General features: G+C 40.4%; 47 protein-coding genes and 2 tRNA genes (2 of these 49 cut by a window edge). 21 read left to right on the forward strand and 28 right to left on the reverse strand.

Translation table 11 applies throughout. The annotated features are described in order from the left end of the window. From infC to rplT, 3 genes are all read left to right on the forward strand, one after another. Positions 1–238, forward strand: partial view of a translation initiation factor IF-3 gene (gene infC, locus P2G54_RS08650; protein ID WP_275870183.1) — the 3' end only. Its footprint begins 314 nt before the window's first position; only the last 238 of its 552 coding nucleotides appear in the window; its start codon lies beyond the left edge, outside the window; it ends in the stop codon at positions 236–238. Between the two features lie 23 nt (positions 239–261). Continuing rightward, positions 262–456, forward strand: a complete 195-nt coding sequence (gene rpmI / locus P2G54_RS08655) for a 50S ribosomal protein L35 (RefSeq protein ID WP_275870185.1) — start codon at positions 262–264, stop codon at positions 454–456. 103 nt (positions 457–559) lie between these two features. Then, positions 560–904: a 50S ribosomal protein L20 gene (gene rplT, locus P2G54_RS08660; protein ID WP_275870187.1), complete on the forward strand. Its 345-nt coding sequence runs from the start codon at positions 560–562 to the stop codon at positions 902–904. 53 nt (positions 905–957) lie between these two features. On the opposite strand, the gene P2G54_RS08665 is transcribed toward rplT, so the two are convergent. From P2G54_RS08665 to P2G54_RS08675, 3 genes are all read right to left on the reverse strand, one after another. Beyond that, the gene (locus P2G54_RS08665) at positions 958–2,292 is read right to left on the reverse strand and encodes an Nramp family divalent metal transporter (RefSeq protein ID WP_275870189.1); all 1,335 of its coding nucleotides are present in this window, start codon (positions 2,290–2,292) and stop codon (positions 958–960) included. Between the two features lie 166 nt (positions 2,293–2,458). Then, positions 2,459–2,749, reverse strand: a complete 291-nt coding sequence (locus P2G54_RS08670; RefSeq protein ID WP_345795468.1) for a GIY-YIG nuclease family protein — start codon at positions 2,747–2,749, stop codon at positions 2,459–2,461. Positions 2,750–2,764: 15 nt separating this feature from the next. Next, positions 2,765–2,838 (reverse strand) — tRNA-Met (locus P2G54_RS08675). A 220-nt stretch (positions 2,839–3,058) separates the two neighbouring features. On the opposite strand from P2G54_RS08675, the gene P2G54_RS08680 reads away from it, so the two are divergent. The 8 genes from P2G54_RS08680 to bshB1 all read left to right on the forward strand — a co-directional run bounded on the left by P2G54_RS08680 (position 3,059) and on the right by bshB1 (position 11,712). Continuing rightward, a complete protein-coding gene (locus P2G54_RS08680; protein WP_275870191.1) occupies positions 3,059–3,454 on the forward strand; it encodes an START-like domain-containing protein in 396 nt (131 codons plus the stop codon). Positions 3,455–3,527: 73 nt separating this feature from the next. Then, the gene (locus P2G54_RS08685; RefSeq protein ID WP_275870193.1) at positions 3,528–5,303 is read left to right on the forward strand and encodes an LptF/LptG family permease; all 1,776 of its coding nucleotides are present in this window, start codon (positions 3,528–3,530) and stop codon (positions 5,301–5,303) included. Between the two features lie 73 nt (positions 5,304–5,376). Then, on the forward strand, positions 5,377–5,652 hold the full coding sequence (rpsO, locus tag P2G54_RS08690; RefSeq protein ID WP_275870196.1) for a 30S ribosomal protein S15: 276 nt from the start codon (positions 5,377–5,379) through the stop codon (positions 5,650–5,652). Between the two features lie 105 nt (positions 5,653–5,757). Further along, complete coding sequence (gene pnp, locus P2G54_RS08695) at positions 5,758–7,899, forward strand: polyribonucleotide nucleotidyltransferase (protein WP_275870198.1); 2,142 nt, start codon at positions 5,758–5,760, stop codon at positions 7,897–7,899. Positions 7,900–7,963: 64 nt separating this feature from the next. Continuing rightward, positions 7,964–8,827, forward strand: coding sequence for an RNA polymerase sigma factor RpoD/SigA (locus P2G54_RS08700; protein ID WP_026954085.1), 864 nt, complete (start codon positions 7,964–7,966; stop codon positions 8,825–8,827). A gap of 161 nt (positions 8,828–8,988) precedes the next feature. Continuing rightward, the gene (trxB, locus tag P2G54_RS08705) at positions 8,989–9,933 is read left to right on the forward strand and encodes a thioredoxin-disulfide reductase (protein ID WP_275870205.1); all 945 of its coding nucleotides are present in this window, start codon (positions 8,989–8,991) and stop codon (positions 9,931–9,933) included. A 9-nt stretch (positions 9,934–9,942) separates the two neighbouring features. Beyond that, positions 9,943–10,977, forward strand: coding sequence for a M23 family metallopeptidase (locus P2G54_RS08710; protein ID WP_275870207.1), 1,035 nt, complete (start codon positions 9,943–9,945; stop codon positions 10,975–10,977). A gap of 15 nt (positions 10,978–10,992) precedes the next feature. Then, positions 10,993–11,712: a bacillithiol biosynthesis deacetylase BshB1 gene (gene bshB1 / locus P2G54_RS08715; protein ID WP_275870209.1), complete on the forward strand. Its 720-nt coding sequence runs from the start codon at positions 10,993–10,995 to the stop codon at positions 11,710–11,712. Between the two features lies 1 nt (position 11,713). On the opposite strand, the gene pdxH is transcribed toward bshB1, so the two are convergent. Next, positions 11,714–12,349, reverse strand: a complete 636-nt coding sequence (gene pdxH, locus P2G54_RS08720; protein ID WP_275870211.1) for a pyridoxamine 5'-phosphate oxidase — start codon at positions 12,347–12,349, stop codon at positions 11,714–11,716. 104 nt (positions 12,350–12,453) lie between these two features. Between pdxH and P2G54_RS08725 the strand changes: the two genes are divergently transcribed. The 4 genes from P2G54_RS08725 to P2G54_RS08740 all read left to right on the forward strand — a co-directional run bounded on the left by P2G54_RS08725 (position 12,454) and on the right by P2G54_RS08740 (position 18,158). Next, positions 12,454–13,023 (forward strand): YqgE/AlgH family protein, encoded by a 570-nt coding sequence (locus P2G54_RS08725; RefSeq protein ID WP_275870213.1) that lies wholly within the window; start codon positions 12,454–12,456, stop codon positions 13,021–13,023. 48 nt (positions 13,024–13,071) lie between these two features. Beyond that, a complete protein-coding gene (locus P2G54_RS08730) occupies positions 13,072–15,075 on the forward strand; it encodes a DUF349 domain-containing protein (protein WP_275870216.1) in 2,004 nt (667 codons plus the stop codon). A gap of 108 nt (positions 15,076–15,183) precedes the next feature. Then, positions 15,184–15,256, forward strand: a tRNA-Thr gene (locus P2G54_RS08735). Positions 15,257–15,461: 205 nt separating this feature from the next. Then, positions 15,462–18,158, forward strand: a complete 2,697-nt coding sequence (locus P2G54_RS08740; protein ID WP_275870218.1) for a c-type cytochrome — start codon at positions 15,462–15,464, stop codon at positions 18,156–18,158. 46 nt (positions 18,159–18,204) lie between these two features. Here the strand turns inward: P2G54_RS08740 and P2G54_RS08745 are convergent, their stop codons facing one another. The 3 genes from P2G54_RS08745 to P2G54_RS08755 are packed head-to-tail and all read right to left on the reverse strand — an operon-like array spanning position 18,205 to position 23,747. Further along, on the reverse strand, positions 18,205–19,323 hold the full coding sequence (locus tag P2G54_RS08745; RefSeq protein ID WP_275870220.1) for a Gfo/Idh/MocA family oxidoreductase: 1,119 nt from the start codon (positions 19,321–19,323) through the stop codon (positions 18,205–18,207). Between the two features lie 38 nt (positions 19,324–19,361). Then, positions 19,362–20,222 carry a sugar phosphate isomerase/epimerase family protein gene (locus P2G54_RS08750; protein WP_275870221.1) on the reverse strand — a complete coding sequence of 287 codons (861 nt, stop codon included), beginning with the start codon at positions 20,220–20,222 and terminating at the stop codon, positions 19,362–19,364. A gap of 9 nt (positions 20,223–20,231) precedes the next feature. Continuing rightward, the gene (locus P2G54_RS08755; protein WP_275870223.1) at positions 20,232–23,747 is read right to left on the reverse strand and encodes a PVC-type heme-binding CxxCH protein; all 3,516 of its coding nucleotides are present in this window, start codon (positions 23,745–23,747) and stop codon (positions 20,232–20,234) included. 132 nt (positions 23,748–23,879) lie between these two features. Between P2G54_RS08755 and P2G54_RS08760 the strand changes: the two genes are divergently transcribed. Then, the gene (locus P2G54_RS08760; protein WP_275870224.1) at positions 23,880–24,752 is read left to right on the forward strand and encodes an AraC family transcriptional regulator; all 873 of its coding nucleotides are present in this window, start codon (positions 23,880–23,882) and stop codon (positions 24,750–24,752) included. On the opposite strand, the gene P2G54_RS08765 is transcribed toward P2G54_RS08760, so the two are convergent. Then, complete coding sequence (locus P2G54_RS08765; RefSeq protein WP_275870226.1) at positions 24,749–26,224, reverse strand: DASS family sodium-coupled anion symporter; 1,476 nt, start codon at positions 26,222–26,224, stop codon at positions 24,749–24,751. The two genes, P2G54_RS08760 and P2G54_RS08765, sit on opposite strands and share 4 nt — an antisense overlap. A gap of 215 nt (positions 26,225–26,439) precedes the next feature. Here P2G54_RS08765 and P2G54_RS08770 point away from each other — a divergent pair, with 215 nt between their 5' ends. Next, a complete protein-coding gene (locus P2G54_RS08770; protein ID WP_275870227.1) occupies positions 26,440–26,895 on the forward strand; it encodes a DinB family protein in 456 nt (151 codons plus the stop codon). Between the two features lie 20 nt (positions 26,896–26,915). On the opposite strand, the gene P2G54_RS08775 is transcribed toward P2G54_RS08770, so the two are convergent. The 17 genes from P2G54_RS08775 to P2G54_RS08855 form a co-directional block, all read right to left on the reverse strand. Beyond that, on the reverse strand, positions 26,916–28,088 hold the full coding sequence (locus P2G54_RS08775; protein ID WP_275870229.1) for a hypothetical protein: 1,173 nt from the start codon (positions 28,086–28,088) through the stop codon (positions 26,916–26,918). A gap of 3 nt (positions 28,089–28,091) precedes the next feature. Continuing rightward, positions 28,092–28,820, reverse strand: coding sequence for an ABC transporter ATP-binding protein (locus P2G54_RS08780; RefSeq protein ID WP_275870231.1), 729 nt, complete (start codon positions 28,818–28,820; stop codon positions 28,092–28,094). Positions 28,821–28,832: 12 nt separating this feature from the next. After that, a complete protein-coding gene (locus P2G54_RS08785; protein ID WP_275870233.1) occupies positions 28,833–30,044 on the reverse strand; it encodes an FtsX-like permease family protein in 1,212 nt (403 codons plus the stop codon). A 7-nt stretch (positions 30,045–30,051) separates the two neighbouring features. Continuing rightward, the gene (locus tag P2G54_RS08790; protein ID WP_275870234.1) at positions 30,052–31,269 is read right to left on the reverse strand and encodes an FtsX-like permease family protein; all 1,218 of its coding nucleotides are present in this window, start codon (positions 31,267–31,269) and stop codon (positions 30,052–30,054) included. A gap of 2 nt (positions 31,270–31,271) precedes the next feature. After that, positions 31,272–32,027 (reverse strand): outer membrane lipoprotein-sorting protein, encoded by a 756-nt coding sequence (locus P2G54_RS08795; protein ID WP_275870236.1) that lies wholly within the window; start codon positions 32,025–32,027, stop codon positions 31,272–31,274. Between the two features lie 291 nt (positions 32,028–32,318). After that, positions 32,319–33,572 carry a hypothetical protein gene (locus P2G54_RS08800; RefSeq protein ID WP_275870238.1) on the reverse strand — a complete coding sequence of 418 codons (1,254 nt, stop codon included), beginning with the start codon at positions 33,570–33,572 and terminating at the stop codon, positions 32,319–32,321. A gap of 307 nt (positions 33,573–33,879) precedes the next feature. Further along, the gene (locus tag P2G54_RS08805; RefSeq protein ID WP_275870239.1) at positions 33,880–35,532 is read right to left on the reverse strand and encodes a M1 family metallopeptidase; all 1,653 of its coding nucleotides are present in this window, start codon (positions 35,530–35,532) and stop codon (positions 33,880–33,882) included. A 47-nt stretch (positions 35,533–35,579) separates the two neighbouring features. Further along, positions 35,580–37,772 (reverse strand): S9 family peptidase, encoded by a 2,193-nt coding sequence (locus tag P2G54_RS08810; RefSeq protein ID WP_275870241.1) that lies wholly within the window; start codon positions 37,770–37,772, stop codon positions 35,580–35,582. Between the two features lie 55 nt (positions 37,773–37,827). Next, entirely contained in the window at positions 37,828–38,835 is a 1,008-nt protein-coding gene (locus P2G54_RS08815; protein WP_275870242.1) for a Gfo/Idh/MocA family oxidoreductase, read from the reverse strand. 37 nt (positions 38,836–38,872) lie between these two features. Beyond that, the gene (locus P2G54_RS08820) at positions 38,873–39,991 is read right to left on the reverse strand and encodes a DUF5009 domain-containing protein (RefSeq protein WP_275870244.1); all 1,119 of its coding nucleotides are present in this window, start codon (positions 39,989–39,991) and stop codon (positions 38,873–38,875) included. A 4-nt stretch (positions 39,992–39,995) separates the two neighbouring features. Beyond that, positions 39,996–41,336, reverse strand: a complete 1,341-nt coding sequence (locus P2G54_RS08825; protein ID WP_275870246.1) for a Gfo/Idh/MocA family oxidoreductase — start codon at positions 41,334–41,336, stop codon at positions 39,996–39,998. 22 nt (positions 41,337–41,358) lie between these two features. Next, positions 41,359–42,507, reverse strand: coding sequence for an amidohydrolase family protein (locus P2G54_RS08830; RefSeq protein WP_275870247.1), 1,149 nt, complete (start codon positions 42,505–42,507; stop codon positions 41,359–41,361). 2 nt (positions 42,508–42,509) lie between these two features. After that, positions 42,510–43,832: a sugar MFS transporter gene (locus P2G54_RS08835; protein ID WP_275870249.1), complete on the reverse strand. Its 1,323-nt coding sequence runs from the start codon at positions 43,830–43,832 to the stop codon at positions 42,510–42,512. 116 nt (positions 43,833–43,948) lie between these two features. After that, complete coding sequence (locus P2G54_RS08840) at positions 43,949–44,686, reverse strand: glucosamine-6-phosphate deaminase (RefSeq protein ID WP_275870250.1); 738 nt, start codon at positions 44,684–44,686, stop codon at positions 43,949–43,951. 6 nt (positions 44,687–44,692) lie between these two features. Further along, positions 44,693–45,166 carry a hypothetical protein gene (locus P2G54_RS08845; protein WP_275870252.1) on the reverse strand — a complete coding sequence of 158 codons (474 nt, stop codon included), beginning with the start codon at positions 45,164–45,166 and terminating at the stop codon, positions 44,693–44,695. A gap of 16 nt (positions 45,167–45,182) precedes the next feature. Continuing rightward, a complete protein-coding gene (locus P2G54_RS08850) occupies positions 45,183–46,328 on the reverse strand; it encodes a DUF819 family protein (RefSeq protein WP_275870253.1) in 1,146 nt (381 codons plus the stop codon). After that, positions 46,325–47,845, reverse strand: coding sequence for a M20/M25/M40 family metallo-hydrolase (locus tag P2G54_RS08855; RefSeq protein WP_275870255.1), 1,521 nt, complete (start codon positions 47,843–47,845; stop codon positions 46,325–46,327). The genes P2G54_RS08850 and P2G54_RS08855 overlap by 4 nt, the downstream gene beginning before the upstream one ends. 177 nt (positions 47,846–48,022) lie before the next feature. On the opposite strand from P2G54_RS08855, the gene P2G54_RS08860 reads away from it, so the two are divergent. The 3 genes from P2G54_RS08860 to P2G54_RS08870 are packed head-to-tail and all read left to right on the forward strand — an operon-like array spanning position 48,023 to position 50,998. After that, complete coding sequence (locus P2G54_RS08860) at positions 48,023–49,273, forward strand: sterol desaturase family protein (RefSeq protein WP_275870256.1); 1,251 nt, start codon at positions 48,023–48,025, stop codon at positions 49,271–49,273. A gap of 23 nt (positions 49,274–49,296) precedes the next feature. Beyond that, positions 49,297–50,418 carry an XdhC/CoxI family protein gene (locus tag P2G54_RS08865; RefSeq protein ID WP_275870258.1) on the forward strand — a complete coding sequence of 374 codons (1,122 nt, stop codon included), beginning with the start codon at positions 49,297–49,299 and terminating at the stop codon, positions 50,416–50,418. Further along, a complete protein-coding gene (locus P2G54_RS08870) occupies positions 50,405–50,998 on the forward strand; it encodes a nucleotidyltransferase family protein (RefSeq protein ID WP_275870259.1) in 594 nt (197 codons plus the stop codon). Before P2G54_RS08865 ends, P2G54_RS08870 begins: the two co-directional genes overlap by 14 nt. A gap of 9 nt (positions 50,999–51,007) precedes the next feature. Here the strand turns inward: P2G54_RS08870 and P2G54_RS08875 are convergent, their stop codons facing one another. Next, the gene (locus P2G54_RS08875) at positions 51,008–52,156 is read right to left on the reverse strand and encodes a cysteine desulfurase family protein (RefSeq protein WP_275870261.1); all 1,149 of its coding nucleotides are present in this window, start codon (positions 52,154–52,156) and stop codon (positions 51,008–51,010) included. A gap of 850 nt (positions 52,157–53,006) precedes the next feature. On the opposite strand from P2G54_RS08875, the gene P2G54_RS08880 reads away from it, so the two are divergent. Continuing rightward, positions 53,007–55,049: a glutamine--tRNA ligase/YqeY domain fusion protein gene (locus P2G54_RS08880; protein WP_275870262.1), complete on the forward strand. Its 2,043-nt coding sequence runs from the start codon at positions 53,007–53,009 to the stop codon at positions 55,047–55,049. Between the two features lie 57 nt (positions 55,050–55,106). On the opposite strand, the gene P2G54_RS08885 is transcribed toward P2G54_RS08880, so the two are convergent. Continuing rightward, positions 55,107–57,272, reverse strand: coding sequence for a molybdopterin cofactor-binding domain-containing protein (locus tag P2G54_RS08885; RefSeq protein WP_275870264.1), 2,166 nt, complete (start codon positions 57,270–57,272; stop codon positions 55,107–55,109). 3 nt (positions 57,273–57,275) lie between these two features. Next, a protein-coding gene (locus tag P2G54_RS08890; RefSeq protein WP_275870266.1) for a (2Fe-2S)-binding protein crosses the window boundary here: on the reverse strand, positions 57,276–57,671 show its 3' portion. The gene runs 63 nt beyond the window's last position; only the last 396 of its 459 coding nucleotides appear in the window; the start codon falls outside the window, past its right edge — the gene reads right to left on this strand; its stop codon occupies positions 57,276–57,278.

Genomic DNA, 57,671 nt, shown 5'->3' on the forward strand with positions numbered 1-57,671 from the left:
CGATGATCATGATTTTAATTTCAAATTAAAGCATGCCATCAACTTTCTTAAGGAAGGTGCAAAGGTGAAGGCTTATGTTCATTTCGTCGGCCGAAGCATTGTATTTAAAGAAAGAGGAGAGATGTTGTTATTGAAATTTGCTCAGGCACTTGAGGACTATGGAGCTGTAGAACAGCTTCCAAAGCTTGAGGGCAAGAGAATGAGTATTTTCATAGCTCCGAAAGCAAGTAAGAAATAAATTTCAACTAAATACACAGTAAAATGCCAAAAGTAAAAACTAAATCCAGTGCAAAAAAGAGGTTCTCTTTGACAGGAACCGGTAAAATCAAAAGGAAACACGCTTTCAAAAGCCACATCCTGACCAAAAAATCTACCAAGCGTAAGCACAACTTGACCAAAACTGGTCTTGTAGATGTGTCCGATGAGGGTAGAGTAAGAGATATGTTGAGAATCTGATTTTCACCATCACTCTAAAAAACAATTAAGGTTTATTTATTCACCAGATGCTTTGGTATTCAAGACTTAACATTAAGCACCAAGTGTCAAAAAACAAAAAACTATGCCTAGATCAGTAAACGCGGTAGCGTCAAGAGCAAGAAGAAAGAAAGTGCTAAAGGCCACTAGAGGTTATTTCGGAAGAGGTAGCAACGTTTGGACTGTAGCCAAAAACAAGTACGAGAAAGGTCTTCAGTACGCGTACAGAGACAGAAAAGCGAAGAAAAGAGAATTCAGAGCTTTATGGATCCAGCGTATCAATGCAGGTGCTAGAGAGCACGGTATTTCCTATTCTCAATTTATGGGACTATTGAAGAAAGCTGATATCGAGCTAAACCGTAAGGTTTTGGCTGATTTGGCCATGAATCACCCAGAGGCATTCAAAGCTGTAGTTGAAAGAGTGAAATAAGGTCGGCACACCTTATTTTGCGGAAGCCTTCCCTAATGGGAAGGCTTTTTTATTTAGAAGAGTTTATAAACCCCATAAAAGGAAACGCTCACAATTGACAGGACGCTAAGCCAAAATATAATCCCATACAACCCATTTTGGGCCAGATTTAATTTTCTGTTTTTAAAATAAAATTTCAAAGCTCCATAGACTACAAGAAGAAGTAAAACCGATCCTATTACCCCGCCAAAAAGAACCATAAAACCAGGCTGTTTAATAAATAGAAAAGCAATCACCCAGAACAAAGGAAAAAGAAATGACATGATTTTTACCGCTTTCTTTTTCTCATTCTCCTCAGCAATCCAACCGATTTGGGAAAGTGCATCGGGGAAAAGCCTAGTCCAATAAGCCAATGTGGCAAACACACTGGAATACAAGGCAAAAAATCCTCCAATCAGATATCCGGTTCTTGCATTGGGACCAAGGGATTCTGTGTAAATGGAAGCTAAGGAATTGATCAAATCCATGCCTTCAGGTATTTCTTGGTTCCCATGAAGAATAGAAGCTCCAAGAAGATAAAATGCAGCTGTTACCAGGGTATAAATCAACATTGCCAAAAATGCATCCATTTGCATGATTTTGATCCATCCTTTCGCCCGGCTTTTCCATTCTTCTGAACCGTCATATTCTCCTACAAAACTTGCATAGCCTTTTTCCTGACACCAATAGGTATAGGCAATGATTTCATCACTGGCTACTCCTGTAATACCAAAAGCTCCAATTGCAACAAAAATCAATTCATTGGGTAGATTAAAAGTCAAACCAGAAGCGACCTGTTCCCAAGTTAAAGCATAGGGAGTATAGAAAATAGCAATTAGGGAAATCAATGTAAAAAGTGTAAAACCGAAAACCATTAGGGTTGCTGACTTCTCTATTAAGGGATAATAGTTTTTCAAGAAGAAAAGTATTAGGCTAATTCCGATCAATAAAGCACCAAAAGACACGGAAATTGAGGGGAAGATCAAGCTTAGCGCTATGGCTGCTCCTCCCAGCATCCCTCCAAGCTGCAGGATCTTTAAACCTGTTAAGAAGAAAGTCGTCCAAACCGACCAGTTGGCTTTTTTCAGTTTTGGCCCTCCAAACTGATTGAATTCAGCCATCAGGCTATTTCCAGAAAGGATGCTGTTTTTCCCATATTCCAATTGGATGGCTACTTTGATAAAGCAACTGACCAGAATAACCCAAAAAGTGATAAATCCCCCTTTTGCTCCCAGAATCGTGGTAGCGATCAATTCACCGGAACCAACAATGGATGCAGAAAGAATAAAACCAGGCCCTAGAAAGCGAAGTTTTGAAAAGAAAGATTGGGGAGGGTTTTGGACTTGGAAGGAAGGGGAGATGTTTGGCATACTTTGGAATATAGCCAAAATCCAAATATCCCAAAATCAGTCAGGTACAAATAGGTCGGGAATTGCACCTTGAAATAGAAACAAAAAAGGCTCTCATTTCTGAAAGCCTTTGTAGCGAGAACGGGAGTTGAACCCGTGTCCGCCGCGGCGGATATGAATCCTGTGCTTAGTATTTGTAGAGAGGAATGATATGTTGTCTGATCCAGTCCCTTCCTTTTCCTGTTTTGAGTTCTTTTTCACGCTTTGCAGCGACTGATTTTTCGAGGAAGAATTCCACATGGATCACTATCCAGGGTCTATACCTTATAGTAAACCCTTTGTTGGATTTTGCATTGTGAAAATGAAATCTTGTGATTAGATCAGTAGTCATTCCGGTATATGTTTTTCCGGACTGTTTTGAAAAAAGAACATATACCACAAATTGATCCATATATGTAAAAATAAAAAAGGCTCTCATTTCTGAAAGCCTTTGTAGCGAGGACGGGAGTTGAACCCGTGACCTCAGGGTTATGAATCCTGCGCTCTAACCAACTGAGCTACCTCGCCAGAATATTTTTTAATCGGATTTTTTCAGTATTGAATTTTCAAATTAATGCCTATATTAAAGCACGGTCGAAATCCAAAACTAAAGAGATTGAAAACCGTTTATTTTCAACTTAGAAATCTCCCTTGCGAATGGGAATGCAAATATGAGGTCTTGTACTGTGAAAAGCAAGTTGATGTTCTTTAAAAAAATGAATTTTCTACGACTGAATAACCTGAAATCATGGTAAAAAATAAGTTTGTATCTGATTATCAAATCAATGCATCAAAGAAAATAGTTTTTCATTATTTAAGTACAGCGAGTGGTCTGGAAGAGTGGTTTGCGGATGAGGTAAAAATCAATGAAGACAAAGTATTTATTTTTGATTTTGACAATGAAGATCATTACGCCCGGTTGGCATCCTTAAGGAATAATGCCCATGTTAAATTTGAATTTTTTGATCCTAAAAATCTCGAGGAAGACGATAATTCATATATAGAATTTAAACTGGAGGAAAATGAACTTACCCAAACGCTATTCTTAAAGGTGATTGACTATTCGGATGGGTATGATGATGATGAACTTGTGGCCATTTGGGACGGGTTAGTCAGCAAACTCAAAGAGATAATAGGTGGTTAATTTCAAGTAATTTACCAACTTTAAACATCAAAATCTTTGTTTCGTAAATTGAGGCAAGGTTCAGAGTTTATCCATGAAGAAATTAGACAAGCTTATTTTAGGGTCTTTTATAGGCCCATTTTTATTGACTTTCATCGTGGTTGACTTCATTTTATTGATTGTCAACATGCTGAAATATTTTGATGAGATCTTTGGAAAAGGTCTCAGTTTCTGGATTTACGCCGAACTGATCGGGTACTTCGTGATCAGTATTTCTCCCATGGCCTTGCCTTTGGCAGTGTTGCTTTCCAGTTTGATGACATTTGGAAATCTTGGAGAACATTTTGAACTGACAGCAATCAAGAGCAGTGGGATTTCTTTGGTCCGAGCGTTGCGTCCAATAGGAATTTTTGTGTTTTTCCTGGTTATAGCCGCCTATTTGTCCAATAATTACCTCGTCCCAAAAGTCAATTTAAAGACCTTCAGTTTGCTTTATGACATTCGGATGAAGTCTCCTGCCCTGGATATAAAAGAAGGGGTTTTTTATGCGGGAATCCCAGGATATAGCATCAAGGTCAATCAAAAAATAGGTGAAAATGACCTTAAGGATATTATTATTTATAACCACAACGATGTAGCAGGAAACCTAGATGTAACTATTGCTGATTCAGGCAGGATGGAACCGTTTTTCAATGATAATTATATGAGGTTGACTTTGTATAATGGCCAAAATTATAAAGAGGCTAGGGCTACTAGGGGCATTTCAGAAAAACCAGTAGAATTCAACCGAACTACTTTTGATGAAAATGTGATCATTTTTAATTTGGATGCATTTAAACTCAGTCGTACCCCTGAAGATCTTTGGTCTACCAACCGTTCCATAAAAAACATAGGGGAAATCAAAGTAGGTTTGGACTCCATTTACACTTTGATCAATGACCATCAGTATCAAAACTATCAAACGGCTGAGGGTATTTATCCTTTTTTTACCAGGCAAAGGAAACTTGCGCCTCTGGCTGAAATTGTTGAAAGAAAAGCTCAAGATGATACTGCAAGGGTTTTAAAGGCACGAAAAGAAAAATCACTAAAGGATTCTCTTGAAAGGCTTAATCAGAAACTCCAACCTGATTCATCTGAAGTTTCCTCCATACTTCCTGAAAAACGTTTATCTAATACTCAAGACTCGTCAGGGGTTCTTAATGTGAAATCGGTAGGGGAAGTATCCAAATCAGATTCCATTTTTAAGGCTAAGGTAACAAACCGAACCCCAAGACTGGTTAAGATGGACTCCACTGAAAGTCCTGCAAAAAAAAACACACCTAATCGTCAAGATTTGTCCAAAAAGGTGACTCGAACTACATTATTGACAGCTGAAGAGAAGGAATTAATAGATTCCCTGATTTACCAAAGAGGATACAGGTCCAATGCCCTTACGATGGCATTGAATAATTCACGCAATCTCAAAAACTCCTTCAACATTAAAAATAACCAAATTGAAGGTTTTGAACGGGAATATAGAAGGTTTCAGATTGCCTGGTATCAAAAGTATACCCAAGCATTTGCTTGTTTGGTTATGTTCCTGATCGGAGCTCCATTAGGGGCTATTATCAAAAAGGGAGGATTAGGTTTTCCTGTTTTGATTTCTATCATATTTTTCATTGTGTATTATATGTTGACCATTACCGGTGAAAAGTGGGCAAAGGAGGGAGTTACGAATGCTTTGGTAGGTACTTGGTTCTCCTGTGTCTGTTTGTTGCCTTTTGGATTGTTCTTTTTGAAGCAGGCCCGAAAAGATGCTAGACTCTTTGAGCCAGACTTTTATGTGGGGATTTGGAAAAGCTTAAAATCAAAACTCATTTTGAAAAAATAGAAGAGGTAAGGATGTTTTACTTTTTGGAATATTACCCTTACCTTTGTGGTTGTTTTAATTAATTTAGCTAAACATGTATTTAACATCAGAGAAAAAACAAGAGTTGTTTAAGAATCATGGACGGTTAAAATCTGCTACAGACACAGGATCCCCTGAGTCTCAGATTGCCCTCTTTACACACAGAATCAAGCACTTAACAGAGCATCTTAAGTCAAACAAAAAAGATCACTCTTCAAGACTTGGTTTGTTGAAGTTGGTAGGTAAGAGAAGAAGCCTACTAGACTATCTCCATAAAAAGGATATCGAGCGATACAGAGCAATTATTGCCGATCTAGGAATTAGAAAATAACCACACAGGGTAAGGTTCTCTAAGTTGAGAACCTTACTTTTTTCTTTTTTACAGCGAAATAAGAGGACTTTTAAAACTTTGATGCTTTAATTCTAACAATTACTTATGTTACCAAACTTAATCACCAAGACCATTACTTTAGAGGATGGCAGAGAAATTACTATAGAAACAGGGGCTTTGGCCAAGCAAGCGGATGGATCGGTTGTAGTACGTATGGGAAAAGCTGTGCTTTTGGCTACCGTTGTTTCCAAAAAAGAAGCGTTGGAGGGGGTTGATTTTTTACCGCTTTCAGTTGATTATCAAGAAAAATTTGCCGCTTCAGGAAAAATTCCTGGTGGATTTTTGAAAAGAGAAGGACGCCTATCCGATTATGAAATTTTGATCAGCCGATTGGTTGATAGAGCTATAAGACCAATTTTCCCGGATGATTATCATGCAGATACTCAGGTAGCAATTACCCTGATGTCTTCCGATGAAAATGTACTTCCAGATGCATTGGCAGGATTAGCAGCTTCTGCTGCTTTGGCTGTATCCGATATTCCTTTCAACGGACCTATCTCAGAGGTTAGAGTAGCTAAGATCGATGGAAAACTTTGCATCAATCCTAGCCCTTCAGAGTTGGAAAAAGCAACCATGGAGTTCATCGTAGCCGGGTCTGTGGATTATATTTTGATGGTAGAAGGAGAAGCGAGTGAAATCTCCGAAGATGAGATGGTTGAAGCTTTACAGTTTGCCCACGAAGAAATCATCCGTCACTGCCAGGCTCAAATTGAATTGACCAAAGCAGTAGGGAAAGAGCTCAAGAGAGAATATAGTCACGAGAAATCCGATTTGGCTTTGTATGAAAAGATGAATGCCGAATTGTATGATAAATTGTACGAAGTAGTAAGCAGACAAATTCCAAACAAATCAGAGCGTAGTACTTTGGTAAAAGAAATCAAAGATCAGTTCGTAGAGAGTTTGGGAGAGGATCATGAATTTGAGTCAAGTTTAATCGGCTCTTATTTCCACAAAATCCACAAGGAAGCTGCCCGTAATTTGACCTTGAATGAAAAAAAGCGTCTTGATGGACGTAATTTGGATGAAATCAGACCTATTTGGTCCGTGGTTGATTATCTGCCTTCTGCTCATGGTTCTGCTATTTTTACCCGAGGTGAAACTCAGTCTATAACGACTTGTACTTTGGGTACCAAAATGGATGAGCAAATGGTTGATGGAGCAGTTCTTTCCGGATACAACAAGTTTTTCCTTCACTACAATTTCCCGGGATTTTCAACCGGTGAAGTGAAGCCAAACAGAGGACCTGGTAGAAGAGAGGTTGGTCATGGAAACTTGGCCATGAGAGCTTTGAAAAAAGTATTGCCTTCTGAAACCGAAAACCCTTATACCATTCGGATCGTTTCCGATATTTTGGAATCCAATGGATCTTCATCCATGGCTACAGTTTGCGCTGGTTCACTTGCTCTAATGGATGCGGGTGTTCAGATTTCTGCACCAGTGACGGGTATTGCAATGGGGATGATCTCCGATTCCAAAACAGGCAAATATTCAATCCTATCCGATATTTTAGGTGATGAAGATCATCTTGGTGATATGGACTTCAAGGTAACCGGTACAGAAAAAGGGATTACTGCCTGCCAGATGGATCTAAAAGTAGAAGGTCTGGATTACAATGTCCTGAAGGAGGCTCTTTATCAAGCTAAAGAGGGGAGACTCCACATTTTGAAAGAGATTTCCAAAACTTTGGCAGCACCAAAGCCAGACTTGAAACCTCATACTCCAAGATCATTTGTGATGTTCATTCCTAAGGAATTGATCGGAGCTGTAATCGGGCCTGGTGGTAAGGTAATCCAGGAAATCCAAAAAGATACCAATACTACTATTGTAATTGAAGAAATTGACAATCAGGGTAAAATCAACGTATTCTCTGCCAATCAGGATAATATGGATGCAGCTTTGAAACGCATTAAAGCTATTGTTGCACAGCCTGAAATTGGTGAGGTTTATACTGGTAAAGTGAAAAACATTCAGCCATTTGGAGCCTTTGTGGAATTTATGCCAGGTAAAGATGGTTTACTCCATATATCCGAAATAAAATGGGAGCGCTTAGAAAGCATGGATGGCGTCCTCGAACCCGGAGAAGAAATAATGGTTAAATTGATAGATATTGATAAGAAAACAGGGAAATTCAAGCTTTCCAGAAAGGCACTTTTGCCAAAACCCGAAAAGCAGGAACCAAAATCTTAAGATTTTCCTTTTATTATTGATTAGATTCAAGAACTTAATAAAAATACACAAATACTTATACTGAATGAGGCAGCTAAAAATTAGCAAACAGATTACCAATAGAGAAAGCCAGTCCCTGGATAAATACCTTCAGGAAATCGGTAAGGTGGATCTGTTGACTGCAGACGAAGAAGTTGTTTTAGCAAAAAGAATCCGGGAAGGTGACCAACTTGCCTTGGAGAAGTTGACTAAAGCAAACCTTCGATTTGTTGTATCAGTAGCCAAACAGTATCAAAATCAGGGTTTGTCCTTGGGTGATTTGATCAATGAGGGTAACCTCGGATTGATTAAAGCCGCTCAGCGATTTGATGAAACCAGAGGCTTCAAGTTCATCTCCTATGCAGTATGGTGGATTAGACAGTCCATCCTTCAAGCTTTGGCAGAACAGTCCAGAATTGTTCGTCTTCCATTGAACAGGGTAGGATCTTTGAATAAAATATCAAAGACCTTCAGTGAATTGGAACAGAAATTTGAAAGAGAGCCATCTCCGGAAGAACTTGCTGAGGTACTTGAAGTGACTGCATCAGAGGTAGTTGACACCATGAAAATTTCAGGTCGTCATGTTTCTATGGATGCTCCATTCGTTCAGGGTGAAGAAAACAGCCTTTTGGACGTATTGGAAAATGATGGGGACGAAAAGCCAGATGATGGTTTGATGAATGACTCTTTGAGAAAAGAAGTGCAGAGAGCACTTTCAACACTTACCCAGAGAGAAGCAGATGTGATCACCCTGTATTTTGGATTGAATGGAGAACATGCCATGACCCTTGAGGAAATTGGTGAAAAATTCAACTTGACCCGTGAAAGGGTAAGACAAATTAAAGAAAAAGCAATCCGTAGATTGAGACACACTTCCCGAAGTAAGACCTTGAAGCCTTACCTTGGTTAAAAGTTAAAGGGGGCTCGAAGCCCCCTTTTTTATTAAATTATTTCTGAAAAAGAATTCCCTTGATTCCCAAATGAAAAGAAGCTCATTTGGGAATTTTAACAGGGCCTATCTTTGTTGAAAAAGGAGAAATATCAAAATTTACCTATTCATATTTATTATAGATGAATCAAGAAACTGAAAAAGTTAAGGTTTTGATCATAGGGTCAGGGCCTGCTGGATATACCGCTGCCATTTATGCTTCCAGAGCTGGATTAAACCCGGTTTTATATACAGGAGGGCAACCAGGTGGTCAGTTGACTATTACAACTGATGTGGAAAATTACCCCGGTTACCCAGATGGAATCATGGGGCCTGAAATGATGGAAGACTTTCGTAAACAAGCAGAAAGATTTGGTACGGAAGTCAGATACGGGTTAGTTACAGATGTTGATTTTACAGTCACTCCAAAATTGATTACCGTAGACGAACAAATCAAAATCCATGCAGATACCGTTATAATTTCCACTGGCGCTTCAGCCAAATGGTTGGGGCTTGAAAGTGAAACAAGATTGAACGGTAGAGGAGTTTCCGCCTGTGCCGTTTGTGATGGGTTTTTCTTCCGCGGACAAGATGTGGCAATAGTTGGGGCTGGTGACACAGCCTGTGAAGAAGCAGCATACTTGGCAAATATTTGTAGCAAAGTATACATGCTTGTCAGAAAGGACGAAATGAGAGCTTCTCAGATCATGCAAAAGCGGGTGATGAACAATCCAAAAATTGAAATACTTTGGAATACCGAAACCGAAGAGGTTTTAGGTGAAGATGAAGTAAAAGGAGCTAGGGTTGTCAATAATAAAACAGGAGAAAAAAGAGATTTGGAGATTTCTGGCTTCTTTGTTGCTATTGGTCATCAGCCCAATACTGAAGTATTTAAAAAATTCATCCATATGGATGAGGCCGGCTATATAAAAACAGTTCCTGGAAGTACAAAAACCAATGTAGAAGGAGTTTTTGCATGTGGTGATGCTCAGGACAATGTTTACAGACAGGCAGTAACTGCTGCTGGAACAGGTTGTATGGCTGCCCTCGATGCTGAAAGGTATTTAGCAGAAATCGAGAATCATTAATTTCCATTCATGAGGTATCCACTGATACTTATTTTCGGGATTTTTTTGAGCATTGGCCCTTTTCAGGTCAATGCTCAAATTTTTCCTAAGATTATTAAAAAAAACACCACTACTACCAACCTTCCTCAGGAGCGCAAGACCATTGAATTGAGGGAGTTTGATCAGGAAGCCTATCTCCGTACACTTACATCAATTACGGATTCCCTGATATTTGAGAATAATGTAAACCTTAGAAAAACCCGCTCGATTATTAGTGAGGATCCCAATATCATGATTTGGGCACCGACCAATCAGTTGGTAAAAGTTTCGGAGCAAATCCTTATCGACAGTATTTGGATTACAGCTTATGAACATTATTCTTCATGGGATTCGAAGAAGATAGATATTTATAACTTTGACGTCAAGAATTTTCAGGATTCAGTCAATATCCGCTTGTATGATCCCATTTTCGGATATGACTGGAAAATGCCACTAGAGTCTACTCCTAAAACCTCTGAGTTTGGTTTTAGATGGGGAAGGATGCATTACGGTACTGATTTAGATCTTAATACCGGAAATCCAGTTTATAGTGGATTTGATGGGATTGTTCGAGTTCGATCCTATGACCGTTATGGATATGGTTATTTTTTGGTAATTAGGCACAAAAATGGTCTGGAAACGCTTTATGGCCATTTGTCCAAATTTTTGGTAGATGTTGGTCAGGAAGTTAAGGCAGGTGATTTGATTGCAAAAGGAGGGAACACAGGTAGAAGTACAGGATCTCATTTGCATTATGAACTGAGGTACAGAGGTTTAGCCTTTGATCCAGAAAAAGTGTATGATTTCAATGATTCAAAAATTTTAACACAAGATTACTTAATTACACCCGAGACCTTTTCTCATGTTGCCAAAGCAAGGTCAAGAGCATATCACCGAGTAAAAAGTGGAGATACCCTAGGCGGAATTGCGAGGCGATATGGAGTTTCTGTGAATACGATTGCCCGTTTAAACGGTATATCTACACGTAGTATATTGAGAATTGGTCAGAATCTAAGAGTTAGGTAAGGTAAATCTATTATCATGACAAAGCTTGATATTTTGGTTATTGCCGCACATCCCGATGATGCAGAACTGGGTTGCTCTGGCACAATAGCTGCTCACGTTGCAAAAGGATTCAAAGTTGGAATTGTAGACCTGACTCAGGGAGAAATGGGAACCAGAGGTACTCCTGAAATACGCTTGCAGGAATCAAATGAAGCATCAAAAATTCTTGGGCTTTCTGCTAGAGAAAATTTGGGATTCAAAGATGTGTTTTTTATCGATGAGGAAAAGCATCAGATAGATTTGGTCAAGATTATCCGTAAATACCAACCCGAAATTGTATTGGCCAATGCAATTACTGATCGCCATCCTGATCATGGAAAAGGTTCAGCTTTGGCTACAAATGCTTGCTTTATGAGTGGCTTGAGAAGGTTGGAAACTATTTTGGATGGAAAGGTGCAGGAAGCATGGAGACCCAAATATGTTTACCATTACATTCAAAACAATTACATCGAACCTGACTTTGTATTTGATATCACTCCATATTGGGACATCAAAATCAAAAGTATTTTGGCATTTAAGTCCCAATTTCATGATCCGAATAGTGAAGAGCCTCAAAGCTTTATTTCTTCCCCGGATTTTCTACCATTTATAGAAGCAAGAGCTAGAGAATTCGGACACAAAATCCACTCAACTTTTGGAGAGGGTTTTACTGTGGAGCGAGTAATAGGTTCAGATAATTTATTTGATTTGAAATAAATCAAGGAGCAAGGCGGGAAATGGACCAATTTCCCGCCTCATTTTTTTCATACAAAATTCTGTCATGAAGGCGGCTTGGTCTACCTTGCCAAAATTCCATTTGAACCGGATTTAAGCGATAGCCTCCCCAATGTTCGGGTCTTTGGATTGGTTCACTTTCAAATTTCTGCTGATAAACTTTGTGGTTTTCATCTAAAAAATCTCTTGATTTGATCTTTTGGCTTTGTGGAGAAGCCCAGGCCCCAATTTGGGAGCCATAAGGTCTACTAAAATAATACTCATCTGAAAGTTGTGAGGAAACCTTTTCAATTTCACCTTTAATTCGTACTTGCCTTTCCAGTTCCGCCCAATAAAAAGTAAGAGCGCCCTTTGAGAGATTTTCCAGTTCTTTTCCCTTTTCACTTTGGTAATTGGAAAAAAACACAAACCCGTGATCCACATCCTTAAGAAGTAGAATTCTTCCATTTGGAATCCCGTCAAGCCCTAAAGTAGAAAGGGTCATGGCATTTACCTCCAATACTTCTGCCTTCATTGCCTCTTTAAACCATTCCCTAAATTGATGAATAGGGTCGGAGTTTACATCATTGATCCCCAGTGTTTTAAGGGCGTATTCTTTACGTATTGAAGCAATATTCATATAGATTATTCAGTTCGTATTTTTTCAACAATAAATGTACAATCACCATTGCATTTATAAAATTTAGGTCTATATTTTTATAGAAATAATACCAACGAAAGGAAATGAGCAATTCAAATTTTCAAATTCCCCAGCCTGGTGATATGTTGATCTCAGAGCCATTTTTACAGGATGAAAACTTCGTTCGATCGGTTGTGTTATTGTGCGAGCATAATAATGAAGGGAGCTTCGGACTGGTTTTAAATAAGCCCTCCATATTAAAATTGAATGAGTTGATGGATGTTTTCCATTTTTTGGACTGTGAGGTATATGTGGGGGGACCAGTTGAGCAAAACACGCTTCATTTCATTTATTTTGGAGAAAAACAGCTTCCGGGAAGTGTGGGAATAGGAGAAAATCTTTGGTGGGGCGGAGATTTCGAACATTTAGTGGAAAAAATTAAAAGCGGAATAATTCAGGAGGATTCCGTTCGCTTTTTTATAGGCTACAGCGGTTGGGGATCCGGTCAGCTGGAAGAAGAGCTTAAAGAAAACACTTGGATAATCTGCAAAACAGAGATTGATGCAGAAATTCTGGATTTAACTTCCGAAATGCTTTGGAAACACTTGTTAAAAAGTATGGGAGGAGAGTTTAAAGTTATTGCAAATTATCCCTTGGACCCAAGATTAAATTAGGCAAAATCCCTACATTTGTCCATATTGCCTTGAAATAGTACCGTTTTTATGACTGAAAAAAGTAATGATTTGTCTGACAAAGACAAGGTGACTCAAGAACCTGAAAAAAATCAGGAAGAGGGTAAAATGGAATTGTCGATTCCTGCAGAAACTGTTGATTCTGAACAAAATTCAGATGCTTCTACTGAAGCTTCTTCGGAGGATAAAGTAGAGGAGCAGGCTGTTGAAGCCAATGAAGAAGAATCAGTTCAAAGTTTGCAAGTCCAAAGCCCTGAAGCTTCCACCGAGCTTTCTGAAGAGGAACATGATGAGAATCATGAAGAAGAGGAGGATCACCATGAAGAGGATTTGGATTTAACAGACCTTAGCAAAAAACAACTTGTCCATCTATTGAGGGAGAAAATTTCGAAAGGAAATATCCTGAAACTTGAAAAAGTTGTGCATGAAATTAAGGCTGCATTCGATGAATTTACCAATAAGGAAAGAGAAGAAGCTCTAGAGAAATTTAAGTCCGAAGGTGGAGTTGAAGATGATTTTGATTTCAGACCTAGTGAGGAGGAACGGGAATTCAACAAATACTATTTTGAGTTTAGAAGCCAGGTTTCATCCATTCGCAAAGAAGCGGAAAAACAAAAGGAAAAGAACCTCGAGGCAAAAACAGAAATACTCAATAGACTTAGGGACTTGGTAGATGGTGAAGAGACCACCCTCAGCATGAATACCATCAAGTCCATTCAGGAAGAGTGGAAAGCAATTGGACCTGTACCTTCAGCTCAAAACAGAAGTCTTTGGGCCAGTTACAATGCATTGATGGATAGGTTCTATGACAATAGAAGTATCTATTTTGAACTTAAGGAACTGGATCGAAAGAAAAACCTTGAAACCAAACTGGAACTTTGTGAAAAAGCTGAAGCACTTAAAGGATTAAAAGATCTTAAAGAAGCGATTAAATCTTTAAATGAACTTCATGAAGAATTTAAGCATACAGGCCCAGTTCCAAGAGAAGACCAAGAGTCTGTTTGGCAGAGATTTAAAGCTGCTTCAGATGCTGTATATGATAGAAGAAAGGACTTTTATGAAAGCCAAAAAGAAGTTTTCAAGAAGAACCAACTTGAAAAAGAAGCATTGATTGAAAAGCTTGCTACTTACAGTGATTTCAAGGCAGACAGGATAAAAGATTGGAACACCAAGACGAAGGAGATCCTAGAGATTCAGAAATCCTGGGAAAAAATCGGTCCCGTACCCCGTGAATCCGGCAAGGAAATCAATAAGTCATTCTGGGCTGCTTTTAAGCAGTTTTTCCATAATAAAAACCAGTTTTTTAAGGGACTGGATGAAATACGGGCGACCAATGAAGCAAAAGCTGAAGAGTTGATCAAAAAAGCCGAGGAGCTAATGGAAAGCACAGATTGGCAAAATACTGCCAATGCTTTGATCAAACTTCAGCAAGACTGGAAAAAGCTGGGACCTATCCCTGAAAAGAGTAGAGATGGTCTTTATAAGCGTTTTAAAAACGCTTGTGATAGCTTCTTTGAAAACAGAAGGAGTTCCAATAAGCAGGAGAACTCGGAATTCGAAGCTAATTATAAAGAAAAGCAGGATATCTGCCAGGAGATCATAGAGGCCTCCAAAGGATCGGAAACTTCCGAAGAAGAATTGACAGATTTGGTTAATAAATTCAATGAAATTGGATTTGTTCCAAGAAAGAACATGAAGGATATCCAGGCTCAGTTTAAAGAGGCAGTTGATACGTATTTGGAAAAACTCGGAGGAGACGACTTTAATAGGGAAGATTTCCTATTCAGGTTAAATCTGAATAGAATCCAATCGGATCCAAATGCGGTAAAGACTTTGAATAAAAAGGAGCATGGTATTCGTAAACAGATTTCCGATTTGGAAAACAACATCACACTTTGGAAAAACAATCTAGAGTTCTTTGCGGCTTCCAAAACAGCTGACAAACTCAAGAATCAGTTTGATGTGAAGATCCAAAAAGCCGAAGAGGAAATTGAAAAGCTTAAGAAAAAGCTTTCGATCCTTAGGGAATTTTAAATTAATCTCTCTCAAAATTAAGAAGATAGAGACAGAAATTAGATTTCAATTCTATTAGGTTTGGACTGAATATATTGAAGACCTATATTTGCGTCACAATTAAGGAACGCCTCTTTAGCTCAGCTGGTAGAGCAACTGACTTGTAATCAGTAGGTCGCTGGTTCGATCCCGGCAAGGGGCTCAAAAACCACTCAGAAATGGGTGGTTTTTTTATTTTATTCAGGACTAGTCAAGAACTAGTCATTTTCTTATCTGCTTGGTTTCACTTCCTTTTTAAGAGCCAGTTTTGGAATTTTTTAATCGGTTTACGAAAAAAGAAATTTTACCCTACTTTGTCTTTAGCAAATTGCCAATATGGCTAAGTCAATTCCAACCTATTAAAAAGCATGCTCCAAATAAAGAAAAACAGCATTTACCCAGGTATTATGATGTTACTGGTTTTTGCATGTAGTAAACCCGAAAAATCGCCTTTTGATGTTTCTCCGGCTGAATCCATGGACCCCAAGAGACTGGAAGAACCTTTTCCCCAAATTTCTGTGCCTGAAGGAGCGGACATGGAGTCCCCAACTTGGAAAGGGATTGATTTAAGTCCAAAACCACCTGTAGTTCCTGTTTCTGCAAATGAGCAAAAGAAATCTTTTGTATTAAAGCCCGGGTTTAAGATGGACCCTGTTTTGTCTGAACCTCTAATTCGAGAACCAGCCGCCATTCAGTTTGATGGAAATGGAAGGATGTATGTATTGGAGCTAAGGACCTATATGCAGGATTTGGATGCGAATGGTGAACTTTTGCCTACTTCCAGAATCTCTAGGTGGGAGGATTTGGACAATGATGGAATTTATGAATCTGGAGTAGTCTTTTTGGATAGTCTGGTATTCCCTCGTTTTGTTTTCCCTTTTGGCCCAAATAGTATTCTTTCCATGGAATCCAATGAAGACCATGTTTACAAATTCACCGATACAGATCAGGATGGTAAAGCAGATAAAAATGAACTGTTTGCTTCTGGTCTGGGTAGATCCGGAAACGTGGAGCATCAAACCAGCTTTTTGACCTGGACTTTGGATAACTGGATGTACAGCACCTACAACAGTAAAAGGATCCGTTGGACTCCAACAGGGGTAATTCAAGAACCCAGTGGTAATCCCTGGGGGCAATGGGGTGTTACACAGGACAATTACGGACAGATTTGGTTTCAGGATGGAGCGGGAGGGGTACCTCAAGGATTTCAATTCCCAATTGTGTATGGAAACTTCCGTGTTGAAGGCGGATTGAAGGATGGATTCCGGGTTCCTTATAGCTTAGTACAGTTAGAGGATTTTCAGCCTGGAATGAAAGAAGTAAAGCCTGATGGATCTCTATCGAATGTAACTGGAGCTGCCGGAAATGATGTGTTTCGGGGTGATCGATTACCCAAAGATCTTGTGGGGGATTATATCTATGGTGAACCCGTAGCTAGGATCGTCAGAAGAGTAGTTACCGAAAAAGTTGAAGGTTTATCCTATTTGCAAAACAAATACATTGATTCGGAATCGGAATTTATCCAATCCACAGATCCATTATTCCGACCGGTAGATATGGCTACGGCTCCAGATGGTACCTTGTACATCGTCGATATGTATAGAGGTATTATTCAGGAAGGGCAGTGGACTCAGGAAGGAAGCTACCTACGAACCAAAATCCAACAATATCAAATGGATGATGTCATTGGAAATGGTAGAATTTGGAGGCTTTCCCATGAATCCATGCCCAGAAATACCCAAAAACCTCGGATGTATGAAGAAACCGGAGCAGAACTAGTCAAGCATTTAGAGCATCCAAACGGATGGTGGAGAGATATGGCTCAGCAGATTTTAATCTTGAATCAGGATAAATCTGTGGTAGGGGAATTGGTTAATTATGCGAATAACTCTTCCAATAAGCTAACCCGAATTCATGCTTTGTGGACTTTGGAAGGATTGGGTGAACTTAAACCTGAAATGGTTAGATCATTTATAAAAGACCAAAATCCTAAAATCAGAATCCAAGGCTTAAGAGCCGGGGAGACATTGTATAAATATGGAGATAAAAGCCTGGCTGATGATTACAGGGATGCTGCTAAAGACAATGACCCTGAGGTCGCAATACAGGCAATTCTAAGTGCAAATTTTTTGAAAATTGATCAAGTAGAAAATCTGATCAAGAATACCATGGAAAGTAATCCTTCCAAAGGAATTCAGGTGGTTGGAGAACAATTATTGGAGAAAATGGCAGAAGCTAAAAAAGCTGAAGTAACCAAGTATTCTCCAAAGGAGCTGGCACTTTTCACAAAGGGTAAAACCATTTATGATAGCTACTGCTCAATTTGCCATGGGCCTAATGGTCTAGGAGCTCCCACTGGAAATGGTCATTTGATTGCCCCTGCATTTTCAGGATCACCAAGGATCTTAGGGCATCCAGAATATGCGGTAAAGGTGCTTTTGCACGGTTTAACTGGAGGAATTGATAATAATGAATATGAAGGTGTAATGATAGCAATGGACTCCAACGATGATGATTACCTTGCTTCTGTGATTTCCTATATCAGAAATGAATTTGGAAACTCAGCAAGCTTTGTTCAGCCAGAATTTGTAGCTCAAATCCGGAAGGAGACAGAGTCCAGAAAAACCAATTATTCATTTGATGAGCTAATTGGTGAAATTCCCAAAGCACTCAGTTTTCAGGACAATTGGGAAGTCTCAGCGAGTAGTACAGCCTACATAGGAGTGGGCTACCCAAAAGATCCATCTTATGTCTTCACATTCAAAGGCTGGAAAACAGAAGGGCCACAGGAAACCGGAAACTGGCTTATGGTCAAATTACCTACAGCTCATATATTGACAGAAATCCAGTTTGATTCCGGAAAAGAAGGGTTTCCAATTTCTTATGCTGTTTCAGTGTCTACGGATGGAAGATCCTGGGCAAAAGTTGGAAAATCAAAAGGAAATCCAGGAGTTAACAATTTGAGCTGGAAAGCTTTAGGAAATGTAAATTATCTCAAAATAGAATCCCTTTCTAATGGTGAAAATCCATGGGAGATGAAAAACTTGACTTTTTATGCCCGGTAAATTTCAGGCAAAAGAGAAAGCCCCGAAATGATTCGGGGCTCTTTTCTTACTTTTTGCTTAATGTAAATTCAGGAAGGTATTTAATTTTTCCTCCTTCCATAGCAGATTCATGTGCCAGAATACCTACACAGGTGATATTAGCAGATTGTCTTGCATCTGGGTAAGGAGCCCTTTCTTCAGCCAATGCGGTCAAAAATTCATGAACCAAATGTGGGTGTGATCCTCCATGACCAGACCCTTGGATAAAGGAAAGGTGTTGGTTATCGTCTGAATCATAAACTCCTTGCGTTGTAAAAGGAGCAATTTCATCCGGAAGCAAATGTGCAAAATCTGGAATCTTTACTCTGGAAGGAATTTCTCCTTCATGCATGACAGAATCTTCATGCTCGATCAATGTCCATTCGAATGACTTTTTAGAACCATATACATCGAAGCTTTCACGGTACTGTCTAGCCGTATTAAACAATGACCTGGTCACTTCAGCAGCCAAATCAGAATCCTTCAATTTGATATGACAAGTTTCAATGGCAAATGGAGAACCATACTTAGGAATCAAATTTTCATCAATTCTACCGGAACCCAGGCAAGAAACATATTCAGCTTGCCCTTTTGGTAAGGCTAAAACCGGACCCACGCAATGGGTAGCATAATGCATAGGAGGGAGGCCTTCCCAGTATCCAGGCCAGCCAGCCATTTCCTGCTGATGGGATGCTCTTAGAAACTGGATCTTGCCTAGCTCACCTTTCTCATACATTTCCTTCACAAAGAGGAATTCACGACTGTAAATCACCGTTTCCATCATCATATAAGTCAATCCCGTTTGTTCGGTGAGCTCAACGATTTGACGGCATTCCTCAACTGTTGTAGCCATAGGAACAGTACAGGCGACATGTTTGCCAGCTTTCAAAGCTTTAATGGATTGTTCAGCATGGTTTTGAATAGGAGTATTGATGTGAACGGCATCAATATTCGGGTCCTTCAACAATTCGTCGTAATCCGTGTAAACCTTTTCAATCCCAAATGCTTTCCCTATTTCCTCTGCTTTTTCCTTATTTCTTTGGCAGATGGCATACATGTTGGCCAATGGATGCTTTTGGTAAATTGGGATAAACTCAGCTCCAAAGCCTAAACCTATAATGGCAATATTGAATTGTTTCTTACTCATTTTTACTTCAATTTCGATTTAAAAATTTTAATTCTAATTTATGCTGCGGCCCATTTTTTCAGGAATTCAAGACCTTCCTTTGCGAAACCATCCTGACTGGGAACCAAGGGTTTCCAAATACAAACAGCTCCTGCTAGTTCTTTCACCTCAGGGGTAAAACTTTCAATAGATATCGTGCCTTGATAGTTTATAGCCTCTAAACCTCGTTTCCATGCAGCCCAATTGGTCTGTCCGGTTCCAGGTGTACCCCTGTAATTTTCCGAAACCTGTACATGAATGAGTTTCTCACCTACTCTTCGTATTGCTTGCTCAATATCAGGTTCCTCAATATTCATATGAAAGCCATCCAAAATAGCCTTCGCCTGTGGCTCATTGATATCATGGATCAATTGCATCAATTCTTCCGCTGTATTGATCAGGTCTGTTTCGAAGCGGTTAAGCGTTTCTATGGCAATCTCCAACCCAAACTCTCCAGCACGTCCACAGACCTTTCTGAGATTGGTTACAGCTCGGTTCCATTCGATCTTCTTTTGTTCCGGAGAAACCAGTCTTGCCTTTCCAACAGCTGAATACATGGGACCGGCCACAAAACCGGCACCTAGTTCAGATGCAATTTCAAAACAGGCTTCTAGGTAATCAAAACAGGTTTTATGATAACTGGGATCTTCATGAGTCAGGTCCCTGGTAGGCCCAAAAGCCCCACAGATAATGGGACTAAGCCCATTATCCGCAAGCGCTTTTTTTACCCAATCAGTATCAATCAATGCCGGATCTTCTACCGGTATTTCTACGGAATCGTAACCATAGCTCTTAATTTTTGGAAACAAATTGACCGTTTCCTTATTAAAAGGGGAGGTCCAAAGCCAGGTACTAACTCCAAATTTTACATTCAACGCCATTCCTATTCTCTATTCTACTTTCATTATTCCGTTCATAATTCTCCAGTGTCCAGGGACAGTGCAGACAAATGGATACTCTCCAGGCTCAGTAGGAGCAGTAAATACCAAGGATTCCCTTCCTTCCGGATCTACGAGTCGTGTAGCTGCAATTACCTGAGGAATTTTAGGTACGAAATTTTGCTCGGCTCCTTTTGGATTCCTTGCCAATTCGTCCGCTGCCTTTCCAATGGTTTCCATTTCACCTTTCTGTCCTATCACCAAATTGTGTTGCATAAAGTCAGGGTTTTCAAAATCAATGGTAACCTGAGAACCTGCTTTCACGGTAAATTCAGCCTTGTTGAATTTCATCTCATGAGGTATCACCCCAAGTTTCACATAGGAAGTACCATTTACGGTAGAAGCAGCTACTGATTCATCCAAAACCTGAACATCCGCTCCCGGCTTGGTAAGTGCCAGAGTGGATTTGTTGCTCAATCGGCCTCCAAACCACCAGGTACCTTCATATTTACCCACTACATTTCTTCCGTCATTCTGACCTACACGAACTCGCCTTGGAGTTAGTTCAGAGGCAAAAAGACCTTGGGTTTTTCCTTTGGCAATTTCCTCACCATTGATTTTCAATACCATGCTTCCATCTTCTACCAAGCTTGCATCAATGGTAAACTGCTCCTCGGGTAGTCCTTTTTTGGAACTTAGGATGGTCAACTTTTCATTTTGAGCAATGGCAAAGTGCAGGGCATCCTGATGGATGTACAAACTGTAACCATTGGTATTGTTTCCTTGTGCCACCAAAACCCCTTCCAAAGGATTATTTCCTTTTGCAACCATCATTCGGATTGCGATTTCTTTTCCAGCTACATCAGGAGGGAAGAGAATGGAATTTCTTTGATCCAAAGGATATTGCTCAGCTACAAGGCTTCGGCTGATTCGATCGGCAAGGGACAGTTCTGTATCAGCAGAGGCCTGAATAGCCAATGAGCTTTCACGCTTGGCAAATTCAGTAGGATGGGCCAAAACCGCTGCGAAAATTGCCTGAGGTAAAAAGGCATCTTCTCCGTTTTCTTTGACATTGGCAGCCTCAAGTAGTTTGGCAGCCGCTTCTTCAGAGAAAGGCATGTCTGAAACCGCCAGGAAAGCATATTTTCTGGTATGCAGGTCAGGGTCATTGATCAAGTCAGATCCCAAAATTGCTTTTAATGCATCCGGAGTTTTAGGCAATACTCTCAAAGCATTTTTTCTAACAGCAGCAGAAGGATGGCGCAAGGCTTTTTCCACAATCATTTCAGCTTCCCTGTTTTCACCGTTCAACTCTCCCAAACCATGTAAAGCCCAAAGTGCATTGATGGCTGGACCATTGAGTCCTATTTCATCTGTATTGGTATCCGAAATGATTTTATACAAATCAGGAAGCACTGATTTATTTTGTTGCTCCACGATCAGTCTTTGAGCAGTAAGTCTCCAGAACATATTTTCGCTTTTAAGGGCTTCAATCAGTTCTCCAGCATCTGCATTCTTCAAATCGAAAACCTCTGAGTCCTCACCGCCTTTGTATTTCAATCTGTAAATACGTCCGTGTTGACGGTCTCTCAAAGGATTGATGTAAGCATTTCCAGCCCCATTTTCAAAGCCTCTTGGTGTTGGATTGTGCTGTATGATGAAATTATACCAATCTGCAACCCAAAGTGCTCCATCAGGGCCAACTTCTGCATGAACAGGGGAGAACCACTCATCTGAACTCGCAAGAATATTGAAACCATTTTTTTCCTTGAATCCGGAACCTTCACCATTAATGAGTGCATTATGCAATACGCGTCCGGTTGGCTCTGCTACGAAAGCAATCTTGTTCCAATAGTTTTTTGGGAAACTTCTTGCTGTATAGAAGTTATGACCAGCTGCAGCCGTATAGCCTCCATGCCAATCTACCTGACGTAGGAAAGGAGTCAAATGAGGCATATCGTAATGGCTATCAATTCCATGAACTGTATTGGCTGAGCCCTGGAAAACAGGACGCTTCACATAATTATTAGCCATGGAAAAATAGACACTGTGCTGTCCATTTGCTGTGGAAATAAAGGTTTCAAAGTCCTCTGTAAAACCTAATCCCCAGGTATTATTGGAGGTATTTCCAAGGTATTCCAGATTCTCTCCGTTGGTTTCAAAACGGTAAACTCCTTGTCCAAAAGTGTGGTTTACGCCACTGACTTCTCCATTAAAACCAGAGTAACCAAGTACCCCCCATATTTTATTGTCAAAACCATATTTTAGATTGGATGGGCCGGCATGGGTATCGCTTTTTCCCCAGCCTGTCATGATCACTTCACGAACATCAGCCACATCATCCCCGTCGGTATCCTTTAGGAATATAAAATCAGGAGCCATGGAAATCAAAATACCTCCATTAACAGCCATGATGGAAGTTGGGATATTTAGGTTTTCAGCAAAAACGGTGACTTTGTCTGCTTTGCCATCTCCATCTGTATCTTCCAAAATCTTGATCTTGTCATTGCCCCCTTCCGTACGTACCTCGTTGGGATAGTCGGTGGTTTCTATCACAAAAAGTCTTCCTCTTTCATCCCAAGTCATAGACATTGGGTTGGTGATCATGGGTTCGGAAGCAAAAAGCTGCAATTCAAACCCAACAGGAACCTGAACCAGCTTCATGGATTCCTCAGGGCTTAGAGGCATCTGAAAACGAGGAGCAGGGTCTCTTCTTTCATAATTAGGGATTTCTGCATCCTTAAATTCAGTCTGAGGGATTTGATAGGCCTGTAATAAGGCATTTACCTCATCTCCAACTGCCCAAAGTATTCCATTGGCCACTAATTCCTGAAATTCCTTTTTTTCCCAAGTCTTTTCGTTGTGACCATAGGCAGTATAAAATACCCTGCCTTTTCCTTCATTTCTCACCCAGGTATAAGGTTCCCGGTGATTTCCTTCAACACGTTCCATCAAAACATGCATATCCGGATTGACTTTTGAATGAACATAGGTTTCATCCCATGTTTCAAACTCAGAAATTCCCTGCATAGCAGGATGTTCTGAATCTATGATCGATACGGTAAAATCGCCCGCTCCATGGGTACTAAACTGTCCACCAACCGCATTGATATACCAATCGGAATTCTGGAAACAAAAAGAAGCACTATGTATCGGAATCAGCGCCTTTCCGCTTTCCACATACGATTTAAGGGCTTTTTCCTGATCAGGGCTGATCTGCTCATGATTGGCGTAGATCATCAATCCATCGTAGTTGTTCAACTTGCCCTCATTGAGGTCATTGACATCTGTGGTATAGGTTAGATTGATTCCCTTTTGAAACAAAGGGGTGGAAAGGTACATCATCAATTTTTCTGAGTTGTGATGCTCACTTTCATGACCCAAAACAAGGATCTCAACTCTCCTGGGATCTGTCGAAGAAAGGAAGTTCTCTTGACTGTTTTTAGTGCATGCTCCCAGCACCAAAGCGAACAAGAAAATCCAAATACCCTGTCGCATTTTTAGGTGACTATTATCTTGGTTTATCATACTATGGGTTTACTTGTGTAATTAAATGCCATATTCATCAATTTCAGGATAGAAATCTCACTGTATCCATTTAAATTATGACTGTATTTTGACAATTATTGATTAGGTGATTTTTAAAAATAGCATTAATCAGTGAAGAAACCACTCAAAAAATCCCGCATTCCAGAAAATAAAACATTCGTAATCAAAGAGTTAATTGCTCCTTATTTTGATGTGAGCTGGCACTTTCATTCAGAATATCAGTTATTTATTGCATTGAAGGGTAGGGGAACCCGTTTCGTGGGAGACCATATGAAGACATTTCGGGAAGGGGATATGGTTTTGACCGGGCCCAATTTGCCTCATTTATGGAGAAATGACAATGAGTATTTCGACCTCAACAATGGCTTGGAAACTCATGGGATTGTGATTTATTTTCCAGAGGATCTAATGAATAATTCGGTCTTCAAACTGGAGGAATTTGAAAGTATAGCCCAGATGCTTAGGCGTTCAGAACTGGGGTTGGAAATCACCGGAGAAACCAATCAAATTATCCGAAAACTCATGCAGGAAATGATAGGTCTTAAAGGTGGCCCTCAAGTGATTAATTTTTTCAAAATCCTGCACATTATTTCTGAGTCCAATGAAGTAAAAACAATTGTGACGACCGGATATACCAATACCAATAAAGAGTCCGAAAAAGACCGGATGGGACAGGTTTATGAATATGTAATGAACAATTTTAAGGATAAAGTATCCTTGGAAAAAGCCGCAGAAATTGCCAATCTTTCTCCCTCTGCTTTTAGCCGATTTTTCAAATCCCGTGTCAATAAATCCTTTTCAGAATTTCTCATCGACATCAGGATCAGTCATGCTTGTAAACTCCTAAATGAAAGTGAATTGAATATCAGTGAGATATCCTATGAATGCGGATATTTTACCCTTTCCAACTTTAACAAACAGTTTAAGGAGAAAATGGGGAAGACACCTTTGGCCTATAGAAAGGACTTTAGCCTGAATTATTAATGAGATTCGAAAGGATTTGAATTCAATTCAATTCCCCAAAGTGTAGGTAGAAAATAGTAAACCATCAACGTCACTAGGATAATAGAAATGATGTTGAGCCAGAATCCTGCAGTGACCATATCTTTCATTTTCAGATATCCCGATCCAAATACCACCGCATTGGGAGGGGTGGCAACGGGAAGCATAAAGGCACAACTAGCAGCCAATGTAGCGCCAACCATCAATCCGAAAGGATGCAGGTCCAATTTGATCGCCACTGAGGCAAGAATGGGCAAAAGCATGGAAGCAGTAGCCACATTGGAGGTGACTTCTGTAAGGAAATTCACCGAAGCAATGATGATCAATAGCAATAGTATTAAACTAATTCCTTCTATGAGAGTGAATCTTTGACCGATCCATTCAGCCAATCCGGTTTCTTTAAAGCCTTCTGCCAGAGCCAAACCACCTCCAAAAAGAATCAAAACACCCCAAGGAATCTGTTCTGCAGTTTTCCAGTCAAGGATTCTCTCATGTTTAGAGGAGGAGGGAAGCAAGAAAAGTAAAACCACTCCAATCAATACAATAATGGTGTCATCGATCTGTGGGAAAATTTTGACAATCAAAAAACTTCTGGAAATCCAGGCAAAACACACCAAAAGAAAAACAGCCAATACAGATTTTTCTTCAAAGGAAATTTTCCCCAAGGATTTTAGTTGAGTACCGATAATTGATTTTCCGTCACTAATGCTAAGCTTTTTAGGTAGAGGGTTGGCTTTGGTGACCAAATAAAACCAACAGATTCCCAATAGGATCACAGCCAATGGAAAACCAAAAAACAACCATTCATTGAATCCAATGCTATAATCATAGAGCTCATTGACAACCGCCGCAAGAATGGCATTGGTAGGGGTTCCGATCAAAGTAGCCACACCGCCAATGGAAGCTCCATATGCAATGCCTAACATGATATTTTTCCCTAAATTCTCAGAAATTGACGAATTGGATACGCCCAACTGGGATTTAAACTGATTGACAACTGCCAAACCAATTGGAAGCATCATAAGTGATGTAGCAGAATTCGAAATCCACATGGATAGAAATCCAGTAGCCAAAATAAAACCCAAAACAATTTTTCGAAGATCCGTACCCAGGATATTGATGATATTCAAGGCAATCCTTCTGTGTAAATTCCATTTTTCAATTCCTGTAGCCATCAAAAATCCACCCATGTACAATAGAACTGTAGGGTGCATGTAATTGGCTGAAACATTTCCAATTTTTAGAATTCCCAATAAAGGCATCAGGATTAAAGGCAAAAATGCAGTAGCCGCAATAGGCAGTGCTTCGGTAATCCACCAGATGGCCATCCAAACAGCCAAACCGAGCATAGCCTGAGCTTCAGGATTTAAACCTTCGGATTGAGCAAAAAAATAGATCAGAATAAATGCTATAGGACCGAAGTAAAGTCCCAATCTGGGCAACCAGTTACTCATTTGTAGTAGAAATGGGGTGGGTAGATTATTTCATAGGCTAAAATAGAAAAGAATTTGAAAGGAGGCTTCTTTTTTATTTATTTAACATAATATAAATTATAGAACAATAATACCAATTTGGATTTCTAACAGAGGTTCAAGAAATTCAAAAGAAATCATTTAAATACAAATAACCTCCAATATCCTAGAGTCTGGAACCAATTAATACTACTAAGATGAAAACCAAAACAACTCTATTACTCGAATTATGGATAGAATCCCGTACCCGCTTTTCCAATCAATTGGAACACATTTCAGAACAGGATTTGAAAAAGAAGTTGGGCAATGCTCCGAATTCGGTGGGTTTTTTGATCCGCCATATTGGAGAAGTTGAATTGCTCTTTGCAAAAAATGTGTTTGGGGATGCCTCGATTAAAATTTCCGCAGAAACCATCAAAGCTCAACATGACAGCGGTGAATGGACAGATTTGGAAGCTTTGAAAAAATTTGTTTCAGAGTCCTTTTCAAAGCTCAAATTCATCGTGGAGCAACAAAAAGAGGATGATTGGGAAAGCAGTATTACCACCAAAGAATTTGGGACCAAAACCAAGGCAGAAGCTTTTGGTAGGATCATTTCCCATACGGCCTATCATGCAGGTCAATTGGCGATTATCAAAAAATACGGGAGTTAATCCCTACAAGGAATTGAAGCTCAATAACTCCATTTAATCCTCAAATACGCTCGGTGTACAGCCCCTTTGAACACCTCATTTTGTTCCGCAAAGAAGGATTGCCAAGTAAGATCCAAATCCAAATTGGTGGCCAGGTTGTACTGCAAAGTTGGAAGAATCAAGAATAGATTGGTTCCCGGTGCATAAATCCCTGAAAGACTGCCTGTAAACAAGGGAGTGATTTGTTTGGACGTAATCAGGGCTACATTCCATTTGGTAGGCATCAAATTTTGCGGAGTCAATTGAAAGTCTGACAAATTCAGAAAATCCATAGCCTCCGTTGTCCCGTTACTGTTCATCAAAAACCCCAAATTGAGATACCAGCCTTTGGAAAACAGATAATCGGATTCTACGACGAGATTCACTTGGGAATTGTCTGAATTGTGAGCTGAGAAATATTGAATTTCTCCTTTAAATCCAAAATCCTTAATACTTCCTGACCATCCGCCACCTAAGGTGAATTTTTCACGAAAAACCCCAGTAGTAAACTGGAAATCGTAATTCCATTTATTGGTAAAGTATTTCAGGGCTGCGTCTGTATTTTCTCTTTTGGAGGATGTCGCCAGAGCAAACTGAATATTACTCATTCCTGTAAAATTATAGCGGAATTTGACTGCGTCACTACCGGGCCTTTCTTCGTAATCGAAATCCAAAAAATTATAGGTGTTGTAAATATCGTTGGGATTCCAGAGGGTAGCCATCCCCCAGTTTATGCGTTGTTTTCCCAGCCTGACATCCCATTTCTCTGCCCGGTATTCCAGCCATAACCGATCTATATAGGTTTGCATCAGGGCATTCTCAGTATCAAACCAAATGATGGAAGTATTGAGGCTAGCTTCAGAATTGGTGATCAAATTGGAATAATTAGGGGTGTTTCGGATTTCCTCGCCCCAAAATATCCGATTCCGAAATTCAGCTGCACCTGAAATCCGATCACTTGGATTCCATTTGATATTCAAACGGTGATGGATCAGATTACCATTTATGGACTCGTCAAAATTTCCCGTAAAGGTCTTATAATTCAAGTATTTCAAATAGCCCCCTATCTCCCACTTCGGCGCTTTTTCCAGGTCCCAAGCTTCCTCCTGCCCATACAAAAAATGGGGTAATCCTACTGTAATCAAAAATAAGGGAAGCAGGAATTTGAAAGACATAACTCACTCTTTTTCAATGGTATTAAAGTGATCACTTGAAGTATCAATAGGTCCTGTGTCTGAATGAACCTGCCCATCCACCAAGGTAATCACCCTCCTGGCGCGTTTGATCACTCTAGGATCATGGGTAGAGAATATAAAGGTGATATTTTCCTCCTCATTCAATTTGGCCATGATATCCAAAAGTTTGGTGGCTGATTTTGAATCCAAATTGGCTGTGGGTTCATCGGCCAGGATAAATTGGGGCTTGGAAGCCAATGCCCTAGCCACGGCGACCCGTTGCTGTTGGCCTCCGGAAAGCTGAGCCGGTCGGGTGTCCATTTTGTCCTCCAAACCAATTTCCTGAAACAAAGTCCTCACTCTTTCTTCAATCTCTGATTTGCTCCTATGCTGGAGTTGCATGATCAGTTCCACATTTTCCCGAGCAGTAAATACAGGAATGAGATTAAAGGACTGGAATACAAATCCTATGTTTTTCAGACGAAAATCGATTAGGGCATTGGGTGTTAAGGAGGTTATATCTACCCCATTGATAAGGATGTTTCCTTTGTCCGGTTTGTCCAAACCTCCCAGCATATTTAAAAGAGTGGTTTTTCCTGAGCCAGAAGGGCCTACCAAAGCGGTGAACTCTCCCCTCTCCAAATGCAAATGCACATCTCTGACCGCATGAATTGGGATGGTTTCAGGATTGAATGTTTTGCTGATATTATGTGCATCTATGACTGTCTTCATGGCTTTTAAATATTATTGTCTCAAAGCATCTGCAGGTTGCAGTTTGATTGCTTTGAGGGATGGAAAAATGGAAGAAATCAGCGCAGTTCCTACGACTATTACTAATACCGAAGTTAAATTTTCCCAAGGGAATTCGGGATAAATGATGCTGGTAAAACCAAAGCTGGACATGGCTTCCTCAGAAAAGGATGAAATATCAATTCCTACTACAGAATAGTGATTTATGGAAATCCAGGTCATTAAAACCCCCAAAGGAACCCCTATCAAGGTCAAAATGAAAGTTTCTCCAAGGATCAGGGAAAAGACTTTGATCCGATTCATTCCCAAAGCTGAGAGCATTCCGATTTCCCGGGTTCTTTCCAGTACGGACATCAACATGGTATTGATGATCCCGAAGGCCAGGGCAATCATGATAATGATGATGATGATCGTGGAATATTGGTTGATTGTCCCCACCATCAGGTCAGTTTCCGGAGAGTTTTCTCTCCATGTCTTGACGGAATATTCTGGAAACTGAGCCAAAAGTTCAGTTTTTGTAGCATCCAATTCCTCATCTCGATTTAGCAAAATGGCTACCTCATGACAGGTATCACCGAGCCCCAAATACTCATTGAGCCGCTCCCGATGGATGTAAACAAAGCGTTCATCCAAAGGAGTATTGATGGTCTGATAAATCCCCGAAATACGAAATGCCCCAGAAATGACATTGTTTTCCCGATCTGTAAAGGTTAAAACCAGTTTGGAACCCAACTTAACCTTCATTTTGTCAGCCAGTTTTCTTCCTATGAGTATCCCGTTCTTTTTGTCGGGGTCAAGCGTCTCCCCTTCTTTGATCTTATCATTGAGGGAGGAAACTACCCCCTCCTCCTCTACCCCAATTCCAAAAATCTGCACTCCTGCACTTCCTGTGGTTGTTGCCAACATTCCTTGTGTAATCGATCGGAAAGCCACTTTTCGTATGCTTTGAACTTTGTTCAAGCTATCCTTAATACGATCTAGATCTACCGTAAAATTAGGATCATAATCCTGCTTAAAATCAGGGTGATGGATTTGTAAATGAGCAACTTCCGTGTCAATCACAATCCGGACCCTAGATCTCATCATCCCCACATAAAGGCCTTCTACAAACAGCCCGGCAAACAAACCTATTGCCACTGAAGCCATGATAATAATGCTTCTGCTTTTGTTTCTCCAGACGTTTCGCCATGCAAATTTCAGGTTCATGATGGGGTCATTTTTTCATTGCATTAACCGGATTGATTCGGGCAATTTTAACTATAGGATATAGAGAAAGAATCAATCCCAGAATAAGGACTAAAATTCCTTGGTTCAAGAAGATTTCCGGATTGGTGGAAGTGGGAAAAATGGCTTCAAAACCAAATTCTTCATAGACCTCAGCCAACTGGCCTTTGAAGCGAATGGGATATTTATACAGGTAAACCACAATCGGTATACTTGCCAAAATCCCCAAAATACATCCACTCAATACGGTGAAAAGGGATTCCAGCATCATGACCTGCATGAGCTTGAATTTCTTCATTCCTATGGCTACCAGCATTCCCATTTCATATTTTCTCTCCACCATCATCATCAGCAAGGTCCCGAAAATCCCAAATGCAATCAGCATATAGAGAACCAATTGAATGATCACCATACTTCCCTTATCTGTTCGGATATGCTGTACTACTTCTGGCATCATTTCTTCCCAGGTCATGGTCTCATACCCATCCCCCAAGGAAGACCTGATGTTTTCTGCTGTAGGGTCAAGATCATTGGTGTTTTCTAAACCGATTACATAAGATGTCAGCCGATTTTCAGCACTATAAAGGACTTGGGCATTGGCAAGCGTCATGTACAGGGATTGATCGTTCATTTCGGGCTGACCAAAGCTCAGAATTCCGGTAATTGGATATTTCCCCACTGCCATGGCACCATGATAACCTTGGCCTATCAAAACAACAGAGTCTTTGAGCTCAAGTTTCAGGCGACGTGCAAGGCCCTCTCCCATCATGATTCCTAGATCTCCATCACTGAGATAATTTCCCTCAGTCACCTTATTTTTCAATTGAGTAATGGCATCTTCTTTTCCGGGTAAAATTCCAATTACCATACAGCCTTTGGTCAGGGTATCGGAAGAAGCCAAGGCAAAGGATTCAAGCCTCGGAGTCACTGCATCTATATTTTCAAGTTGAAGGATTTGATCCTGAAGTTCTTGTGAATTTTCAAAAGTGTTATCCAGGATTTGTTCATCCCAATACCCGGTCTTATGAATCTGAATGTATCCGGAATAGAAGCTCACCACATTTTTGATCAGATTGTCGAATACTCCTTCCTGTAGGCTATTGGTCAAAATGGATAGGATCACAGAGAAAAATACAGCCGTCATGGTGATGGCAGTTCTGTTGCGGTTTCTCCACATATTTTTCCAACTCAGCTTAAGCAACCACATGGCTATCGAAGATTTCGCATTTGATTCATGGTAAAAAACCCGTCTTCAATATTCCTGTCAAAGAGGATGCTTTTGTATATAATCTCTGTTTTTTGGTTTTTCTTGTCTTCAGGGATCATTACAAAGCGGGTGGGTATCAAGCGCCCATCCATTTCCTTAACATCATAGGCATACATGGTATTGACCAAGAAACCGTCTTCATCATAAAACCTTGTATGCAGTTCCAAGAAATCTTTCTTGTCAATAGAGACCACCAATTTTCCCCAAACCAATGCAGCTTCGGGTTTTGGGATCATTTCAATTAGGTAGGCTTCCCGCTCACTGATTATCGTATCTCCCAAGATATTGTGGGTATAATCTTCTAGTATGGAAGATTCTTTGACCAAATCATCATTGGTGAAGTCTGTTCCCATCCAGGATTGGTTCATCATGGAAGGCGGGAGTTTGATGGATCGCTCTACAGTAGGCAGCCAGTTCCAAACTTCCTTGCTTCTTTTTAAAAATACGATTCCCTTATCCTTGGCAGGAGATTGGATCAGAATCATGGCATAATTCGTTCCTTTGATCCAGGTTTTTACCTCCATTTCCCTACTCCAGGTTGGACGACTGGTTTTGATTACCATCTCAGCCATGGATGTCTTTCCGCGCATTTTTTCATCTGCTTTTCGGACAATATCCACAGCTGTTTGGGCTTCGCTTATTCCTGTAAAGAGAAGATGGATTAAAAAGAAAAATAGAAGTGATTTTAACTGCTTCATTTCTTGATGATTCTGTCAGAAGGTAATCATTTTTGGAAGAATCATCAATGATATAAAACAGATGATTTAGTAAAGAAAAGTCATTTGTATTGAAAGGAAGAAAGGTAATATTTGGGATTTTTCCTCTTCTAATCAACAGCCCCTAACTGGCCTCAGGTCCTATCTTAAATACGGACCCCGATGAAATTTGAACCCTTTTTTAAATTTATAAAAAGTTGTAAAGCTCAAAAAAACCCGCATCTTACTTGGGGTTAGACGCGGGTTTAAGGTTGGAAAAAAGATGGAGTCAAATTAATTTGTTGGTTTACCTCCATTACCTCCATTTCCACCACTACCACTACCACCATTTCCACCAAAGCCACCAGTACCGTCAGTGCCGGCGTTACCACTGTTTCCTCCTTTACCGCCACCTTTGTTACCCAAGATAGTTACATCGATATAAGTAAGGTTGTTGTCAAAATCAATAACAGCTTTTGGCCCGCCTTCTTCTTCTTCAGCTGACGCACTGACTTCTTGCTCTGGCACTATTACTGATTCCGCAAGGAAAGTGTTTTCAGTGAAAAATGTATTTAAAACACTGCCTGCGTCGGAACCGTCAAAACTGAAGGTAATTCGGTAAACTCCCATTCCATTGTTTGCTTTTTTCACATCCCAGGTATATCCATAGATGATTTTACCTTTGATGTTAATTTCTGCATTGTAATAGCCTGGGCCATCTCCTGCTTCCCAAACTGCACCAGTAAATACAGGTTCTAATACATCACCTGTCCACTCTGAATTTTCTGCATCCCAAGTTAATTCAGGAGTTTCGGAGGTAAGTTTTTGAATAGTAAGTCTGGCATGCGTAGAATAAATTGTAGCCTGGTCACCTGGGCCCATGACAGGTTCATCATCCAAATCGGTTTGAAGCCCATGTAATTCATCGATACCCCAACCAGATACATGTCTCATTGAATATTGACGTAAGGGGGTCGCACCTTCATGGTTTTCATACAAGACTACTTCAGTCCGTACTTTGGAGGTCAAGTACCAGTCAACAGATTCCAAATTGTCTCCCCAATCGATGACATCAACATTGACTAACCCAACAGCGTTTTCTGCATCAGCTTGCCAGTAGTTTAACGCGTCTTTCTGAACCCAAGCTTTGTAGACATCAGCACCTTCAGGATAACAATAGTCAGCGCTATCGAGAGGTAAACAGCTATATATAGGATAATCAGGATCTGCAGGATCTTCTCCCCATACATACCAATATTCTCCATTTAGCTTATATTCAGTAGGACCTACACCTGCTGGTGGTTCTCTCAATGCCTTTGTAGTTCCCTCTGCCCAAATTACTGGGAAGGAGAGGTTATGGGTTACTGTACTTTCTATTACTTTACGAAAAGCAGCACCATTCGGATCATAAGGATTGTTGGTATCATTTTTATTTACTCCCGCCACATCCCCATTTAATTCCGCAACTCGATCTAAGTCACACGATGTGAAAGCCAAGGTACCGGCCAGCACAAAAATCAGTGTGAAAATTTGTTTTAACGTTTTCATGATACGATAATTTAGTGGTCAACAAATCATTTAACTACACCTTTAAATTAGCCTATTTAAGAAAAATTAACGGTGATGAGGAGCACAGAGCCATGTGATTTTGGTCAGGAAAAAATATCCATTAGCTTGCTCAATTGGGGAATTCACAATTTCCCCTAAACGATCAAAATTTAAACAGCTCCATCAGTTAGGAAAAAAGGAAAATCCCAAGTGTACAAGAGCTTATAAAAAATTTGGATTTAGAAAAGTCAAATCCCAGAAGTTACCTAATACCTTAAAAAATCAAGAATTACTCTGTAAAGGGTACTTATCGCATTTTTAAAACCGAAACATAATAATCTGGATCAACCGTTACATCAGCAGGCTTATTTACCTCCAGCGTTTTCCAAGAATTTTCGGGCATAATTCTCATCTTTTTCTCCCCGATTTCAATGTCAACGGGAATATCAAAAGACTCTAAACAATTGTTCCATCTATAGTTTAAAGTTTTCTCATCAGAATAGTAATATTCCAAAACGGGTATCCGAATATCCCGAAGGTATTGGTCAAAAAATGGTTGAAGGTCCATTCCCATTTCCATAGAAATATATTCCTCAACCTGTTCGGTAGTAACTGTTTGATGGTAAAACTCCTGATTTAAACCCCGAAGAATGCTTCTCCATTTTCCATCATCCTGGAGGATTTCCCGGAGCATATTAAGCATGTTACCACCTTTGTAATACATATCTCCGGAACCGCGCTTGTTTAATCCGTACTTTCCGATGATCGGGATATCATTGGAAATATTCATTCTGGTTCCCCTTACATATTCCTGACCGGCTTCTTTTCCGTAATGATATTCCAAAAAGAGACTTTCGGAATAATTGGTGAAGCTTTCGTGGATCCACATATCGGCCACATCCTTGTAAGTGATGTTGTTGGCAAACCATTCATGACCTGCCTCGTGGATAATGATAAAATCGAATTTCAAGCCCCAACCGGTTCCACTCAAATCACGGCCCCGATAACCATTTTGGTAACCATTTCCATATGTGACCGAGCTCTGGTGTTCCATACCCAAATAAGGGGCATCAACTAATTTAAAGCCATCTTCATAGAATGGATATGGCCCAAACCAATGCTCGAAAGCCTCCATCATTCTTCTGGCATCTTGAAAATGAGCCTTGGCCTTCTCAAGATTTTCTCTGAGGACATAGTAATCCATATCCAAAAAGCCCTTCTCCCCTTCAAATTTTTCACCAAAATGAACATAATCCCCAATGTTGATATTGACTCCGTAGTCGTTGATGGGATTGACAACAGACCAGTGGAAAGTGTCTGAATTTGGTCCCATATCCACTTTTAACAAGCGACCATTTGAGATGTCTTTCAGCCCTTTTGGCACCGTCACGCTAATGTTCAGACTATCCACCTCATCGGCAGGATGATCTTTGAGGGGCCACCAGATACTGGAACCAATACCCTGATTTGAAGAAGCGATAAATGGTTTTCCATTGGAGTCCTTCGTCCAGGTAATTCCACCATCCCATGGCGGTCGAATTGCTTCTTTGGGTTTGCCTTCATAGAAAATTTGGACTTCCTCAATTTGACCCGGTATTTGCTTTTTCTTCAGAGAAATAAAATGAGCAGCTCCTTCCCTTTTGAACTCGAGCCTTTCCCCATCCTGCAAAACTGACGTTATTTGAAGGGGTTCCTGGAGATCAATTTGAAGGACTTGATGCTCTTTATCAACACGATATCGAACCAGATTACTGCCCTTGATCGATTTGGTTTCCGGAAAAACTTCCACCTTCAAATGGTAAAAACCCAAGTCCCACCAAGCTCTTTCAGGAGTAATACTTCCCCGAAGTGTATCAGCACGGGTGAATTCCTGTTGGCCATAGGCATCCAATCCAAATAGAGTTGATAGACACAATCCTAGAAGAATAGATTTGAGTTTACTAGCTGCTTTATAATTCATTAATTTTTTTAATTCTCAATTCTCAATTCTCAATTCTCAATTCTCAATTATTTACCCCCTGGAGGACAATACCTTTTCAAATAATCTGTGTACAGTTTTCTCAAGTGGGCAGTAGTGCCCTCTCCCTCAGTAATTCCATGGGAACGGTTGGGATAAGGCATAAACTGAAACAGTTTTCCGTGTTTGATCAATTCATTGATCAGCATTTCGGCATTGTCGTAATGGACATTATCATCGCCGGTTCCATGGATGTAAAGTAAGTTCCCCTGAAGATTTTTTGCATGGGTAATCGGTGAACCCGCCACAAAATCTTCCAAATTTTCCTGGGGTAGCCCCATATACCTCTCCTGATAAATATTATCATAGGTCAACTGGTTCCCGACCGCAGCCAAGGAGATTCCTGTTTTGTAAATCTCAGGATATTGGAACATCAGGTTAAGGGTTGCGGAGCCTCCCCCACTGTGTCCCCATACAGCCACTCTTTCTGGGTCTACAAAATCCCATTTTACAATTTGTTTGGCAGCTTCTGCCTGATCTGAAATATTCAACTGACCAATTTTTCTATAGATGCTTTTTCTCCAAGCTCTACCCTTTGGTGCTGGGGTGCCCCGATTATCGATGGAGATGTAGATGTATCCATCAGCAGCCATATCACCCTCGTAATTCCTGTTTTTGCCTGTTCCATAGGTATCTTTCACGTTGGCACCCCAAGGTTCGGTGTAAACAAAAAATACAACCGGGTACTTTTTGGCAGGGTCGAAATTGTGCGGTTTGATCATCCAACCGTCCATTTCGGTTCCATCGGCTGTATTAATTTTGAAAAACTCAACAGTCTTTGGCCCTTGGTTTTTAGCTAAATTGCTTTCAATGCTATTTTCCTGGTCCAAAGGTTTATGCTTGGCAAGTTCAATCCATTCGGTAGCTGGTCGAGTATAGGTATTATTAAACTGATGCAGGGCAAATTGGCCTGAAGGAGAAATAGAATAGGTATTCGTTCCCTCAAAAAGGGCCGGTGTTAAACGCTCTGCCTTACTCTTTCCATCCAATTTGATCTTATACAAATACTTCTGGGTTGCATTTTCCGGAGAGGCATGAAAATACGCGATGTTGTTTTTCTCATCCAGATGAAGAAGGTTGATCACATCGTAATTTCCCGGTGTCAATAGGGTTTCTTTTCCATCCAGACCGATTTTATAGACATGTCTCCAACCGTCTTTTTCACTAAACCAAAGAAATTCCTTCTTGGAAGAAAGCCATTTGAATTCGTGACGATAGGTTAAGCCATAGACATTTTCCCAGTTGGAAAGTACATCGATCCAGGTTTCTTCAATTTCTTCGGAAATTACTTTTGCATCATTTTGAGGGACATTGACAGCATAGATTTTACTGTGATTCTGCTTTCGGTTGAGTTGCTGAACCAAAAGCAAATCAGGGTTATTCCATTCCATTCTTGGCAGATAATGCTGCTGAGGATCACCCGGAATATTGAGCCAAGTGGTCTTTTGACTCATCAAATCAATAACTCCAATTTTAGCTGGGGAAGGTGACTCACCCACTTTGGGATACTCAACCGGAATAATCTGGGAGTACACTGAATCCGTAAAATTGACCATGTAATAATCACGGATTTGGTTGGCGTCTATCTGCCAAAATGAAATCTTGTTTCCATCCGGACTCCACTGAAAACCATCCCGACAGGCAAATTCTTCCTCATAGGCCCAGTCAAAAGTTCCGTTAATCAATTTCCGATTTCCGTCAGAGGTCAACTTTTTGATTTCTCCACTTTTCAAATCTTCAATATACAAGTTAAACTCACTGACATAAGCAATTTTTGCTCCATCCGGTGAGAATTTGGCAAATCGTAAGCTTGACTCTGGAAGCCCCTTTCCTGCTTGGTATAGATTTTTTGTTTCCAAATCTAAAACCCAGTAATCCCCTTGGGTATCCAGTCTCCAAACCCGCTTGGTATTGGTGTAGATTAAGGCCTTTTTTCCGTCAGGGGAAAATGAAAAATCCCGAATTCGAAGAGCCTTCTGCCCATCAGGACTGAGGTCTTTATCAGATATGACTACTTCCCCTTGGTTCTTTGGCAAAGTGTACCGGAAAATCTGATTCTGCTCGATTTGAAAATAAGAATTACCATCCTTATCCCATTTCAAGTTTTGGGCCTTTGCTACCCAAGCAAACAAAATCAAGACAATAAAAAAGAAGCGTTGAAGGGTTTTATAAAGTTGATTCATAATTGGAAAATAATTTTAAAATCTTAAAACCTAAAAGAGTATGTCAAAAGGAAGTTTAACCCTTGAGGAAGTCTGAAAGTTGGACTTGAGCTCCTCCCCTTCTTTTACTTTCATCCGCTGCCTCCATAAAGGCATAGATTTCCAGTGTTTCCTCATCGGCTACAGGTGACTTTCCGGTTTTGAAAAACTCGGCGATTTTCCCTGCCAAAGGTTCATACCCTTCATATTTCCCCAAGAAAATATTCCCATCTGATCCAAATGCTGTTCCTCCGTATTCATGCTTACCAGCTCTCATCCCCCTGAAAGTCCCGATTCTTCCATCCTTCCAAGTACCTACCACTACTTCCTCATCTTGGGTACTAAATCGGGTCACAGACTCACAACCAGTCCCCATCACGGTGAAGAGAATTTCCACGCCATGGATTCCATACCAAAAAAGATCAGGATGACCTGGTTCCAAAGTCGCAGGGCTGAATGCATCACAACCCAATACTTTTCCGATTTTATTATCATATCGGACAGCTTGAGCATTGCTCATGTATCTTAGGGAAGATGCGGAAAACACAGGGACATGATTCTCTTTTGCCTCTCTATATATGGTCAAAGTATCCTTAAGGCTAGCCGCTACTGGTTTGTCAATAAATACAGGTTTTTTGGCCTGTATCACCTTTCTGGCCTGTTCCAATCTTGGTTTCCCATCATTGGTTTCCAAAAGCACTACGTCTACCTTTTCAAGGAGGCTTTCTATAGAATCTGTAATTTCCACACCCCACTCTTTCACTTGCTCTATGTAAGAAGGAATCCTGTCCGCACTTGATTTGATATCCCTACTCCCATAAGGATAAGCTGCCACAACCCGGAATCCTGACAATTCTGGAGCTGGATTTTCTGCATTGAAGAGTTTGGTAAAAGCTGGAGAATGCGAGGTATCCAACCCGATGATTCCAATTTTAATCGGGTTTATCTTTTCCTCAGCAAACAAGGAAATGGGAAGAGTGCCCAAACCAGCAACCATACCGGTAAATGCGGATTTCTTGATAAATGACCTTCTTGAATTATTCATGATATTGGGATTTCAGATGATTTATTAGAATTGGAACTTATACTTTAAAGAAGATTTTTTTACGATAAAGGAAATGGAGGAAAAGCCAAACCAAAAGGATAGCTCCCAAACTTTCGAAAACTGAAAACCATTCCTCACCAAAGGGCCTGTATAGTCCTTCAAAAAGGAGTCTTGCAGTATATCTGAAATTGACAAAACGGTAAATCAAATAAATGGTCAAACTATTCATCCCGATGACCACAAAGAAAAAAGTCCATTTCTTGAACTTCAGAATGTCAATGATCCAATAGAATATTCCCAAAGTCAAAAAGGCCATACCTCCGGTCAAAAGGATAAAGGAGCTGGTCCACATTCTTTTGAAAATTGGAAAATGCTGGTTCCAGATCAAGGCCAGTACAAAACATGCCGCTCCAAAAACAAGTAATTGACCAAGTTTTTGATTTTCTCCCTTCCCCTGATTTCGGAGAATTTCTCCGGCATGAGCACCAAAAATGGTCAGACAAATTGCCGGAAAAGTGGTCAAAATCCCCAGTTCATCAAAGGTTCCCTGTAGTAATCTTCCCGGTAGAAAAGTCCGATCAAACCACCCCACCAAATTTCCTTCAAAACTCAGATCTCCTGCTCCAAATCCCGGAACGGGAATTAAAAATACTGCTGCATAATACAGCAAAAGAATCCCCGCAGCTACCATCAGGCGTTTTAAAGAGTCCAGGTTCAAATAAAGAAAAACCGTCACAAAACCTGCGATACCAATCCTTCCCAGCACACTTCCCAATCTTATCTTTTCCCACTCAAAAAACGGAAATGGAGCGTTTTTATATAGCAAACCCAAACCGATCAAAATGAACATACGAACCATTGCCTTTCGGTATATGTCCCTATTGGGTAGTTTTTGAGCTTTTGCTTTTCCAAGGGAAAAAGGAATGGAAACACCCGCCAAAAAGAGAAAAAGCGGGAAAATAAAATCATAAAAAGCAAAACCGATCCACTCGGGATGTTCAAATTGTTCCGCCAATGCATTAAGCCAAGGCCAATCCGTTTTTCCGTGAAAACTTGAAAAGAAGACATCAGCCCCACAGATCATCAGCATGTCAAATCCTCGCAGAGCATCTATCGAAACCAAGCGATTGGAAGGTTGTTGCAGCTGGATATCCATAAAGTTATAACTTAGGTTCCCAGCCTTTTTCATAATCCCTTCCCCACAGTTTCATCGCCTCCTGATCATGAAGAATTTTACCAGAACTGGAATCTATATTCAAGGATCTACCTGTGCGGTAGGAAATATTTCCCAAATGGCACAAAAGCACACTTTTCCGGATTTCGGGATATGGGGAAATTAAGCTTTCACCACTATCTATGGCATTAATGAAATTGGTAAAATGAGCAATATCCATATCAAATCCTGCTCCCCTTTGGTCTACCACCGTATTGGTAGTAGGCTCTGCGGATTTGATCAGATTATTTGAATTATCGAAAATTTTGTAGGAGTTATCCTTCAATTCCAAGGTGCCATTTTCCCCATGAAATGAGACTCCAGATCCCATGTCATTGATGCCTCTTCTGTTGCAGCTGCGGCCTTCCCAGAGTATGCTTTTTCCACTTTCAAAGTCAAAACTGGCTGTTTGAGTATCCGGAGTTTCCCAATCGTCCTTGTATTGATATCGTCCTCCGGAAGAGTAGGCTTTGATCGGATAATCTTCCTGCAGGCCCCATCTGGCCAAATCCAAAAAGTGCACCCCATTATTGACAATCTCCCCTGTGCCCCATTTCCAGAACCAATGCCAGTTGTAATGAAGCAAGTTATCCTTGTATTCACTTCGGGGAGCAGGTCCCTGCCATAATTCGAAATCCAGCCAATCCGGAACAGCAACAGTCTTACCATATCCAATACTAGGTCTGTTATTGGTATACCAGGTTCTGGCGTAATATACCCTGCCAATCACTCCCCCATGCAGCTCTTTCATTGCCTCTTGCACCCTTGGCCAACTCCTTCTCTGGTTTCCCATTTGAACGACCTTGCCGTATTTCTTGGTAGCCTCTGTCAAGAGCACTGCTTCCGCAGGGTTGTGGGAACCTGGTTTTTCCACGTAAACATGCTTACCAGCCTGTAAAGCCAATAAGGCTGCAGGGGTATGCCAATGGTCTGGTGCAGCAATGGTTATGGCATCCAAGCTTTTGTCCTCCAAGGCCTTCCTAAAATCTGTTACGCCCTGAGGCTTAGTTTTTGAACCGGATTTAATGGCTAATTCAATTCCATTTTCCATAGCTCTTTGATCCACATCACAGATATAGGCAATCTCTACATTTGGAATTTTCGAAAGAGCCTGGATATGTTGAGTTCCTCTACCATTCACTCCCATTATAGCAACTCGATATTTATCCTTCATAGGATATTCAGAAAGGATATTGAAGGAATAAGCAGCGGCGGGAAGAGCAGCCAAGCCCAAAGTTCCTGTAGCGGCTGTCTTTAGGAAATTCCTGCGGTTCAATTCATTTTTCATAAGGCTTTTGGGTTTAAGGGTATTAGTCAAGAGAATAAACCTCTTGTCCGTTTTTGATGGTTTTAATGATTTTGAGTTGATTGTCAGAAGTCAATTCCACTTGGATAAGATCAGCTTTTCCCCCTGATTCCATTATTAATTCTTGGGGATTGATAAATCGCTCGGGTCGAATGGAAGCCATTTCCCATGCTTCTGGAAGATTTGCCAACTTTTCCCTTAGCAGGAAGGAAACACCCTGTCTCAGGTTCATTGCCGAACCAGCCAGGATTTTAGGATTGGATCGTAAATGCAGTTTCCCTTCTGGGGAAAGGGTAACCTGCCCTCCTATGTGCAAATCATAATCTCCAGGAGGCATGCCTGCAAGAGAGACTGAATCACTCACCAGAAGCAAATTTTCACACTTTACTTTTTTAAATACTTTAATTACTTCCGGAGGCAAATGAAAACCATCGGCAATGATTGTTGCCGAAAGTTGGTCCATGGATAGTTGGGACCATAAGTAATTGGGGTGGCGGGGAAGAATGGGGTGCATCCCGTTTCCCAAATGAGTGGAAAGCCTAGCCCCTGCTTTTACCGCATCTTCGATTTGTTGATGTTTTGCATTGGTATGTCCTATTGCTACAGCTATTCCATTTTCAACACACTTTTCTATCACGGTATTGGATTCAGGCCATTCCGGTGAAAGGGTAATCAACTTGACTAAGCCCTCCGCTTCATCCTGCCATTTTTGAATCAAATCCCAGTTAGGAGCTCGAACATGCTCTTTGGGATGCGCTCCTCTTGGACCGTCTTCTTGAGATATAAAAGGGCCTTCCACATGGATTCCTTCAATACTTAATGAAGCTAAAGGATCTTCATTTCTCAAGAAAATGACTTGCCGAATCAGCTTTGAAATTTGCTCCGGGCTATTGGTAATAACAGTTGGAAAATGGCTTGTAACCCCCTCTTTGAAAAGAGATCGTGAAATTTGACCTAAATTCATAAAATCATTTTCCAAGGAGTTATAATCGTATCTGGCATATCCATTAACCTGGATATCGGTAAAACCGGGGCCTATTAATCGGGTATCGGGTAGTGCCCGATCTGATTTGGATAAGGATTTGATTATCCCATCCTCAATCTGAATGGCAATTGGAGCTCGATCTTTATAGGATAGCCCTTCTAATTTCATACTCACAGTTTCCACCTTCTGATTTTAAACCCATGAATCGCATAAAACACCAGATATAGGTAACAAGGAAATAATACCCAATAAGCAAAGCGTACATTCAAAATATCGGCTACATATCCATAGGCCAATGGCATGATTGCATTGCCACACAATCCCATAATCATGATGGATGCTCCCAACTTGGTAAATCTTCCAAGCCCATCCAAAGCCAAAGGCCAGATACCGGCCCAAACCAGGGAATTAGCAAGCCCCAAAAGAACCACAAACCAAATTGAGGCATCAGAAGTAATTCCAAATAGAGTTACTTCTCCAGAAACGAAAATGATCAACAGGGTGAATACAGTACCTAGGATTGTACAAATCCTCAAAATATTGACTTGGGAAATAAATTTTGGAATCAGGGATATCCCTACCAAGTAGCCCAAAATAGTGAAAGCCAAAGTAAATGAAGGGAAGATTTTGGCCTCCATTAATCCAATCCCAAATGAATTGGCATATCCGATTACCGTATCAATGGCAATGACTTGAGTACCTACATGAAGGAAAATCGCCAATGCACCCAGGATCAAATGGGGAAACTGAAAAATGCTGTTTTTACCGGAGTTGGCCTCGGCAAGTTCAGCACTTTCATGGTCCGTATCGATTTCAGGTAATGGAGAAAATCGAACAAATATTCCAAGCATTAGCAAAACTGCTCCCACTACGCTATATGGAACTATTACCCGTTGGATCAATTCAGTCAATGCTTCATTTTTAGCTGCTTCAGACATGGTTGCCAATTCATTGAACAATTCCGTATCCCCTACTCTTAAGACAACAGCGGCAAAAATGATAGGTGCCAAAATCCCTGCGCCTTTGTTGAAGATCCCCATGATGCTGATCCGTTGAGCAGCTCGTTCCTTGGGTCCCAAAACAGTCACATAGGGATTTGCAGCAGTTTGTAGAATAGCGAGACCTGTACCAAGAGTAAACAAACCAATTAAGAATACCTCATAGGTTTTCCCCATGGCAGCCGGGACAAAAATGAAAGCACCCAAGGACATGGCAAAGAAACCTACCATCATCCCTTTTTTAAAGCCGACCGATTTCAATAAATAGGAAGAAGGTACTGACATTACCAAATAGGAAATGTAAAAAGCAAAGGCAACCAGATATGAATCGAAATTGCTTAACTCAAAGGCGATTTTGAAGTAAGGAATCAAAATCGCATTGACCCAGGATACAAATCCAAAGATGAAAAATAAGGTGCCAATAATTCCAATGGAAATCCATGTATCCCTTTGGCTTAGAGATTCCACTTTAACTGAAGAGCTTTGGTTTGACATAGGTATTTTGGGTGATGATTAAACTGACTGTAGTTGAATTGGCCCAATTCCAAATACTTCTACAGTCAGAATTTTTAAATACCAAATTTTATGTCAGTTATCCAAAATTTTTCAGTTCAATGGTTGGAAAGTAAGGATGAGGAAAGCTTATCAAGAAAAACCTGACAATTTGAATGATTTTGAAGAATAGAAGCAGGATGGTCCGGAGTGACATTTCCTTCCAGGCAATCTTTTACTGCCTTTGCCTTTCTCTTATCCGGAACGGAACATATGATGGATTTGGATTTCATAATCTGCCGGATCGACATGCTGATTGCCTTTTCCGGAACAGCCTCCAAATTTGGAAACCAACCTTCTCCCAATTGCTGCATACGGCATGCATGATCCAATTCCACGACGATGTATGGTTTCTCTGTTTCAAAATCCGCAGGAGGATCATTAAATGCTAAGTGTCCATTTTCCCCAATTCCCACAAATACAAGGTCAATTGGGTTTTTGGAAATCAATTCAGATAGACGCTGACATTCCTTTTCCGGGTCAGCTTCCCCATCGATCAAATGGTAAGCTTTTAAATCAGGAACATGGTTTATGAAGCGTTCCAAGAGATATTTTCTGAAGCTGGCAGGATGGGAAATCGGTAAGCCAATGTATTCATCTAAGTGAAAAATCTGGACCTTACTCCAGTCCATATCTTGTTCAGACAGAAGTTGCTTCAAAGTCTCAAACTGGCTCGTTCCTGTAGCCAAAATGATATTGGCATATCCTTTTTGTTTCAAAGTTTCCTTGAGAAGATCGGCCCCGGTTTTTCCGGCAAGCTGTCCTAGAGTTTGCGGGTTTTCAGTGATTGTTATCATTTTGGTTTATTGTAATTCTTCAAGTTTTGCTTCAAGATCGCTTTGTAAATCTTCATGTAAACTTCCCATTAAGCCTCGGATTTTCCCAATTTGAGAATCGTAAAGGTTTAAAATCACCGGATTTCGAAATTTCAAAAAACCGTAGTCCTTTAATTTTTCACAGAAATACAAAATACATTCTGCCTGGTCAGCCTTGTTTTTACTCAGTTTGAGGGCTTTGTTCAGTTTTCGGCGGATGGATTGGGAGGCTTTTTTAGCATAGTAGGAGTTTCCAGTATTTGCTGACTCGAATGCTTCATCTAATTCTTCTTTAACAGACTCCACAAAAAGACCCGGATCATCCCTTTCATTCATTTTAAAATAGAGGAAAGCTTTATTATCTCTATTTAATTTGGCTAGTTCAGTAATCAAGGAGACAAGCTCTTTTTCGGATAGGTAGCTTAATTCTTTTTTGAGTTGCGCCAGACTTGGAATCTGCATGAAAAGGTGAATTAAATTAGACTAATTGAAATAGGTATATGGTCAACAAACCCCAGGCCGTACCGGTAACCATACTCAGAATAGCAAGCAAGACCGCATGGGGCATGAGATCCTTGCGATAGGCAGCCGTAACTGCAGGTGCGGTGGAAATCCCTCCCAAATTAGCCATAGAAGCAATAGGAACCCAAATCAGGTTGATTCCAAGCAGTTTTGCAACCAAAACCATCCCGATAAAATGCAGGAACAGCCAAACAATGACCAAGTTTATAAATGTCCAGGGAAGGCTTAAATTATTGAAATCCAGCCGAAGACCTAAAATGGCCATCACCAAAACGATGGCCACAGCTCCTAATTGGAGTGAAAACCGTGTATTCCAATTGGAAACAAAATTTCCCAAAATCAATCCCAGAATGGAAAGAACGATAACCAAGTTCAAAAAGGAAAGGTCCAGAACATAAGTGATTCCTGTGAAACCCAAGAAAATGATTCCCACAAAGATTGGTTTCAAAGCTTTTGTATGGTTTCTCTCATTTACCTCCAATGATTCAGGGAGCTCATCCTTGATTTTAAAAACAAGACTCAGCTTCTCCCCTTTCTTGATAAACTGGAACATTAAAAAAGTCCAAATATTGACCAGGATATTGTCAAGGACCAGAACGGAAAGGAACAGGTTTTCTGGAGTTTGGGCCAATTCTTTGAGGATCAACTGACTTGTACTTCCCCCGATCCAGCCTCCAACTATTGGAGCTAGTCCTTTCCAATAGGAATCTTCCATGAACAGTTCCCAAGATTGAGCATCTACTGTTCCATACCAATTCACCAGTAAAACCGGTAAAATGGCAATCAAAGCCGATCCGGCAACAAACAATATAATTGGTTTGATCCCAACCATTGCCAATTGCTTAAAAGACAGGGCAGACATAACCGAAAGCAATGCTATAGGGATTACCAAATACATACTTAAACTGTGTATTGTCCCTTGAGAAAGGTCCAAACCAAAGGAATGTGTAAACAGTGCAGGGATCACATAAGCGAAAAGAATTGCTGGAAACCAATCTAAAACCTTCTGAACGACCTTATTTTTTACATGGCTGATTCTCAATACAAAAATCACTGTTGCCGCAACTATTACAAGAGAAACTATATCCAGCTTTCCCATCATTCGAATTCTTGCAATAAGATACTCAAGCAGGTTTGGATTCCTTCCAGGTAATTTCCTATCCGGATATTCTCATTGGGAGCATGTATACTGTTGTCAGGATTGGGAATTCGTACCGAAACAGCAGGAACATCCAATAAATTGACAAAGGGAGCCATGGGTTGAGAACCTCCCGTTTGCCTGGTTTTGACATAAAACCTATCAAATACATATTGCATTCCTCTTTCTAGCCACATTCCAAAATCCGATTCCAAATCCGCCCGGAAAGCCATAGATCCTATTTTGTAGTGAAATGAGGCCAATTTTGGATACGTTCTTCTTTCCATTTCCGTAGGCTTTGTTCCGGCAATCAGATGAAAGCCCTGGGATTCTATAAAATCCTTCAGCATTTGTGCTTGACGCTCGGCAGGGGTTTCTTTTACAATCCTCATGTCAATCTCTGCAATTGCCTCAGAAGGGATCAATGTGCGGACATCTTCTTCTACCCAGGCTGCACGCATTCCGCGAATGTTTAGAGAGGGATATTGCATGGATTCCTGATAACTATTCCCCACCTTTTCATTTTGGGCTATTCCCAAATCGGCATTGATGGTGTTTGGATCTTCAGGAACTGCAGCCATGGCCTTTTGATCCACCTCGGAAATGGCAACTCCACCATAAAACCCAGGGATTAACACTCTTCCATCCTCATCTTTCATAGCCGCAATCAATCGGGCTAAGTGAAAAACTGGATTGGGAGCATAATTTCCGTACTGACCACTGTGTAGGTCATTTCTCGCACCAAAAACCTTAATGGTGGCGGTTACAATTCCACGTGCACCAAAGGAAAGGTTTGGAAGATTCGACAAATGCCTGGTTCCATCCATGATCAAAACCCCATCGGAATGGAATAAACCGAGATTTTCGGAAACTATTGTTTTGAGTTGTGGAGAGGAAAGTTCTTCCTGAAAATCCAAGATAAACTTTAGGTTCACACTGGGCTCTATACCCTTTTCCTTCAAAATTTTCAAGGCAGTCAAGAAAGCCATTGCCGGGCCTTTGGAATCTGACGCAGAGCGGGCAAATATTTTCCAGTCTGGATTGATTTCTCCATTCAAGCTTTCCCAAGGTATCTCAGAAAAGCCTCCATTAATCTTTTCCTTCAAAACAGGTAAATACGGATTTTCCTGATCCCATGCAGAAGGATCAACAGGTTGACCATCAATCTGCATATATACCAAAACCGTCTTCTTGGCTGGGTTTGCAATGTCTTGGGCAAATAAATGAGGGATTCCTCCTGAACTCAAAACCTGTGTTTGATAACCCAAATTTTCCAATTGAGATTGGCACCAATTGAGGTTTTCTTCTATCTGTTTTGGATCATTCCCATTGTTGGGAATCTGAAGAAATTCAGAAAATTCCTGTAAGGATGACCGAAGACCTTTCTCGGATTCAATTTTAATATCCTGTGGACTGAGTTGGGCAAATACCGAAAAATGTAAACCGGCAACAAGTACTAGAAAGCAAAACTTTTTTAACATAAGGGGAAGAGTAAAGCAGTTGGAAGATAATGAATTTTCTTTTGCTTATGAGCCTTTGACTTTTTCGGAAAAAGGGCGAAAATACGCGTTGATTTACATCAATAAATAAATCAATTCCACTAAAGTGTTGAATGCAATGTTCTGATTCAATAAGTTTAAAAGCTGATAATAAACCCAATGGAAGCTTACGGAAAAATATTATTGATCGCCATGCCGATATTTTTGGTACTGGTACTGTTTGAAAAATTCTGGGGAATCTGGAAAGGAAATGATACCGTGCCACTTAACGACATGATTTCCAGTCTTAGTTCAGGAATAACCAATGTCACAAAGGATGTACTTGGCTTAAGTATTGTAGTGATATCCTACGAGTGGCTTTATCATCAATTTGGCTTTTTTAAAATAGAAAGCTCCTGGTTGATCTATTTTATCGCGTTCATGGCCTTGGATTTTGCTGGATATTGGACCCATAGAATATCCCATGAGTACAATATTTTTTGGAACAACCATATCATCCATCACAGCAGTGAGGAGTTTAATCTTGCCTGTGCCCTCAGACAGAGTATTTCTTCCATAGTCAAGATTTTCGCGGTTTTCTTACTACCGGCGGCCATTCTTGGGGTACCAGCCCAAGTCATAGCCATTGTCGCTCCTTTGCACCTTTTCGCTCAGTTTTGGTATCATACCCGACATATTGGGAAAATGGGTTTGTTGGAAAAAATCATAGTAACTCCCTCCCACCACCGGGTTCACCATGCGATCAATCCTGAATATTTGGATAAAAACTACGGCCAGATTTTCATCTTTTGGGACAAATGGTTTGGGACTTATCAAGAAGAAATGGATGATGTTCCAGCTGTTTATGGAGTCACTCGGCCGGTCCAAACCTGGAATCCAATTAAAATTAATTTTATGCACCTCTGGCTTTTGATAAAAGATGCCTGGAGGGCAAAAAAATGGTCTGACAAATTTAAAATTTGGTTTATGCCCCTTGGTTGGAGGCCCAGCGAAGTAGCTGAAAAATATCCTGTCGATAAAATTCAGGACGTTTATCACTTTGAAAAATACAATCCGATTTTACCGAATGGACTTTTGGTCTGGAGCTTATTCCAATTGTTCGCCCTCCTACTGTTAATCAGTTATCTTTTTGCAAACATCTCGGCAATTGGTGCTCCCGGAATTTTCATTTATGGGGGATTTGTCTTCCTAACTGTCTATGCCTATTCCGAATTGATGGACAGAAACCCAAAAGCTTGGATTTGGGAGAGCCTAAAATCAGCTTTTGGCCTGTATTTGGTGTTTTCTAGTGGAGATTGGTTTGGTTTAAACACACAATTCCCAGGAATTCTTCCCATCTTCATATTCTATTTACTGATGTCCACAGGGTTCTCTGTTTGGTATTCATTTAGAAAATTTATTACAACATAAAATATTGATTTATAATATTTTAAATGAAGGAATTTCGACAGATAATACAGGCTTATGAAGTCTGCAAATCCGAAAATATAAAAGTAGCACTCGCTACCGTGGTGAAGGTCGACGGCTCTGCATATCGAAGACCTGGAGCCCGCATGTTGGTAACTGAAGAAGGGAATTTGACAGGCGCGATAAGCGGAGGTTGCTTGGAAGGCGATGCGCTTCGAAAGGCACAAGCTGTCATTTTCCAACAAAAATCCATGCTGGTAACCTACGATACCACAGATGAGGATGATCAGAAGTTTGGGGTTGGCTTAGGTTGCAATGGGATCATTTATGTATTGATTGAGCCTATTGATTTCTCAGACCAGCAAAACCCTATTGAATTAATCATAAGAGCCACTTCCGATCGGAATCTTTCACTTTTGGTGACCCTTTTTTCCATGAAAAATTCCAAATCTGAACAAATTGGAACAGTTCTATTGAATAAGGATAGCAGGAAATTTGGAAACTGGGAAAAGAAAATTATCCAACCGGAAATGAGGGATTTCGTTCTTTCTGAACTGGAAAAGTTTGAAGGAAACTCAAACGAAATCAGGACCTACCCTGAATTGGATGAAATTTCCGTGTTTTTTGAGCTTATTAAACCTAGCACAAGGGTTCTGCTTTTTGGAGCCGGAAACGACACCTTACCTGTAGCCAAAATGGCTGAAATTCTAGGTTTTGAACTGATATTGATTGATGGTAGAAATAATTTGGCAACTCAATCAAGGTTTCCAACAGCTGAAGAGATTATCCAAGGACCGGCTGAGGAGGTAGTGAATAAATTTGAAACAGACCCTCAGACTGTTGCTCTATTGATGACTCACAATTTTGAGTATGAAGTTATTGTTTTGGAAAAATTGCTAACCTGTATGATCCCCTACATTGGTATTTTGGGTCCAAAGCGAAAAACAGAGAAGCTTATACAAAGGTTGGAATCCAAAGGAATTCAGGTAACAACAGAGAATATTTACGCCCCAATTGGGCTGGAAATCGGAGCAGAAACTTCCGAAGAGATTGCACTGTCAATATTGGCTGAGATCAAAGCCGTATTGAATCAAAAGCAACCAATTTTCCTTAAGGACAAAACCGGTCCTATCCATGAAAAAGACTAAGCTGAAAACCGGAATTATAATTTTAGCCGCAGGCTCTTCTTCAAGATTGGGACAGCCCAAACAATTGATTCAATTCAAGGGAAAATGTTTACTCCAAAATGCAATAGAAGCAGCACAGAGAAGCAAATCAGATCATTTGGTAGTTGTTTTGGGCTTTAATCCCGAATTGATCAAAACAGGATTTGATTCAGGAACTGTGCCCTATGTTGTAAATAATAACTGGAGCAATGGGATGGCTTCTAGTATCCAAACAGGATTAAATTTTTTACTTTCGAAAGGAGAACTTGATCAGGTGGTTTTGATGCTTTGTGATCAACCCCATGTCACTAGCAGTCTTATTGACCAATTGATAGAGAAAAAAGAGGAATCAAAAAAAGGAATTATTGCTTCTTATTATTCTGGGACCTTGGGAGTACCAGCACTTTTTGAAAAAAAATATTTTCCGAAATTATTCGAATTGGAAGGCGCTGAAGGAGCAAGAAAAATAATTGCACAAAACCCGGAAGATCTTGCTCCAATTCAATTTTCTTTAGGAGAGATTGATGTAGACACTGCAGAAGACTTGGAAAAATTAAAGTAGCCTATTCTTCTACTCCCCTCTTAACTCCTCCAAAACTTTTTTTATCCACTCCAACGTAAAATCAATATCTGACTCTTGGGTGTTTTGACCTAGACTGAAGCGTACAGATGCTCTCCCCAAATCAGCTGGAAGTCCCATTGCTTCTAGTACATGGCTAGGCTTGGGTGATATGGAAGTACAGGCAGAACCAGAACTCACGGCCACTTTCCTGTTTATTTTTTGGAGTAAATCCACTCCTTCAACATCAGCAAATGCCACATTACACACATGGCTTAAACGCATTGAAGGATTTCCATTGAGGAAGGTGCCCGGAATTTCTAAAAGTCCTTTTTCCAGTTTATCCCTTAAGATCAGCAACCTTTGGGCATCTTTCTCCAACTTTTCAGTTCTTATCTCAGCAGCTTTTCCAAAGCCAATAATTGCCGGAACATTCAAAGTACCGCTACGCATACCCTTTTCGTGCCCCCCACCGTGTATTTGAGCCAGTGGCTTTGGCAAAGGGTGATTGTGACGTACGTATAAAGCGCCAATACCTTTTGGACCATAAAGTTTGTGTGCTGAAATCGCCATTAAATGGATACCATTTACATCGATGGGTATTTTTCCGGCGGCCTGAACCCCATCAGTGAAAAATATCAGATTCCTTTCTTCTGCTATCTTTGAAATAGTTTTAATGGGATGAATCACACCAGTTTCATTGTTGGCCCACATCAAACAAATCATCTTGGAATGAGGTAAAATAGCCTTTTCCAATTCCTTCAAATTGATTTCACCTTGTCGATTTACAGGTAGATAAGTTACTTCTGCCCCACATTTTTCAAGCTCAGCGAAAGTATCCAATACGGCTTTATGCTCTGTTTGACAAGTAATGTAATGTTGCTTTTCACTTCTTCCATAAGCCTCAAAAATCCCTTTAATAGCCAAATTAATCGACTCGGTTGCACCAGAAGTAAAGATGATCTCCTTTGATTTAGCCTGAATGAGTTGCGCAATTTTTTCACGAGCCTCTTCTACTGCATTTTCAGCCATCCATCCATAAGGATGACTTTTACTTGCAGCATTTCCAAAATGAAGGTCAAAAAAAGGAAGCATTGCATCCACAACCTCGGTGGCACAAGGAGTGGTGGCATTGTAATCTAAATAAACGGGATAATTCATGAATTCAAGTTTCTTGTTTTTTTCATCTAACTCCAAACCCCTGTAAATGAAAATTTAATTTAATGATTGGGTATAAATGGAAGTTCCTCCCTTAAAATTTTACCCTATTTTTCTAAAAAAAATTACACGGATAGTATTTTATTATAAATATTCCTATATTAATCTGAAATATTGGAGTAATATGGGATTAGGGTATCTTCCAAACAATTTAATTGGTCTACTCAAATTCCTTTTTTAAGATTAAAACAGGTCTTACAAATAGCTATAGTAAACTGCATGTTTGTTGAACCTGATGAGTTTAAAACTGAAAATATCCAGTAAACCCAAAACCAAATCACTATGAAAATTGTCTCCAAATTAACCAAGGCAGAGTACCCAGCTTGGGTACAAAAGATCCTTTTTCCTTGTAAATGTGTCGCTTACATGCTTTTCTTTCCGGGCATTTATTTTATTGGAAAGTTATTTTTTTAATTGAAAGGATCCGTTAATTAAAGTCCATTCAATTTTAAGGTTTACATTTTCCCTTAGTTAAAAAACCCAGTAAAAAGATAGTGGGGCAAAATTTTAAGACTAAGGATTGAATTTGTGTGCTATATTTTTTCTAAGTCGAAAATTGAAATAATTTTCGATTAGATATTTTTTGTTCCTAATTAACTTATCCAAGGTTAGAACTTGTTTTCTAGATCAGCACCCTATTTAATATGCTTTTTTAAATCAAAGCCAAAGTTAAAATAGGTACATCAGTTGATAAACTTGGAATTTTTGACAGTTAGTTCTTCAAAAAAGCAAAGCCTGATAGAGTTGTAATTCCTATCAATCGAATTAATTTTGCTTATCAATTTTTCATAAAATGAAAGAATCATCAGCAGCACTCAATTTCATTGAACATATTATCGAGGAAGACCTCGCGAATGGTTTTCCAAAAGAGAAACTTCGATTTAGATTTCCACCTGAGCCAAATGGTTACCTGCACATAGGACATGCCGCCTCAATTTGTTTGAATTTTGGTTTGGGAGAAAAATACAATGCACCTGTAAATCTCCGATTTGATGATACTAATCCTGCCAAAGAAGAACAGGAATACGTAGATGCGATCAAGAGAGACATTGCCTGGCTTGGTTTTAAATGGGCCAATGAGTGCTTTTCCTCTGATTATTTTCAGCAATTATACGATTGGGCTGTACAGTTGATCAAAGAAGGAAAAGCCTATGTAGATCAGCAGACATCTGAAGAAATAGCTGCTCAAAAAGGTACACCGACTAGCCCTGGACAGCCAAGTCCTTACAGAGAACGCTCAATTGCCGAAAATTTGGAGCTCTTTGAAAAAATGAAGAATGGTGAATTTCCGGCTGGCTCCTATTTGCTCCGTGCGAAAATTGACATGGCTTCTCCAAATATGCACATGCGTGATCCTATTCTTTATAGAATTGTCAATGCTCCTCACCATAGAACAGGTTCGGATTGGTGCATTTATCCAATGTATGATTGGGCGCATGGTGAATCTGATTACATAGAACAAGTCTCCCACTCTCTTTGCACCTTGGAGTTTAAGGCCCATCGGGAACTCTATGACTGGTATTTGGATCAAATTTATGACCCTAGTCTCCTAAGACCCAAGCAGCGTGAATTTGCTAGAAGAAATCTGAGCTATACAGTGATGAGTAAGCGTAAATTACTTGAACTGGTTCAGAAAAAGATTGTAGCAGGATGGGATGATCCGAGAATGCCAACTATATCAGGTTTAAGAAGAAGAGGCTATACACCTGATTCCATCAGGAAATTCAGTGAAGTGTCGGGGATTTCCAAGCGGGATAATGTAACCGATGTATCGCTTTTGGAATATTGTATACGAGAAGATCTGAACAAAAGGGCAACCCGAGTGATGGGTGTTTTGGATCCTGTTAAGCTAGTGATCACCAATTATCCTGAAGGAAAAGTTGAAATGCTTCAACTTGAAAACAATCCAGAAGAAGCCAATTCCGGAACCCATGAAGTTCCTTTTTCCCGAAATCTCTACATTGAGCGTGAAGACTTTAAGGAAGATGCTGGAAAGAAATTCTTCAGGTTATCTCTGGGAAATGAAGTACGTCTGAAAAGTGCCTATATCATTAAGGGAGAATCTGTCATCAAAGATGAAAATGGAAACATTCTGGAAATACATTGTACCTATGATCCTGATTCACGCTCAGGCAGTGGAACTGAAGCCAGCACCAGAAAAGTAAAAGGAACACTTCACTGGGTATCAATTGATCATGCGATCAAAGCTGAAATCAGAGAATACGACCGTTTGTTTTTAGAAGAAGCTCCGGATTCCCATGAGGATAAAAACTTCCTTGAATTTGTAAATCCCGAATCCTTGAAGGTAATAAAAGAGGCCTATTTGGAGCCTTATTTGGCCAATGCCACTTTGGATGACAAATATCAGTTTCAGCGTTTGGGATACTTCACCCTAGACAAGGATTCCCAGGAAGGCAAATTGGTTTTCAATAAAACTGTTGGGCTAAAAGATACTTGGGCCAAACAATCCCAAACCCCTGCTCCTCAAACACAAAGCCCTACAACTTTAGCTCCGAAAACTCAGGATAAAAGAAAAGCTTTGAATGAGATTCAGCAGATTGGCAAGAAACTAACCAATTTCTCCGGAGAAAAACTGGAGGCTGCAAAAGATTCAATTATCCAGTTTGCAGAAGAAGTAAGCTATGAGGAATTGGAACCCCTATTCAACACTGCAGCTAAAAAGGTGGGGACACGAATCGCTGTAATGCTGGTTTTGGGGGTACTGTTGAAAAATGGTCAAATACGAAATGAAGCTATTGAACAGTTTATTCAAGCCGGTTTAGCGGACGAAAATGAGATTTTAAAAGAAGAGGCAGAAAAAGTAAATTCTCTTTAATTCTTCAATACAATGAAAAAGCCACTGATTTCTCAGTGGCTTTTTCATTAATACTCATTAGGATCTTCGGATGTCAAGTTTGATGTCCGAGAATTCCTTTTGCTCAATAAATGGCTGAGACCGAAGTCTTCTTCCCGTAGCACTGAAGATTGCATTTGCAATAGCTCCTCCAGTTGGTGGCAAGGCGGGCTCACCAAGTCCTGTTGGGTCAAAGCCGCTATCTACATAGTGAACATCAATTTCAGGAACTTCCTTCAATCTAATCAACCGGTAAGTGTCAAAGTTCTTTTGTTTGGGAAGTCCATTTTCGAAAGTCAGGTTTCCATACATAGCATGGCCCATTCCGTCTACAATACCACCTCTTACCTGGTGATTAGCTCCCGTAGGATTCACGACTAAACCACAATCTGTCACTGCTGTGATTTTTTTCAAAGTTGGAGTACCGCCCTCTGTTACTATATCTGCTACCTGGGCAACATAAGATCTATGGGAAAAGTAAACACTAAAGCCTTGCTTGATATTAGGATTTTTTCCCCAATTGGATTTCTCTGCTGCCATTTTAACTACTCCAATCATACGATCCACATCATAGCCAGGCTGACCAACAGGATTGTTTTTGGCTCTCTGCAATAATTCCAAACGGAACTGTACCGGATCTTTTCCTGCTTCCAACGCTACTTCATCCAGGAAGGACTGTTCAGCATAGGCCAAGAAATTCGTAATAGGTGCTCTCCAGGCATTTGTTGTGATGCTGGATTCATAATTCACACTTTCAATCAGCAAATTATCTACTGCGGCTGCAGGAAAATTATTCTCACGGGTGGTATTTCCAGCATTCATTCCCACTCCCCTCAACTTATATCCAACCATATTTCCGGATTCATCGAGGGCAGCTTCGAACCTGTACCTTACAGCTGGACGATAAGCTCCACCTGTTAGTTCATCTTCACGGCTCCAGGTCACTTTCACCGGTGCATTCACAGCTTTGGAAACTTCTACTGCTTCAACTACATAATCTGCTCGTAATCTGCGTCCAAAACCACCACCCAATCGGGTAATTTCAACTGTGACATTTTCTGGAGGAATCCCCAGAAGTCTGGCGGTTTCCTGTCTTGCTCTATCCGGTGTTTGTGTTGGACCAATCAGTTCCACTTTGTCTCCCTGTACATGGGCAAAGAAGTTTTCCGGTTCCATCGGAGAATGCGCCAAAAATGGACATTGGTATTCTGCCGTTACAACTTTTGCTGCATTTTTAAAGGCAGAATCCACGTTTCCGTCTTTTCTTCTGACTTCGGATTTACCATTTGCCATTAGCTCGGAGAAAATACGATCATGGTCAGCAGAACTCTCTATAGTTGTTCCATCTGGTTCATACTCAATTTTCAACAACTTTTTTGCCTTCATCAAAGGCCAAGTTGAAGTTCCGACAACGGCAACACTTGTACCAAATGTCACGACGTCAGTAACTCCCGAAACCGCTCTTGCACCAGCATCATCTAATGCCTTTATTTTCATTCCAAAAGGAGCTCTTTGAATCATGGCGTGAAGCATCCCTTCTCTATAAAAATCTAGGCCATACAGAGGTTTACCTGTATACATTTCCTTGGAATCCACGTTTTTGACCGGAGTTCCAATGATTTTAAAATCTTTTTTATCCTTGAGATTTACTTCTTCCGGAGCTTCCATACTGGAAGCTTCCAAGACAAACTCTCCAAAATGGCCACTTTTCCCACTGGGTTTATGAGAAATGATTCCATTATCCACATTAATTTCTTCAGAAGGTACATTCCAGGTCTTTGCAGCAGCGGCGACCAAAAGATATTTTGCTGTTGCTCCTGCTTTTCTTAATCTTTCCCAGCTATGGGGCATTGCTCCTGATCCACCTGTCAACTGACGATCATACTTCTCCGTATCCAAATTGGCTTGTACCACACGTACCTTACTCCAATCTGCATCCAATTCCTCAGCCACAACCATTGGGAAAGAGGTTTTGATATTTTGACCCAATTCAGGATTTGGGGAGTAAATCACCACATCACCAGAAGGGGCAATAGAAAGGTAGCTGTTGAAGTTTTTTGCTGAACTTAAAATTTCTTCAGTACTGATCACTTCCACTTTTGGAGAATCACAGCTAAACCAGTTAAATCCGATCACCAAACCACCAGCTGTGGTTCCTGCAATTTTTAGAAAATCTCTTCTACTTGCTTTTTGTAATGTTGCCATGGTTTATTTGGTTTTAGCGGCTAAAGCAACTGCTTCCCGGATTTTATGATAAGTTCCACATCGACAAATGTTTCTGTTCATAGCATTGTCAATTTCCTCCATACTTGGATTGGGGTTGTTTTCTAAAAATGAGGCGGCCTGCATGATCTGACCGGCTTGACAATAGCCACATTGAGCAACGTCCACTTCCTCCCAGGCTTTCTGTACAGGATGGTCCCCATTCTCAGAAAGTCCTTCAATAGTTGTTACTTCAGCATTTCCAACACTGGAAACTGGGGTGACACAGGAAAAAGTCGCATTCCCGTTGATATGAACGGTACATGCACCACATTGGGCGATTCCACAGGAGTACTTAGTGCCCACCAAACCAAGGTGGTCTCTTAACACCCACAATAGAGG

Origin of the sequence: Algoriphagus sp. CAU 1675, from assembly GCF_029222925.1 — a bacterium.
Lineage (GTDB): Bacteria > Bacteroidota > Bacteroidia > Cytophagales > Cyclobacteriaceae > Algoriphagus.

Excerpts from the sequence above, each read along its gene's own strand:
- rpmI (WP_275870185.1), top strand. The coding sequence starts at position 262 with ATGCCAAAAGTAAAAACTAAATCCAGTGCAAAAAAGAGGTTCTCTTTG.
- rplT (WP_275870187.1), top strand. The coding sequence starts at position 560 with ATGCCTAGATCAGTAAACGCGGTAGCGTCAAGAGCAAGAAGAAAGAAA.
- P2G54_RS08665 (WP_275870189.1), bottom strand. The coding sequence starts at position 2,292 with ATGCCAAACATCTCCCCTTCCTTCCAAGTCCAAAACCCTCCCCAATCT.
- P2G54_RS08670 (WP_345795468.1), bottom strand. The coding sequence starts at position 2,749 with ATGAGAGCCTTTTTTATTTTTACATATATGGATCAATTTGTGGTATAT.
- P2G54_RS08680 (WP_275870191.1), top strand. The coding sequence starts at position 3,059 with ATGGTAAAAAATAAGTTTGTATCTGATTATCAAATCAATGCATCAAAG.
- P2G54_RS08685 (WP_275870193.1), top strand. The coding sequence starts at position 3,528 with ATGAAGAAATTAGACAAGCTTATTTTAGGGTCTTTTATAGGCCCATTT.
- rpsO (WP_275870196.1), top strand. The coding sequence starts at position 5,377 with ATGTATTTAACATCAGAGAAAAAACAAGAGTTGTTTAAGAATCATGGA.
- pnp (WP_275870198.1), top strand. The coding sequence starts at position 5,758 with ATGTTACCAAACTTAATCACCAAGACCATTACTTTAGAGGATGGCAGA.
- P2G54_RS08700 (WP_026954085.1), top strand. The coding sequence starts at position 7,964 with ATGAGGCAGCTAAAAATTAGCAAACAGATTACCAATAGAGAAAGCCAG.
- trxB (WP_275870205.1), top strand. The coding sequence starts at position 8,989 with ATGAATCAAGAAACTGAAAAAGTTAAGGTTTTGATCATAGGGTCAGGG.
- P2G54_RS08710 (WP_275870207.1), top strand. The coding sequence starts at position 9,943 with ATGAGGTATCCACTGATACTTATTTTCGGGATTTTTTTGAGCATTGGC.
- bshB1 (WP_275870209.1), top strand. The coding sequence starts at position 10,993 with ATGACAAAGCTTGATATTTTGGTTATTGCCGCACATCCCGATGATGCA.
- pdxH (WP_275870211.1), bottom strand. The coding sequence starts at position 12,349 with ATGAATATTGCTTCAATACGTAAAGAATACGCCCTTAAAACACTGGGG.
- P2G54_RS08725 (WP_275870213.1), top strand. The coding sequence starts at position 12,454 with ATGAGCAATTCAAATTTTCAAATTCCCCAGCCTGGTGATATGTTGATC.
- P2G54_RS08730 (WP_275870216.1), top strand. The coding sequence starts at position 13,072 with ATGACTGAAAAAAGTAATGATTTGTCTGACAAAGACAAGGTGACTCAA.
- P2G54_RS08740 (WP_275870218.1), top strand. The coding sequence starts at position 15,462 with ATGCTCCAAATAAAGAAAAACAGCATTTACCCAGGTATTATGATGTTA.
- P2G54_RS08745 (WP_275870220.1), bottom strand. The coding sequence starts at position 19,323 with ATGAGTAAGAAACAATTCAATATTGCCATTATAGGTTTAGGCTTTGGA.
- P2G54_RS08750 (WP_275870221.1), bottom strand. The coding sequence starts at position 20,222 with ATGGCGTTGAATGTAAAATTTGGAGTTAGTACCTGGCTTTGGACCTCC.
- P2G54_RS08755 (WP_275870223.1), bottom strand. The coding sequence starts at position 23,747 with ATGATAAACCAAGATAATAGTCACCTAAAAATGCGACAGGGTATTTGG.
- P2G54_RS08765 (WP_275870226.1), bottom strand. The coding sequence starts at position 26,224 with ATGAGTAACTGGTTGCCCAGATTGGGACTTTACTTCGGTCCTATAGCA.
- P2G54_RS08770 (WP_275870227.1), top strand. The coding sequence starts at position 26,440 with ATGAAAACCAAAACAACTCTATTACTCGAATTATGGATAGAATCCCGT.
- P2G54_RS08775 (WP_275870229.1), bottom strand. The coding sequence starts at position 28,088 with ATGTCTTTCAAATTCCTGCTTCCCTTATTTTTGATTACAGTAGGATTA.
- P2G54_RS08780 (WP_275870231.1), bottom strand. The coding sequence starts at position 28,820 with ATGAAGACAGTCATAGATGCACATAATATCAGCAAAACATTCAATCCT.
- P2G54_RS08785 (WP_275870233.1), bottom strand. The coding sequence starts at position 30,044 with ATGAACCTGAAATTTGCATGGCGAAACGTCTGGAGAAACAAAAGCAGA.
- P2G54_RS08790 (WP_275870234.1), bottom strand. The coding sequence starts at position 31,269 with ATGTGGTTGCTTAAGCTGAGTTGGAAAAATATGTGGAGAAACCGCAAC.
- P2G54_RS08795 (WP_275870236.1), bottom strand. The coding sequence starts at position 32,027 with ATGAAGCAGTTAAAATCACTTCTATTTTTCTTTTTAATCCATCTTCTC.
- P2G54_RS08800 (WP_275870238.1), bottom strand. The coding sequence starts at position 33,572 with ATGAAAACGTTAAAACAAATTTTCACACTGATTTTTGTGCTGGCCGGT.
- P2G54_RS08805 (WP_275870239.1), bottom strand. The coding sequence starts at position 35,532 with ATGAATTATAAAGCAGCTAGTAAACTCAAATCTATTCTTCTAGGATTG.
- P2G54_RS08810 (WP_275870241.1), bottom strand. The coding sequence starts at position 37,772 with ATGAATCAACTTTATAAAACCCTTCAACGCTTCTTTTTTATTGTCTTG.
- P2G54_RS08815 (WP_275870242.1), bottom strand. The coding sequence starts at position 38,835 with ATGAATAATTCAAGAAGGTCATTTATCAAGAAATCCGCATTTACCGGT.
- P2G54_RS08820 (WP_275870244.1), bottom strand. The coding sequence starts at position 39,991 with ATGGATATCCAGCTGCAACAACCTTCCAATCGCTTGGTTTCGATAGAT.
- P2G54_RS08825 (WP_275870246.1), bottom strand. The coding sequence starts at position 41,336 with ATGAAAAATGAATTGAACCGCAGGAATTTCCTAAAGACAGCCGCTACA.
- P2G54_RS08830 (WP_275870247.1), bottom strand. The coding sequence starts at position 42,507 with ATGAAATTAGAAGGGCTATCCTATAAAGATCGAGCTCCAATTGCCATT.
- P2G54_RS08835 (WP_275870249.1), bottom strand. The coding sequence starts at position 43,832 with ATGTCAAACCAAAGCTCTTCAGTTAAAGTGGAATCTCTAAGCCAAAGG.
- P2G54_RS08840 (WP_275870250.1), bottom strand. The coding sequence starts at position 44,686 with ATGATAACAATCACTGAAAACCCGCAAACTCTAGGACAGCTTGCCGGA.
- P2G54_RS08845 (WP_275870252.1), bottom strand. The coding sequence starts at position 45,166 with ATGCAGATTCCAAGTCTGGCGCAACTCAAAAAAGAATTAAGCTACCTA.
- P2G54_RS08850 (WP_275870253.1), bottom strand. The coding sequence starts at position 46,328 with ATGATGGGAAAGCTGGATATAGTTTCTCTTGTAATAGTTGCGGCAACA.
- P2G54_RS08855 (WP_275870255.1), bottom strand. The coding sequence starts at position 47,845 with ATGTTAAAAAAGTTTTGCTTTCTAGTACTTGTTGCCGGTTTACATTTT.
- P2G54_RS08860 (WP_275870256.1), top strand. The coding sequence starts at position 48,023 with ATGGAAGCTTACGGAAAAATATTATTGATCGCCATGCCGATATTTTTG.
- P2G54_RS08865 (WP_275870258.1), top strand. The coding sequence starts at position 49,297 with ATGAAGGAATTTCGACAGATAATACAGGCTTATGAAGTCTGCAAATCC.
- P2G54_RS08870 (WP_275870259.1), top strand. The coding sequence starts at position 50,405 with ATGAAAAAGACTAAGCTGAAAACCGGAATTATAATTTTAGCCGCAGGC.
- P2G54_RS08875 (WP_275870261.1), bottom strand. The coding sequence starts at position 52,156 with ATGAATTATCCCGTTTATTTAGATTACAATGCCACCACTCCTTGTGCC.
- P2G54_RS08880 (WP_275870262.1), top strand. The coding sequence starts at position 53,007 with ATGAAAGAATCATCAGCAGCACTCAATTTCATTGAACATATTATCGAG.
- P2G54_RS08885 (WP_275870264.1), bottom strand. The coding sequence starts at position 57,272 with ATGGCAACATTACAAAAAGCAAGTAGAAGAGATTTTCTAAAAATTGCA.